The sequence below is a fragment of the Thermodesulfobacteriota bacterium genome, from assembly GCA_040753795.1.
GTDB lineage: Bacteria > Desulfobacterota > Desulfobacteria > Desulfobacterales > Desulfosudaceae > JBFMDX01.
Genome location: JBFMDX010000012.1, coordinates 2,774 through 60,444, shown reverse-complemented (window position 1 = coordinate 60,444; position 57,671 = coordinate 2,774). Strand labels below are relative to the sequence as shown.

At 55.3% G+C, this 57,671-nt stretch carries 46 protein-coding genes and 2 tRNA genes (1 of these 48 cut by a window edge); 23 read left to right on the top strand and 25 right to left on the bottom strand.

What is annotated here, in order from left to right:
- The 7 genes from AB1724_13900 to tadA all read right to left on the bottom strand — a co-directional run.
- Positions 1-944 carry the 5' portion of an MBL fold metallo-hydrolase gene (locus AB1724_13900; GenBank protein ID MEW6078903.1) on the bottom strand. The gene continues 634 nt to the left of window position 1, outside the view, so only the first 944 of its 1,578 coding nucleotides appear in the window; its start codon is at positions 942-944; the stop codon falls past the left edge of the window.
- A 10-nt stretch (positions 945-954) separates the two neighbouring features.
- Positions 955-2,313, bottom strand: a complete 1,359-nt coding sequence (gene glmM / locus AB1724_13895; protein MEW6078902.1) for a phosphoglucosamine mutase — start codon at positions 2,311-2,313, stop codon at positions 955-957.
- Positions 2,314-2,339: 26 nt separating this feature from the next.
- Positions 2,340-3,599: a hypothetical protein gene (locus AB1724_13890; GenBank protein ID MEW6078901.1), complete on the bottom strand. Its 1,260-nt coding sequence runs from the start codon at positions 3,597-3,599 to the stop codon at positions 2,340-2,342.
- A 222-nt stretch (positions 3,600-3,821) separates the two neighbouring features.
- Positions 3,822-4,535, bottom strand: a complete 714-nt coding sequence (locus tag AB1724_13885; protein MEW6078900.1) for a hypothetical protein — start codon at positions 4,533-4,535, stop codon at positions 3,822-3,824.
- 29 nt (positions 4,536-4,564) lie between these two features.
- A tRNA-Pro gene (locus AB1724_13880) sits at positions 4,565-4,641 on the bottom strand.
- Positions 4,642-4,713: 72 nt separating this feature from the next.
- A complete protein-coding gene (locus AB1724_13875) occupies positions 4,714-5,994 on the bottom strand; it encodes an adenylosuccinate synthase (protein MEW6078899.1) in 1,281 nt (426 codons plus the stop codon).
- Between the two features lie 28 nt (positions 5,995-6,022).
- Entirely contained in the window at positions 6,023-6,487 is a 465-nt protein-coding gene (tadA, locus tag AB1724_13870) for a tRNA adenosine(34) deaminase TadA (GenBank protein ID MEW6078898.1), read from the bottom strand.
- 144 nt (positions 6,488-6,631) lie between these two features.
- Here tadA and AB1724_13865 point away from each other — a divergent pair.
- A tRNA-Arg gene (locus AB1724_13865) sits at positions 6,632-6,708 on the top strand.
- 74 nt (positions 6,709-6,782) lie between these two features.
- Here the strand turns inward: AB1724_13865 and AB1724_13860 are convergent.
- Genes AB1724_13860 through AB1724_13845 form a run of 4 tightly spaced genes read right to left on the bottom strand, consistent with a single transcriptional unit; the run spans position 6,783 to position 9,825 of the window.
- Positions 6,783-7,211 (bottom strand): Fur family transcriptional regulator, encoded by a 429-nt coding sequence (locus tag AB1724_13860; protein ID MEW6078897.1) that lies wholly within the window; start codon positions 7,209-7,211, stop codon positions 6,783-6,785.
- Between the two features lie 7 nt (positions 7,212-7,218).
- Positions 7,219-8,091, bottom strand: a complete 873-nt coding sequence (locus AB1724_13855) for a metal ABC transporter permease (protein MEW6078896.1) — start codon at positions 8,089-8,091, stop codon at positions 7,219-7,221.
- Positions 8,092-8,096: 5 nt separating this feature from the next.
- On the bottom strand, positions 8,097-8,876 hold the full coding sequence (locus AB1724_13850; GenBank protein MEW6078895.1) for an ABC transporter ATP-binding protein: 780 nt from the start codon (positions 8,874-8,876) through the stop codon (positions 8,097-8,099).
- Positions 8,877-8,886: 10 nt separating this feature from the next.
- Complete coding sequence (locus tag AB1724_13845; protein MEW6078894.1) at positions 8,887-9,825, bottom strand: zinc ABC transporter substrate-binding protein; 939 nt, start codon at positions 9,823-9,825, stop codon at positions 8,887-8,889.
- A gap of 308 nt (positions 9,826-10,133) precedes the next feature.
- Here AB1724_13845 and AB1724_13840 point away from each other — a divergent pair, with 308 nt between their 5' ends.
- The 3 genes from AB1724_13840 to AB1724_13830 all read left to right on the top strand — a co-directional run bounded on the left by AB1724_13840 (position 10,134) and on the right by AB1724_13830 (position 12,408).
- Positions 10,134-10,700 carry a hypothetical protein gene (locus AB1724_13840; GenBank protein ID MEW6078893.1) on the top strand — a complete coding sequence of 189 codons (567 nt, stop codon included), beginning with the start codon at positions 10,134-10,136 and terminating at the stop codon, positions 10,698-10,700.
- A gap of 65 nt (positions 10,701-10,765) precedes the next feature.
- Positions 10,766-11,203 (top strand): hypothetical protein, encoded by a 438-nt coding sequence (locus AB1724_13835; protein MEW6078892.1) that lies wholly within the window; start codon positions 10,766-10,768, stop codon positions 11,201-11,203.
- A 29-nt stretch (positions 11,204-11,232) separates the two neighbouring features.
- On the top strand, positions 11,233-12,408 hold the full coding sequence (locus AB1724_13830) for a serine hydrolase domain-containing protein (protein ID MEW6078891.1): 1,176 nt from the start codon (positions 11,233-11,235) through the stop codon (positions 12,406-12,408).
- Positions 12,409-12,418: 10 nt separating this feature from the next.
- Here AB1724_13830 and AB1724_13825 read toward each other — a convergent pair whose 3' ends face one another.
- Positions 12,419-13,351 carry a tetratricopeptide repeat protein gene (locus AB1724_13825; protein ID MEW6078890.1) on the bottom strand — a complete coding sequence of 311 codons (933 nt, stop codon included), beginning with the start codon at positions 13,349-13,351 and terminating at the stop codon, positions 12,419-12,421.
- Between the two features lie 12 nt (positions 13,352-13,363).
- Positions 13,364-14,401, bottom strand: coding sequence for a nitronate monooxygenase (locus tag AB1724_13820; protein MEW6078889.1), 1,038 nt, complete (start codon positions 14,399-14,401; stop codon positions 13,364-13,366).
- Positions 14,402-14,515: 114 nt separating this feature from the next.
- Between AB1724_13820 and AB1724_13815 the strand changes: the two genes are divergently transcribed.
- The 11 genes from AB1724_13815 (at position 14,516) to dctP (ending at position 28,729) form a co-directional block, all read left to right on the top strand.
- Positions 14,516-16,090, top strand: coding sequence for an ATP-binding protein (locus AB1724_13815; protein ID MEW6078888.1), 1,575 nt, complete (start codon positions 14,516-14,518; stop codon positions 16,088-16,090).
- A complete protein-coding gene (locus AB1724_13810; protein MEW6078887.1) occupies positions 16,087-17,493 on the top strand; it encodes a sigma-54 dependent transcriptional regulator in 1,407 nt (468 codons plus the stop codon). The genes AB1724_13815 and AB1724_13810 overlap by 4 nt, the downstream gene beginning before the upstream one ends.
- A 171-nt stretch (positions 17,494-17,664) precedes the next feature.
- Positions 17,665-18,027 (top strand): hypothetical protein, encoded by a 363-nt coding sequence (locus AB1724_13805; GenBank protein ID MEW6078886.1) that lies wholly within the window; start codon positions 17,665-17,667, stop codon positions 18,025-18,027.
- Between the two features lie 34 nt (positions 18,028-18,061).
- The gene (locus AB1724_13800; GenBank protein MEW6078885.1) at positions 18,062-19,783 is read left to right on the top strand and encodes an NAD(P)/FAD-dependent oxidoreductase; all 1,722 of its coding nucleotides are present in this window, start codon (positions 18,062-18,064) and stop codon (positions 19,781-19,783) included.
- 30 nt (positions 19,784-19,813) lie between these two features.
- Positions 19,814-21,400 (top strand): NAD(P)/FAD-dependent oxidoreductase, encoded by a 1,587-nt coding sequence (locus tag AB1724_13795; protein MEW6078884.1) that lies wholly within the window; start codon positions 19,814-19,816, stop codon positions 21,398-21,400.
- 33 nt (positions 21,401-21,433) lie between these two features.
- Positions 21,434-21,805, top strand: a complete 372-nt coding sequence (locus AB1724_13790) for an SCP2 sterol-binding domain-containing protein (GenBank protein MEW6078883.1) — start codon at positions 21,434-21,436, stop codon at positions 21,803-21,805.
- A gap of 33 nt (positions 21,806-21,838) precedes the next feature.
- Entirely contained in the window at positions 21,839-23,227 is a 1,389-nt protein-coding gene (locus AB1724_13785; protein ID MEW6078882.1) for an NAD(P)/FAD-dependent oxidoreductase, read from the top strand.
- Between the two features lie 63 nt (positions 23,228-23,290).
- On the top strand, positions 23,291-24,406 hold the full coding sequence (locus tag AB1724_13780; GenBank protein MEW6078881.1) for a 2-hydroxyacyl-CoA dehydratase family protein: 1,116 nt from the start codon (positions 23,291-23,293) through the stop codon (positions 24,404-24,406).
- A 44-nt stretch (positions 24,407-24,450) separates the two neighbouring features.
- On the top strand, positions 24,451-25,848 hold the full coding sequence (locus AB1724_13775) for a 2-hydroxyacyl-CoA dehydratase family protein (protein ID MEW6078880.1): 1,398 nt from the start codon (positions 24,451-24,453) through the stop codon (positions 25,846-25,848).
- A gap of 14 nt (positions 25,849-25,862) precedes the next feature.
- Positions 25,863-27,200: a hypothetical protein gene (locus tag AB1724_13770; protein MEW6078879.1), complete on the top strand. Its 1,338-nt coding sequence runs from the start codon at positions 25,863-25,865 to the stop codon at positions 27,198-27,200.
- Positions 27,201-27,337: 137 nt separating this feature from the next.
- Complete coding sequence (dctP, locus tag AB1724_13765) at positions 27,338-28,729, top strand: TRAP transporter substrate-binding protein DctP (protein ID MEW6078878.1); 1,392 nt, start codon at positions 27,338-27,340, stop codon at positions 28,727-28,729.
- 9 nt (positions 28,730-28,738) lie between these two features.
- Here the strand turns inward: dctP and AB1724_13760 are convergent, their stop codons facing one another.
- A complete protein-coding gene (locus AB1724_13760) occupies positions 28,739-29,566 on the bottom strand; it encodes an SDR family oxidoreductase (GenBank protein ID MEW6078877.1) in 828 nt (275 codons plus the stop codon).
- A 20-nt stretch (positions 29,567-29,586) separates the two neighbouring features.
- Complete coding sequence (locus tag AB1724_13755) at positions 29,587-30,468, bottom strand: 3-keto-5-aminohexanoate cleavage protein (GenBank protein ID MEW6078876.1); 882 nt, start codon at positions 30,466-30,468, stop codon at positions 29,587-29,589.
- Between the two features lie 111 nt (positions 30,469-30,579).
- On the opposite strand from AB1724_13755, the gene AB1724_13750 reads away from it, so the two are divergent.
- On the top strand, positions 30,580-31,014 hold the full coding sequence (locus AB1724_13750) for a hypothetical protein (protein MEW6078875.1): 435 nt from the start codon (positions 30,580-30,582) through the stop codon (positions 31,012-31,014).
- Here AB1724_13750 and AB1724_13745 read toward each other — a convergent pair.
- The 3 genes from AB1724_13745 to AB1724_13735 are packed head-to-tail and all read right to left on the bottom strand — an operon-like array spanning position 31,011 to position 31,890.
- The gene (locus AB1724_13745) at positions 31,011-31,232 is read right to left on the bottom strand and encodes a hypothetical protein (protein MEW6078874.1); all 222 of its coding nucleotides are present in this window, start codon (positions 31,230-31,232) and stop codon (positions 31,011-31,013) included. The two genes, AB1724_13750 and AB1724_13745, sit on opposite strands and share 4 nt — an antisense overlap.
- Positions 31,233-31,247: 15 nt before the next feature.
- On the bottom strand, positions 31,248-31,502 hold the full coding sequence (locus AB1724_13740) for a zinc ribbon domain-containing protein (GenBank protein ID MEW6078873.1): 255 nt from the start codon (positions 31,500-31,502) through the stop codon (positions 31,248-31,250).
- Between the two features lie 25 nt (positions 31,503-31,527).
- Positions 31,528-31,890, bottom strand: coding sequence for a NifB/NifX family molybdenum-iron cluster-binding protein (locus AB1724_13735; GenBank protein ID MEW6078872.1), 363 nt, complete (start codon positions 31,888-31,890; stop codon positions 31,528-31,530).
- 279 nt (positions 31,891-32,169) lie between these two features.
- On the opposite strand from AB1724_13735, the gene AB1724_13730 reads away from it, so the two are divergent.
- Positions 32,170-34,035: an HD domain-containing phosphohydrolase gene (locus AB1724_13730; protein ID MEW6078871.1), complete on the top strand. Its 1,866-nt coding sequence runs from the start codon at positions 32,170-32,172 to the stop codon at positions 34,033-34,035.
- Here the strand turns inward: AB1724_13730 and AB1724_13725 are convergent.
- Positions 34,021-41,217, bottom strand: coding sequence for a beta-ketoacyl synthase N-terminal-like domain-containing protein (locus AB1724_13725; protein MEW6078870.1), 7,197 nt, complete (start codon positions 41,215-41,217; stop codon positions 34,021-34,023). The two genes, AB1724_13730 and AB1724_13725, sit on opposite strands and share 15 nt — an antisense overlap.
- Positions 41,218-41,513: 296 nt before the next feature.
- Between AB1724_13725 and AB1724_13720 the strand changes: the two genes are divergently transcribed.
- Both AB1724_13720 and AB1724_13715 read left to right on the top strand, forming a co-directional pair.
- A complete protein-coding gene (locus AB1724_13720) occupies positions 41,514-42,143 on the top strand; it encodes a hypothetical protein (GenBank protein MEW6078869.1) in 630 nt (209 codons plus the stop codon).
- A 28-nt stretch (positions 42,144-42,171) separates the two neighbouring features.
- Positions 42,172-43,356 (top strand): iron-containing alcohol dehydrogenase, encoded by a 1,185-nt coding sequence (locus tag AB1724_13715; GenBank protein ID MEW6078868.1) that lies wholly within the window; start codon positions 42,172-42,174, stop codon positions 43,354-43,356.
- A gap of 33 nt (positions 43,357-43,389) precedes the next feature.
- Here AB1724_13715 and AB1724_13710 read toward each other — a convergent pair whose 3' ends face one another.
- The 4 genes from AB1724_13710 to AB1724_13695 are packed head-to-tail and all read right to left on the bottom strand — an operon-like array spanning position 43,390 to position 49,299.
- Positions 43,390-45,237 (bottom strand): Na/Pi cotransporter family protein, encoded by a 1,848-nt coding sequence (locus AB1724_13710; GenBank protein MEW6078867.1) that lies wholly within the window; start codon positions 45,235-45,237, stop codon positions 43,390-43,392.
- Between the two features lie 47 nt (positions 45,238-45,284).
- Positions 45,285-45,728, bottom strand: a complete 444-nt coding sequence (locus AB1724_13705; protein MEW6078866.1) for a hypothetical protein — start codon at positions 45,726-45,728, stop codon at positions 45,285-45,287.
- The gene (locus AB1724_13700) at positions 45,725-48,463 is read right to left on the bottom strand and encodes a VWA domain-containing protein (GenBank protein ID MEW6078865.1); all 2,739 of its coding nucleotides are present in this window, start codon (positions 48,461-48,463) and stop codon (positions 45,725-45,727) included. The genes AB1724_13705 and AB1724_13700 overlap by 4 nt, the downstream gene beginning before the upstream one ends.
- Before the next feature lie 56 nt (positions 48,464-48,519).
- Entirely contained in the window at positions 48,520-49,299 is a 780-nt protein-coding gene (locus AB1724_13695) for a CbbQ/NirQ/NorQ/GpvN family protein (GenBank protein ID MEW6078864.1), read from the bottom strand.
- A gap of 294 nt (positions 49,300-49,593) precedes the next feature.
- Here AB1724_13695 and AB1724_13690 point away from each other — a divergent pair, with 294 nt between their 5' ends.
- From AB1724_13690 to AB1724_13680, 3 genes are all read left to right on the top strand, one after another.
- Positions 49,594-50,772: a TraB/GumN family protein gene (locus tag AB1724_13690; protein MEW6078863.1), complete on the top strand. Its 1,179-nt coding sequence runs from the start codon at positions 49,594-49,596 to the stop codon at positions 50,770-50,772.
- 176 nt (positions 50,773-50,948) lie between these two features.
- Positions 50,949-53,108: a PilZ domain-containing protein gene (locus tag AB1724_13685; protein ID MEW6078862.1), complete on the top strand. Its 2,160-nt coding sequence runs from the start codon at positions 50,949-50,951 to the stop codon at positions 53,106-53,108.
- A gap of 86 nt (positions 53,109-53,194) precedes the next feature.
- On the top strand, positions 53,195-53,509 hold the full coding sequence (locus AB1724_13680) for an STAS domain-containing protein (protein MEW6078861.1): 315 nt from the start codon (positions 53,195-53,197) through the stop codon (positions 53,507-53,509).
- Between the two features lie 131 nt (positions 53,510-53,640).
- Here the strand turns inward: AB1724_13680 and AB1724_13675 are convergent, their stop codons facing one another.
- On the bottom strand, positions 53,641-54,045 hold the full coding sequence (locus AB1724_13675; protein MEW6078860.1) for a PilZ domain-containing protein: 405 nt from the start codon (positions 54,043-54,045) through the stop codon (positions 53,641-53,643).
- A gap of 304 nt (positions 54,046-54,349) precedes the next feature.
- Between AB1724_13675 and AB1724_13670 the strand changes: the two genes are divergently transcribed.
- On the top strand, positions 54,350-56,143 hold the full coding sequence (locus AB1724_13670; GenBank protein ID MEW6078859.1) for a lipase family protein: 1,794 nt from the start codon (positions 54,350-54,352) through the stop codon (positions 56,141-56,143).
- Between the two features lie 143 nt (positions 56,144-56,286).
- Here AB1724_13670 and AB1724_13665 read toward each other — a convergent pair.
- Positions 56,287-57,671: SUMF1/EgtB/PvdO family nonheme iron enzyme (locus AB1724_13665; GenBank protein MEW6078858.1), on the bottom strand; the 1,385-nt coding region annotated here is incomplete at its 5' end.

Sequence of the window (57,671 nt, the reverse complement as noted above, 5' to 3'; positions counted from 1 at the left end):
TCATAAAGCGCGTGAACCGTGTAGAGAATCTCCTGGGTACGGCCGTAGGCAAACGCGGGGATAATGACGGTGCCGTTTCGATCAAGGGTTTCCGACAGCACCTGCTTCATTCTCCCGGGCAGGTCGGCGACCGACCCGTGCTCCCTGTCGCCATAAGTGCTTTCAATGATCAGTAAATCGATATCCCGGTCTTCGGGAGCAAAATCAAGATTCGGGTCCCGGATAATCGCCTTGCCGAATCGTCCCAGATCACCGGTAAAACAAATGGTTTTTCGAACGCCCTTGTCACGCAGTTTGATGATACTGACCGCCGATCCCAGAATATGGCCGGCTTCATAAAACGTCACCGTCATGTCTTTGCCGATGTCAACCGGTGTCCGGTAGGGGATGCCTTCAAAATGCTGCAACGCGCTGGCGGCGTCAGCCACGGTGTACAAGGGATCTGCCAGCGGCACGTATAGCCGGGCTGCCAGTGCGTTGATCTGTTCGGCGTCAAGTCGTGCGCCTTCCCGTTTCAGCAACCGGGTCGCGTCTTTGATTTCCTGGAACGATGCCTCCCTGCCCTGTTTTTTAAAGAAATTTGTACGGATGGCGTTTCTGACCGCCTTGTAGTTCAAATATTCCGCTTCCGACTCCTGGATATGGGCCGCGTCCGTCAGCATGTAATCGCAGACATCTTTTGTCGCGCGGGTACAAATGATGCGGCCATTGAATTTTTCTTTGACCATCATGGGGATTCTGCCGCAATGATCAATATGGGCGTGCGACAAGACGATATTGGTCAGGATGGCGGGGTCAAACGGCGCGGTCCGGTTTTTCCGCGAGGACTCGGATCTTCTTCCCTGGAAAAGGCCGCAGTCCAGCAGGACATTGTCATGATCGGTCTGCAATAAATGCATTGATCCGGTCACTTCCCGGGCCGCGCCGTGAAAGGTAATTTTCATCACATCTCCTCTAATCGCCAATATGACGCCGGATGGCTTCGGCAATATCGATGACGGCCCTTCTGGCCTCCTCGGCGGTCGCCGCTTCCGCCATTACCCGGCACAGGGGTTGTGTTCCGGAATACCTGACCAGGACTCTTCCGGACTCACCAAGAGATGCTTCTACCGCGGCAATGGTTTTCCGCACGTCCTTGATAGTTCGCAAGTCCGGTTTTTCCCGTACAGGGACATTGACCAGTTCCTGGGGACAAACCGTCATGGTGGAGGCCAGCACGGACAGCGGTTTATGGGTCCCGGCCATGATATGGCAAATCATCAGGGCGGTCAGCAGGCCGTCTCCGGTTGTCTGGTGATCGGAAAGGATAATGTGTCCGGAATCCTCTCCGCCCAGGGCGGAACCCCGGGAAAGCATTGTTTCCAGGACATGGCGGTCACCCACATCGGTGGTGACATGGGCAATATCCATCTGCCGCAAGGCCCGGGTCAAACCGATATTGCTCATCACGGTACTGACCACGGTGTTGTTTCGAAGCCGGCCGTTTTCCTTCAGATACCCGGCGCAAATCGCCAGTATCCGGTCCCCGGACAGGATGTGTCCGTTTTCATCAACCGCGACTACCCTGTCCCCGTCCCCGTCAAAGGCAAATCCGGCGGCGGCCCGCTGTTCTATCACCTGCCGGCAAAGGTTGTCGGGGTGTTCTGAACCGCAGCCGTTATTGATATTCATCCCGTCCGGAGCCGCGGATAAGATGACGGCCCGGGTAAAAATTCTTTTGGCAATGCCGCCGACCGCGCCATTGGCGCAGTCAATCACCAGTTTGATCCCGTCTGGAAAAGGCGGCAAAGCGCCCTCCCCTGCCATGGATTTTTTTAAAAAATCGGCGTAGTGAATATCCGCGTCCTTTAACCGGTGAATTCTTCCGCAGGCAGGTTGACCGGGTGACGCTGAAGACTCCCGGCAGGACAGGATAAGCGTTTCAATCTCCGCTTCCTGGGGAACGGAAAGCTTATGACCTTCCCGGTTAAAAATTTTGATACCGTTATCCATAAACGGGTTGTGAGACGCTGACACCACAATGCCGGCATCGGCCCCCATTGAGACGGTCAGATAAGCGATCCCGGGTGTGGGAAAAACTCCGGCCAGATACACGTCCGCCTCCATGGCGCATAACCCCGCGCACAAACCGCTTTCCAGCATATCGCCTGATTGCCGGGTATCCTTGCCGATGACAACCGTAACCGGACCGGATTTGTCCGGTTTTTTAAAAAAAACGGCCATGGCCCTTCCCGCGGCCACGGCCATTTCCGCTGTCATGGGATACCGGTTGGCCTGTCCCCTGATCCCATCCGTGCCGAAAAGCCTTCCCATGGATTTTCTCTTTCCGGGATAAATGATTAATTTAACATCAGGTTGAATGAGGGCAGTACGTCGCCGATACGGTCAACGACAAAGTCCACAATTGATCGCAACCAGACGGTTCCGGCATTTACATCTGCCTGGGGCAATGATTTGATTGTCGCCAGATAACTGACGCTTTGCTCTTCCCGGGCGCGATTTACCCCCTCGAGGAAGGCGTTTTTGGTGCGCTCATCACCGCCTTCCGATTTAAACAGCAGCAGAAGCAGTTCGGTGATGATTTCTTTTTTGGCAAAAAGCTCCTGCTTCTGCTCGAGCAGAACGGATGGACGGTCGCTCCCGCGGTTAATCATGGCAATGGAAAAAGGCATCTTGTCGCATAACTCTTCAAAACGTTTGACGCGCTCTTCAACGCCCAGGCGGATTTTTTCCTTCAGACCGGACAGCAGCGCCTCGGGAAATGTCCTGGAATGGACAAACTGCGACCGGACTTCTTCATACCAGCGGTTCAGCGCCACCAGGTTGGCGATATAATTAATGTTGTTGGCCACGATCCGGTTGATGTTGCCATACATGCCGGGGGTGTACTCCATGGAACCGCCCTGCAGCGTTTTTCCGATGATCAACTTACCCGTGCCGGATTCATCCTTGCGGCAAATCGATCCGGCTGCCGTGACGGACCCGAATCCCAGGCGAATGGGCCCCACCGCTCCGCCCTGCCCGCCAAGGAATATCGGCCTCTGCCGGAGCATAACGCCTCTGGGCACATCGCCGAAAAGAGACGGGGTTGCCTTGTCCTGGTTAGGCGAGTAATTAAAATGAACAAACGAACTCCCCACCTCGCTGTGATCTTTGCTGCCCGTACCCCCGGCCAGAAGGCAGTCACAGAAATTGATCATGCTTCCCAGCGTCGCGTAAGGGAAAAGGATGGTCTGCTTCAGCCCGACCGTATGGGCCAGACTGCTGCCTTCTTCCATGATGGTCCCTTCCCGGACATGGGCGTTGGACCCGGCCCTGGCGCCTTCCAGAAAAACGGCGTTGTAAAAAAATCCGGAGCCAAGATAGGCTTTCGGACCGATCTGGCAGTCTTCGATGGTCGCCGGGCCTTCTCTGCCGATGGTGACGTTACGGCCGATAAAGGTGGACGTTCCGTAAATTTTACAGCCGGCGTGAATCGTTACCCCGTCCCCTGAAATACGGTCACTGGAAACATCATCTCCGATTTCAACACTATCCGGGGAAGGGATGGAAACGCCTTTGGCCAGTAAGCGATCAATTTTTACAGAACGATCCTTCATACCGTCTCCCCATGAATTTATGAATCCTTTTTATTCTAATGAAGAATGGAAGATTTATCAATATATCAATCAGCATGCTTTTTCATCAACAGGAAGGATCAGTCTTTCAATCACCATATGGGGGAGTTTTAAAAATAAAACGGAAAGGTGGTGATATAAACAGGAGCCTTGCATAACGGTAAGGCTATGGCAACGGAGCCGGCATCAAACGAAAGTATCTGTCTATGACGGTGTAACGTCCAGATCAAAAAGGTAATAAACGGAGGTAAGGTTATCGTCGATTTCCACGTTGAACAGTTGAGCGAGGGAATTTAAAATGATGATGGCATTTTTGTCCGCGTCTTTTTCGGCGACACTTCCGATGCGGGCTAAAATCCCCTTGTTGACCTTTTGAACATTTTCGTAATGCTCATCAAGTTTTTTCATATCCAGGTCCGGGGTCAGGCCCTGTTTGTAGACAAAATACTGACGAAGCAGATACATGGAAGCGGATCGCACCATGGTTTCCTGTATGGTCGAAAAAGGAAGGTGAAAACGGGCCATGGGTTTAAACAGGTTCATGATGGGACAATTACTGGTCGCCATGATGATGCCCATGATGGAGAAAAGCCCCTCCTGAACGGAAGTCTGTTTCTGATAAGTGCGCTCCGGCGTTTTGCAGCAGACCAGGCAGGTGTCATAGGAAAAAGCGCTTTTAAATTCCTCAACCAGTTCGGCCATGTTCAGCGCGATCGGGCAATAAGCGGTATCTTCCAGCGTCAGCGGGCAGCATTCGCATTGTTCGTTATTCAGTGCCGCCCAGGCGGGAAAGTCCTTGGGCTGGGGATGGATAATGGAAATAGTCCGGGCATCAAGTTCGATTTGAAAGACCTTGCGGCTCTGATCATTAAAGCTGAATTCGTACTCGATGCGATAGGGGGTTAAATCCGTTCCCATGCTTCCATTCCGTTTTTAATTCGTAGATTTGGTCGGGACGGCAAGATTTGAACTTGCGACCCCAGCGTCCCGAACGCTGTGCTCTACCAGACTGAGCCACGTCCCGACATTACGACTTTGTGTATTTTTAGTTTACGCCACAAGGGTTGTCAATGGAAAACATCAGGGACTTTGTACTTTATCCAAACGGATTGGTGGTGACGATGGTATTCCCTCTGCCGGCGCCCACGGACACGATTTGAACCGGCACACCGACCATTTCTTCAATATAATTAAGGTAGATGATGGCGTTCTCCGGCAGTTCGTCCAGTGACCGGGCCTGGGAAATATCCTCGGACCATCCGGCCATGGTTTCATAAACCGGTCGGCATTCGGCCAGGACGTTCAGGTCGGCCGGGAAATCATTGAGCTTGACTCCCTTGTACTGGTACCCCACGCATACGTCGATCGTCTTCAAGCCGGTTAAAATATCCAGTTTGGTGACCGCCAGGCCGGTCAGGCCATTGAGCAAGGCGGCATTCTTCAGCATGACCACATCCAGCCAGCCGCAGCGGCGTTTTCTGCCGGTGGTGGCGCCGAACTCGCTCCCTTTTTTTTGCAGGTATTCACCCGTTTCATCAAACAACTCCGTGGGGAACGGCCCTTCCCCCACCCTTGTGGTATATGCCTTCACTATCCCGAGAACACCGGTTATGCCGGTAGGGCCGATGCCGGTCCCGCAGCAGGCGTTCCCGGCGACCGTGTTGGAGGAAGTGACAAACGGATATGTCCCGTGATCGACATCAAGGTATGTGCCCTGGGCGCCTTCAAAAAGAACGTGCTTTCTGTCGGCATTGGCGTCCGCGATCATCTTGGAAACGTTGGCCACATAAGGCGTCAGTGTTTCGGCGTAGCCGGAATACTCCTCGATGACGGCTTCCATATCCAGGGGCGGCAGGCCGAACATTTTATCCAGATAGATATTTTTCTCTTCTACCCGCTGAATGATTCTTTCCCGCCATCCGCCGGTGGTCAGCATGTCCACGAAGCGGAGCCCTACCCTTCCCACCTTGTCTTCATAACAGGGGCCGATGCCGCGGCCGGTAGTACCGATCCGCTGGCTTTTCTCGCGGGCGGCATCGATGGTCTTGTGATAGGGCATGATAATATGGGCGTTCCGGCTGATAAAAAAATTGTCCGGGGAAATGGTAATGCCCCTGCTTCTCAATCCGTCGATCTCTTTTGTCAGGACCGCCGGATCGACCACCACGCCGTTTCCGATCAGGCATTTCTTTCCCTGAAGAATGCCGGAGGGGATCAGATGACTGATAAATTCCTGGCCATCCACCACCAGCGTGTGCCCGGCGTTATTGCCTCCCTGGAACCTCACCACCAGATCGGCATGGGCCGCCAGCATATCCACGACTTTGCCTTTGCCTTCATCCCCCCACTGCGTCCCCAGAACTACGATATTCGCCACGTCAGACTCTCCCGCTTCCCATTCATGATTATCGCCTGGCACTGAAAAAAGACTGTATCAGTTGACGGCACGTTGCTTCGCAAACACCTGAAACAATTTCAGGGTGATGATTCAACCGGTTGTTCTCCGCAAAGTTATATAATGATCCGGCCGCTCCCCACCTGGGGTCTGCGGCGCCGAACACGACTGTTTTTATCCTGGCGTGAATGATCGCGCCCATGCACATCAAACAGGGTTCGATGGTAACATAGAGCGTGGTGTTTAACAAACGGTAATTTTCCATCCTGCGGGCGCCTTCGCGCAAAACCATAATTTCGGCATGGGCCGTGGGATCACACCGGGAAATCGGCTGATTGAAGGCGGTCGCGAGAACCTCTCCGTCTTCCGACACCAGAACGGCGCCCACCGGAACCTCGCCCCGGTCCCGGGCGTTTTCGGCCTGGCCGATGGCCATCCTCATAAACTTCTCATGATCCGATATGGGAAAAACCATTGTCCGTCACCAGCCAGTCAGGGTATTATTAAAAAATTCCGGTACAATGCGGATATTTTTCAGTTCATCGCTACTTCCGCAACTTCTTGTTGACATTATCCCTACTATCATTTAGAAACGACTTCAACGCAAAAGCAGTAAACTGCGCCCGTAGCTCAGCTGGATAGAGTACCGGACTACGAATCCGTCGGTCGCCCGTTCGAATCGGGCCGGGCGCGCCAGATACGCAAAAGGCTTTCAGACAGGCTGAAAGCCTTTTGTATTTTTCGGGGGGAAAGGCCGATCCGGATAAAAATCATTTCAGGCAATTCTTGCAGACGCCGTCGACGCGGATTTCCACCTTGTCGATCCGGCCGGGGAAAATTTTTCCCAGGGGGCTGGTATCGACCGTCAGGCTGTCCGGGTTGAGGCATTCCATCTGGCCGCATTTTTTGCAGTAAAAATGGGCATGGGGCCGGTGATGGGGATTCGGGGCCAGGCCGTAATAAAATGACCGGCCGCCGGTACTGAGCCGTTCGACCAACCCGTTGTCCACCAGCAGATCCAGAATCCGGTAAACCGTGACCCGGTTGATGGCGGAATGGCGTTCCAGGGTGTGATAAATATCGGCGGCGGATAATGGATAGTGGTTGCTGCCGATCACTTCCATGACCTGCAGGCGATTGTCGGTCGACTGCAGTCCGGCACTCTCCAGCAAGGCCGCGTAGTCGCATTGGTTACACATGGTCGTCTCATTTGTTGTGGTTGATCGGCGTCAGACCGCAATGTTCCGGTTCGGGAGGCGCTTTTTTCCGTTTATATCGTCCGGTAACGCGGTCAATGCCCGTGGTCACGAAAAACACAGTCCCGGCCACCATGATAATGGCGGCACCGGAAGTCAGATTATAAACGCAGGATATCCATAACCCGGTCACGGTGAATACGGCGCCCAGAAGGCTGGCGCCGATCATCATCCGCGCCAGTGAGTTGACGCGTTTCTCCACAATATACGGCGGAATCGTCAGCAGGGCGATGACCAGGATCAGCCCGACGATCTGAATCACCATGACAACGGTTACGGCCAGCATGACAATCATCAGGATATAAAGCACTCCCGTGGGTACGCCGCGGATTTTCGCGAACTCTTCATCATAGGATAAGGCCAGAAAGTCGTTGTAGAAAAAAAACACCAGTCCCACGATGACGCCGGCCATCACCAGCATGATCCACAAATGGAAATCCGGCACGGCGATGATGCTTCCGAACAGGTAAGCTATCAAATCCACGTTGTATCCCGGGGAAAGGTCCAGAAAAATGATTCCGGTGGCCATTCCCATGGCCCAGATGACGCCGATGACGGTGTCGGCGCGGTGTTTGTTTTTCATGCTGACGGCGGCCATGAGCCACGCGGCGACGACGGAAAAACCGGAAGCTCCGGCCAGGTAAGGCCAGTGAAAGTAAACGGACATGCCGATACCGCCGTAAGCGGCGTGGGCGATGCCGCCGGACAGGAAAACGATGCGGTTGGTCACCACCAGGGTGCCCATCACGCCGCAGATCACACTGGCCAGCAGTCCGGCCAGCAGGGCATTGCGCATGAATTCATACTGCAGCAGTTCAATCATATAAGCTACTCTTTCCGATTGGTTCGGCGGGAGGTGCAGGATCGCGTGGGGGTGACCAGACCGACCGGGCAAATATCCTCCACCGTGCAGGGGCAGAAGTTTTTTATGGTTTCACCGGTTATTTCCGACTCCTGATGATAATGCAGACGTCGATTTACGCAGGCAACGGATTTCATATAGGGGGTGATCATCAGCAGATCGTGGCTGACCACGACAACCGGGATATCCCGGTTTAGTGTTTCCAGCAGACGGTAAAAATCGCTCTGCCCTTTTGAATCAATGCTGGCGGTCGGTTCGTCCAGAAGCAGCAGCCTGGGATTGGTAACCAGCGCGCGGGCGATAAAAATCCGCTGCCGCTGTCCTCCGGAAAGCTCACCGATGCGCCTGTCGGCAACGGTAAGCATGTCCATTTTCTCCAGAGCGTCCAGGGCGTCCCGCCGGTAGCGGTCGGCCGTACCGAATCGTTTTCGCCGGGGAGCCAGTTTCCCCATGAGTACGATATCCATCACCGTGATGGGGAAATCCGGGTTGATATTCACGTTCTGGGGAACATAGCCGATATGATGGGAGTATTGTTGCGGAGGGCCGCCAAGGACACGGATGGTTCCCTGGTCCGGCTGCAGCAGGCCCAGCATCAGTTTTAACAGGGTCGTCTTGCCGCCGCCATTGGGACCGGTTATGGCGACAAAATCCTTCTCCCGGATCGTCAGGCAGACGTCTTCGATCACGGGTGATCCATTATACGTAAAAGAAACGTTTTGAATATCAACAATGACGGGATCCATGGGAAGGTCTTTATCTCAAGGCGGTTTTAATTTTGGCGGCCACGTCCGTCAGATTTTTTTCCCAGTCCGGTGCCAACGGGTCGGCGTAGACGACTTGTCCATGAATGGCATCGGCCACCTGCTTGACCCAGTTCGCGGTGGACTGGGGTTGTACCAGCATAACGTTCAGGGAGTGCTGCCGGGCAAAATCGATGATTTGTTTCAATTGCGCCGGTTTGGGCGCTTTGCCTTCCACTTCCACCGGGATCTGAATCAGGCCATAGTCATCGGCAAAGTATCCCCAGGCCGGATGAAGCACCATGAAGCGGCTCCCCCGGCTGTCGGCAAACAATTGTTTCAGGAGGGTATCCAGGTCCTGCAGCCGTAGCATAAACGTCCGGTAGTTTTTTTCATAGGCCTCCCGCCGGTCCGGATCCGCCTCCTGCAGCCCGCGCAGAATCATTCCGGCCTGGCTCATAACCAGCGCCGGTGAAAGCCAGATGTGGGGATCGGCACTGTTTTCCGGGATGGAGACGGAATCATGATGGTGATGGAGATCCCGGGAGGATTCGCCGCAGGCATGGGCTTCCATCGTCCTTTTTTGGATTCCTTTATCCGTTCTGACAATTTTTATGTCCGGATTCATTGAGACTATCTTGTTTAACCAGACCGTTTCAAACGGCACCCCGAGGGAAAAGTACAGTCGGGCGTCACCCAGGTCTTTCATTTGAGCCGGTCGGGGCTCATAGGTTTCCGGACTGGCGCCCGGCGGAACCATCACCTGAATGTTCACCATGTCCATGCCAATCTGTTGCACGAAATAGGCTTGCGGCACGATACTGACACACACCGGAATCCTGTCCACGGCATTTAAATCATCAGGACAGCCAACCGCCAGAGCAAGGAGTGTGATTACCAGCAGCGGAATGGCAAGCAGGGCCCTCCTTCTGTTATGTTTATTCTGTGTCATGCCGCTCGGTCCCTTTTGTTACCATGCAAAGCGGTTCGCGATCTTTATCTGGTCGCGAACGGCGTTAAAATTATAACCCCTTACAATCAAAAAAAATATTCGCTTACAGCCCATTCTATAATACGGATGCAACACAGTAGCATCATCATGTCTGTTCCACAATAGTTTTTAACTGTCCTGTTGTCTTGCCTGGTCTCACTGCCTTTTTAGCCGCCCGCGGATTCCAAAAAGTTTGACTGCAAGATGAAGAACGAATAAAATAAAAATAATATTTTTTTTAAACCTGTTTTTTATCAAGGATCAAAAAAATGAACAGACGAACTCCCGCTTTCCTCATCAGCCTTGTTGTCTTCCTGTCCACCCCTCTTTTTGCCGCCCATGTGATCACCGACGCGGAACTGGACAAAATTACCGGTCAGACCGGTATCGTGCTGAATGTAGTCCTGGATTCCCTGGTGGGTGAGAACTATGATCAATTGACAGAGGAGCAGAAGGGTGAAGTGCGTCAAATGATCGAGAAGACCTTCGGTCCCCTGACCCGGGAGGAAATAGACCAGATCATCTCCTCGCAACAGCTTTTTGCCGAAATGATTCAACAGCTTCCCGAGAAAGATCGAAAAAGTATCGAAGAGGCGTTTGACATCATCACCTCCGAGCTGAATGCGACCGCACCGGCCGAGTTGCTGGCCACGACGGATGGCGGTCAGTTAAGCGCTGACAACATTAGCGACTGGGCTGAGGATAAAGTCAGCAAAATTCTGATTGCCCAGCAGATCATCAATGATATGATTCAATCACTGGCTCCGGCTCAATATAATCAGATGATGGTTGTCCAGAATATTGTCGATCGTCGTTTTGACACCTTGAAGCAGTAATCGCCTCATGCCGGCCGGGAGCCGAAACCGGGGCCCGGGTTGAATCGTTACGAAGGAGACCTGCCATGCAGATACATGAAAATGCCGGTGAAGTTTATATCGATGGTCAGAAATCAAGGGAACGGCGCCGCTGGAAACGGTTTCTGGTGGACGGCGCCTACGTGCTGGTTTCCAAGCCTTCCTTGTTCGGGTTCGGGAAGTCGTCCTATCTTACGCTGGGCCCGATTAAAAATATCGGCATGAAGGGCCTGGCAATGCATTACGTGGAAAAAAACAACAAAATTCTTCGCAAGGTGGATACCCTGTCCATCATGTTCCCCGGAGAGGGGATCATCGTCGATAAAATTCCCTTCCAGATTGTTCAGGACTTTGAAATCGCCGATCTGCCCGGGTTAAACGGCAAAGTCAGAAATCTGTGCATTGCTTTTAAAAAAGTCCTGCCCATGCAGAAAGCCCAGCTGGAGCGATTCATCAGCCAGCACGGCAATGAACTGTCAACTTAATCTCATCAGTTGCCTGCGAGGATTCCGGTTTGAAACAGACGGATGTGGTCGTTCATGGTTTTTGTGACGCGGCGTTTGAAAGTGTCAAACAGGCGTTTATTGATAATTTCCGGCGGAAAAAAGAGACCGGCGCCGCGCTGGCCCTGACGGTGGCCGGTAAAACCGTGGTCGATATCTGGGGCGGCTTTACGGATTTTTCGAAACAACGCCCCTGGCGGGAAGATACCCTGGCCAATATTTATTCCGCCACCAAAGGCATAACCGCCCTGTGCGCCCTGCGTCTGGCTGATGAGGGCCGCCTGGACCTGGACGCGCCGGTGACCCGATACTGGCCGGATTTTGGCCGGGCCGGCAAAGACGCCATAACCGTCAGAATGCTGCTCAATCACACCGCCGGCATGGTGGCGGTCCGATCCCGCCTGCCCGGAAAGGCGCTTTACGACTGGGATACGATGACCAGCGTCCTGGCCGCCCATTCCCCCTGGTGGCCTCCTGGACAAACCCTCGGGTATCACGCGCTGACCTACGGGTGGCTGGTGGGACATGTCATCCGGCGCATTACCGGATTGACGGTCGGGCAGTATTTAAAACAGGAAGTGACCGGCCCCCTGGGGCTGGATCTCCATATCGGCCTGGATCCATCGGAACATCGCCGTTCCGCCACCATGATCATGCTCCGCTTTCCGACCCTGCACGCGGACGCCGCGCGTCTTGCCGGAGCCATAGTGAAAAATCCCCGGGGACCGACGGCCTGCGCGTTTTCCAATCCCTGGACCATTGTCACCGGCGTGAATACGCGGTCATGGCGCAGCGCGGAGATACCGGCCGCCAATGGACAGAGCACCGCCCGGGCACTGGCCCGTGTCTACGGCGTTCTGGCTTGCGGCGGCAAGAACGGGAGCAGGGAAATCCTGTCTCCGGCCATGATTGACCGCTGTTCACAGGAAGAATCCGCCGGGCGGGACGCGGTGCTGCAACTGCCGACCCGTTTCAGCCTGGGTTTCATGATGAATCAGGACAATCCGTCAGGGAATTTCGGACCGGGCCGGAAAAGCTTCGGTCATCCCGGCGCCGGCGGTTGCCTTGGGTTCGCGGATCCGGAACGACAGCTCGGCTTCGGTTACGTGGTTAATAAAATGGACACCTTTATCCTGATTGATCCCAGGGCAAAATCCATTATCAATGCGACTTATCAGTGCCTGTGACGGGTTTGTTTCATTTGCCGCAGTTCCGGTCCTTCCATTTCCAGAAGTCCATTTTGCGGCAATCCTCCAGTTTGCAGGCCATGGCAAAATCCTTGCATGCGGCGGCCTTGTTGCCTGTCTTTTTCCAGGCGTCCCCCCTTCTGGCATAAAAGGAAGCGTCATTGGGATAAATATCAATCGCTTCACTGTAGTTCCAGAGCGCCAGATCATAGTCCTGCTTTCCCATCAACGCGTCCCCGCGGATTCTGAACGCCAGGACCGCCAGCGGATAAATGCGGAGAGCCTGGCGGCAATCTTCAATCGCCTCATCATATTTCTTCTGACTTAACCAGATTTCGGCCCGTTGGATATAAGCGCCCGGGTCGTTGGGATTGATGGTGAGCGCTTTGGAAAAATCCGCTAACGCCAGCGCCGCCTCCCCCTGCTCCTTCAACAATATGCCCCGGTACAGATACCCCTGATAATCATTTCCGGTTCCTTTTTTGATCGCCAGGGTATAATCCGCCAGGGCGTTCTTGGCATCTCCCTGTTTCTGAAACAATCGTCCTCTAATCACGTAGGCTTCAGTTCGATCGGGACGAAGTTCAATGACTTTGTATAAATCCGGCATGGCCATCGCCTGATCGCCCTTTTCAATAAGGGCCACGGCCCTGGCCATATAGGCATCCTCGTAAACCGGGTTCAACGCTATTGCGCGGGTAAAATCGGTAGTGGCATTATCAAACTCTTTTTTCATCGCATAGGCATTCCCCCGGTGATAATAGGCTTCGGAAAAATCCGGATTCGCCTCCAGGGAGCGGGAAAACGACTCAATGGCCTCGTCAAATTTTCCGGACCGCATATGATCCACTCCCCTGGAAAGGTTCCGCGAGGCGACGCAGCCGGACAGGATCATCAGGGCAATCACCGTACAGATAAAAGACAAATAACCTCGACGTCTCATAAACGTATTCCTTCACAGAATCTTTCCGGCGGCCTTTTGATGAGCCGCCACCGCCTCTCCGATGACAGCATCCATGACTTCTTTCACGGACGGCGTATCATGGATGATCCCGGTCACCTGCCCCATCAGGAACACGCCTCGGTCCCGGTCGCCGTCATCAATGGCCAGCTTGACGGCCCTGAAGGCATTTGACATGCGCGCCAGCTGCCGGGAGCGGCTGTAACCGGCCAGTAAAATCCCGGCCATGGCCTTGATCCAGGGGAAACCGTACGTTCTGGCGGCATAGCGGGAATTGCCCAGGGCCTTGAGGATAAAAAGTTTATCGTTTATCAGCTGCCGGGATCCGGCAGAATCAATCGCGCGGCAGGGCAATCCGTCAATCTTGTCGGAATAAACGGTTTCATGGGCTTTTTTCTGATTGCTCATGGCCTTCATGTTCTGGTGGGCGGGACTTTCTCTGGTATTCATGAAACGGGTGCCCATGGCGATACCATCCGCCCCCAGGGCCAGTGCCGCCGCCAGGCCTCTTCCGTCGGCGAATCCGCCGGCCGCGATAATCGGGATATCCACCACATCGGCGATACTCGGGATCAGGACCATGGAAGTGATCAGCCCGCCATGTGCGGCGGCTTCATGACCGGTGATGATCAGCGCGTCAGCCCCATGCTTCTGTGCTGAAAGCGCGTGCTTTTCCGTCGTCACCGTGGCCACCGTCTTTCCGCCGTAACGGTGGACCTCCTCAATCAGCCGATCCCCGCTTCCCAGGGTGTAGTTTACCACCGGCACTCTTTCGTCGAATAATATTTTGGCTTTTTCGGCCGATCCCGGGATGATCAACGGCACGTTGGCGCCAAAGGGCCTGTCGGTCAGTTGCCTGATCTTGCGGATGGCCTCCCGGGTTTGATCCGTGGTCAGATCAGCCGTCGCCAGTATCCCCAGTCCCCCGGCGTTGTTGACGGCACTGACCAGTTCCGGCGTGCTGATACCGGTCATGCCCGACAGCCAGACCGGATATTTACATTCGAACATTTCCGTAATCGCGGTCTTCATAGCAGCTCCTTTCTCCGCCGGGTCATTGTTTTTGCGAATGTTTTATGATAACAACGGTTATAAATGAGATGATCAAACGCTCTTCCGACATGACTCCAGATAAAGGGTAAACGGTTGCTGAACGAACAGAGCCTGAAAACAGTCATTGCCGTCAACATCGCGCTTTTATTGATGGCGATTGTTATTTTAATTAACTTTGTTTTTGTGTCAACCGGCCAGAAAGATTATATCGACAAAAAGTCAAAAGACAACCAGATACTGGCGATTTTTCTCGAAAGTTCACTTGACGCCAATGGCCAGCGGGATCTTCTGCCCCTGCCCCCCTCCACGGATCGCTACCTGAAGGAAATATCAGCGATCACCGACATCGCCGCCATAGCCGTCATTACATCCGGTGGCTTCCCGTACTTTGTAGCTGATGACAGGGAGCACGAAGAGTTGCTTGATGTCCTGGTCAACGGAGCATTGCAGACACTGGTTTCCGGAGAAAGCCGGACATCTTTTCACGGCAGGACCTGGGGCGTATTCTTCGTCCGGCATCGTTATCTGGTAGTGTCAACGCCTGCACGCACGGCATCCGGGGAGATATCAGCGGCCGTCAGCAGTGCCGTCGACCTGCTGCCGTTTTACATACAACAGCGAAGGAACCAGATTTATATCCTTTTCTATACGCTAATCAATATTCTGGTTCTGACGATTCTGGGTACATACGCCCTCGGTCGCCTTACCATCAGGCCCATCAACAGCCTGGTAAAACGGGCGGAAGGTTATCAGCCGACGGATCGCCTGGATCTTTTCTACCCCCGGGGTCAGAATGAATTCAGAAGGCTTTCCGCTTCCCTGAACCGGATGCTGGAACGGATTGGAGAAGACAAACATCGCCTGGAAAATTCCCTGACCAGTCTGGAAAAAGCCAACCGGGAAATCAGGGAGCGTCAGAACGAATTGATTCGTGCTGAAAAACTGGCGTCAGTCGGCAGGCTGTCCGCCGGCCTGGCCCATGAAATCGGTAACCCCATCGGCATTGTCCTCGGGTACCTGGGCATGCTGATCCGCCAGGATATCTCTGATGCGGACAAGAAAGACTATGTTCAGCGCTGTCTGAACGAAATCCACAAAATCAATAAGATCATCCGGGAACTGCTCGATTTTTCAAGGCCATCGGGGAAAGACGCCACGGAATCGGTGTCTGTTCATCAAATGATACGGGAGACCATGGACCTGCTGGAAGTTCAACCGGTCATGCGTTATATCAACCGGCAGTATGAATTCAACGCCGGCCGCGACACGGTTGCCGCCGTCCCGGATAAGCTGCGGCAGGTCTTTGTCAACCTGATCCTGAATGCTGCCGACGCTCTTTCCGCCAGGAATACCGGCAACGGCTTCATCATCATCAGGACCTCCATTACAGGCGGTAACGACGGTCAAGAAGATTGCCTCAAGATTGACATCGTCGATAACGGTGCCGGCATCGACGAAAAGAATCTGGGCGTTGTTTTTGATCCGTTTTATACCACCAAAGAGCCAGGCCTGGGGACCGGTCTGGGCCTTTATGTCTGTTACATGATCATCGACAGCATGGGTGGCCGGATCAGTGTTGACAGCAGGACGGGGGAAGGCACCACCTTCACCATCCATCTGCCGCTGACGACCGTCGCGGACCGGGATAACAGGAGTGTGCTTCCATGAATGCCAATGATAAACCCGACAATCGTATACTGGTGGTTGACGACGAAGAAAACATGCGTCACATGCTGTCGGCGCTCCTTACCCGTGAGGGATATAAGGTGGATATGGCTGAAAACGGCGAGAAAGCGCTGTTGATGGCAACTCACAATCATTACAATTTTATCCTGTGCGATATCAAAATGCCCCGTATGGACGGTATGGCCTTTCTGGAGCAGTCTGCTTCCATCCTCCAGGACACCACCGTCATCATGATGTCCGCCTACGGCAACATGGACGCGGCACTGGAATCCATGAAACGGGGGGCCTATGATTATATCTCCAAGCCGTTCAAGCCCGACGAAGTGATTCTGACCCTGAAAAAAGCCCATGAACGGGAGCGGCTTAAGAAGGAAAATCTTCGCCTGAAAAAGCAGCTGGCGGAAATCGGAAATACCTATACCTTCGGCAATATGGTCGCCAAAAGCAGCGCCATGCGGTCGGTCGTGGAGTTGATATCCAAAGTCGCGGCATACGACACTACCGTATTGATAACCGGAGAAAGCGGCACCGGGAAGGAACTGGTCGCCAGGAGCCTTCATTTTAACAGCAACCGATCAAAAAACGAATTTGTACCGATCAACTGCGGCGGCATTCCGGAAAATCTGCTGGAAAGCGAACTGTTCGGACATGTCAAAGGCGCTTTTACCGGAGCGGATAAAAACAAAATCGGCATATGTGAAACAGCGGACAGAGGAACGCTTTTCCTTGACGAAATCGGTGAACTGCCGATCTCCCTCCAGGTCAAGCTGTTGAGACTGCTGCAGGACAATGAGATTAAACCGGTCGGCTCTTCCGAAACCCGCATTATTGATATCCGGACCGTTGCGGCTACCTCCAAGAACCTGGAGGAAGAAGTCGCCCGGGGGAAATTCCGCGAAGACCTGTTTTACCGGCTGAATGTACTTCACATCCATATACCGCCCCTGCGCGAGCGGACCGACGACATCCCCTATCTGTGCCGTTCCTTTATTGAAAAGTTCAACCGGAAGCTGAATCAGTCCGTGGAGGAGGTTTCCCCGGCGGCCATGTCATGCCTGATGCGCCACAACTGGCCCGGTAACGTGCGGGAACTGGAAAACGCCATTGAGCACGCCGTGGTGCTGGCGGAAAGCCGGCATATCGAACCGATTAATTTGCCTCCCGCTATCAGTCTTGCGCATGGCGCCGGCAGCATCAACGGGAATAGTGGCCTGCTGGAAGGATACTCCATCAAAACCGCACAGAAGAAGGTCGAGAAAATTCTCATCCAGAAAGCGCTGCGCCAGACGGGCGGTAACCGGACCCGGGCATCAAAACTCCTTGAAATCAGCCACCCCTCGCTGCTGGCAAAAATCAAGGAGTACGGCATTGAAGAAACGGAATAATCGGAAAGGCCTCTCGTTACTTCCCAGTTTCTTCCCAGTTCACCTTCTTCCTGTAAGTCTTCAATAATAGAAAGCCGCTGACGGGTTTTTTTTGCTTGACTGATCGGTCTAAATCAGTTACATTTTATAAACAATCTCTTATTTTCCCCCGTCATAATCGAAGGAGGCGCTGTGAAGCTCTGGTCAAGAGGTCTCGGCAAAACCGAAATCTATATGGATTTCCGGCATTATAAAACGCTCAAAGATCCTGAAACCGGCAATATCATGGTTATCGGCAGCATGCAGGATCCGGTCAACTGGGAGTTCAAAGTCATCCTTCAACCAGAGGATATCGGCGGGATCATGAAGTCCGTGTTCAACCTGCCGGTCATCTTCTTCATCATAAAGAATCTTCATCAGTATCTGCTGTATCTGTGGAACCGGAAGGAGTTTTCAAAAAGCGAAGCGGGTATCGTGGAAAAGGTTAACGCCGCTTATGATCAGATCATGAAAGGCCAGGACCAGACCCGCCGGCAGCAGAAATATTCTTTCTGATTTTAAAAACCGCAACATAAAACGGAGGGGGATTATGCCGGATTACGATGTCATCGTCATCGGCGGCGGGATTAACGGCTTGACCTGCGCCGCATACCTGGGCAAGGCGGGACTAAAAACCGCCCTGATCGAGGCCAGGGGAGAATGCGGCGCCCACTGCGACACGGTTGAGGCCGGTATCCCCGGTTACCTTTTCAACCTGCACGCGGTGTGGATGATCACCCCCATCTGCCCGGCCATCGTCGACCTGGACCTGGAAAAGTACGGGCTGGAATGGCGAACCACCGAATACGCCTGGGCCAAGACCTTTGCCGACGGCAAAAACATGTTGATGGCCAATGACCCGTTCATCACGATAGACAAGGCCGCCCGCCATTCCGCCAGGGATGCCAAGACGTTGAACCGGGGCATCACCTTTTTCATGGACAATCTCTACGAAGTCTGCCAGGTGATGCATGACTTCTTCTTCACGCCGCCCAGCCGGGATATCATGAACAGAATGACCGGACTGGTCGATCGCTTTTTCAAGGCCGCCAAGGTCAACTGCAGCGGTGAAAAATTCATGCAACTGAACGGCTACGAAGCCCTGGACCTGCTCTTCGAGTCGGAATATATCAAGACCACGGCCCATGCCGTTGCCTGGATCGGCGCTTTCAACCCGCTGCAGAAACAGATCGGAGCCATGGGGTCGGCCCTGATCGGCACGCTGCTGGGGCCGTTTATCCCGTCGGTGGTGGTCAAAGGCGGCTCCCATGAACTGACCCATGTCCTGGTCCAGGCCTGCCTTGACAACGGCGTGACCGTCATGCCCAACTGCCCGGTCAAGACCATCATCACCGATAACGGAAAAGCCGGGGGCGTCATCCTGTCCGACCGGGCCATTTACCCCGGCGAGATTATCACCGCCAAAAAGGTCGTCAGCAACGTTACGGCCATTCCCACCTTCCTGGAAATGATCGGCGAGGATAAGCTGGGGCCGGACATGGCCGGTCGGTTAAAGAAATTTTCTTATGACGAGCAGAACATCTTCACTGTTCATTTTGCCTTAAGCGGCCTGCCCCGTTTCAAATCCGCCGATTATGACGAGGGGATTCAGCGGGCGTTCATCGGTTACATGGGCGGCGATACCTCCGCGGAACTGATGCGGTTCGGCCGGAACATCGCTCCTGACCGGCGCCGCATCCACGACGACATCATCTGTAATTATTTTATCACCACCCTGGCCGACCCGCTGCAGGCGCCGGCGGGCTGCCACACCAGCCATATGTGGCTGGATGTGCCGCCCGACCCGGCCGAATGGAAACACGGCCGGCTGAAGGGTTTTTCCGACTGGGACAGCATCAAACAGGCCCTGGCCGACCAGATGATGGATACTTATGAACAATACGCCCCGGGATTCAAATCGCTGGTCAGGGACCGGCTCGTTTACAGTCCCCTGGATCAGTACCGCAATAACCCTTCGGCCGTCAAAGGCAACTGGGCCGGTGGCTCCATGATACCCGAACAGTTTTACGAAAAGCGGCCGGTGGCGGGCGTCATCACCAGCGGCGGCTCACGCACGTTTATTGAAAACCTGTATATTTCCAACTCGGTTCACCTGTTTTCCAACTCAGGGCTGGCCTCCGGCTATATCGCCGCCTGCGACGTGGCTGAAGACCTGGGAGTCAGAAATCAGAACTGGTGGCAGAGCCAGGGCTTTCACTGGTATCTGCAAAACCTTTCACGGATTCCCCGGGACCTGGGGGTGAAACCGTGACCGATAACGCCTTTGTGGAGGTTAATATTCATGACTGTCAGACATTTTGACGTGGCCGTCATCGGCGCCGGGCCTAATGGACTGATCTGCGGCGCTTATCTGGCCCGGTGCGGATTAAAGGTGGTCCTGCTGGAAAAGCGGCATGAAACCGGCGGAGGACTGGAAACGCTGGAACTGGGCGGGTTCCGCTACAACCTGCACGCCATCTACCACATGATGGCCCGGCAGATGCCCTGTTATCGGGATTTTGAGCTGGATAAAAGAGGCGTCAAATACATTTTTCCGGATGTTCAGTGCGCCGTCATCAACGATAAGGGGCCGCCCCTGCTGCTCTATCGCGACGGCAGCAAAACCGCCGATTACATCGCCGCCAACTTCTCAAAAAAAGACGGTGACGCCTATCGGAAGATGGTTGCCGACTTTAAGGAGTTCTCGGAAAAAATTCTCATTCCCTTAACCTACATTCCGCCGGTCCCGTTTGTTGAACAGACCCTTATATTGAATAACGCCAGGGACGACGTGGGCAAACGCTACAACGAAATCGCGGACATGACACCCATCGAGATTCTTTCGTCCTATGGGTTTCAGGATCCGGTCAAGGCATCGCTGCTCAATCTTTTCACCATGTGGGGCATGTCCCCCTATGAGCTCGGCTTTCTTTTCCCGCTTTATGTCTACCGGATGACGGACGCCGCCCTGGTCTGCGGCGGTTCCCACCGGCTCTCCTCCGCCCTCTACCGGACTTTCGTGGAAGCCGGCGGCACGGTCCTGGACCGGGCCGAAGTGGTGCGGGTACTGGTCAAAAACGGCGGGGTGGAAGGCGTCGTTACCGCGGACGGCATGGAAATCAGTGCCAAGGCGATTATCTCCACCTGTGATCCGCGGCAGAATTTTCTGGAATTCATCGATGCCCGGGATCTGCCGGCGGAACTGGTGGACAGCGCCAGAAAATGGGAATGGGAAAAAACGACCTTTTTCGGCGTTCATCTGGCGCTCCGGAAGGCCCCGGTCTACAGCCAGACAGCCGACGCCAACCGGGCGCTGACGACCTTCTTCGGCGTTAACGACACCGCCTCCCTGCTGGAGCATCTGGAAACCACGGAACAGGGCGTTCTGCCGGCCAGGCCCATGGGTCACGCCACCTGCCCTTCCCTGTTCGACCCCATTCAGGCCCCCGAGGGATATCACACCGGCCGCTGGGAGTGCCTGGTCCCCTTTGATATCAACTGGGAGGCAAAAACGGAGGATTATACCCGTTCCTGCCTGGCGGAATGGAAAAAATACGCGCCCGATATCGAGCCGCTGAATGTGTTGTCTTACCCGCCCACCTATATCGAGATGAAAAACAAATCCATGGTGAGGGGCTCGTTCAAGCACGGCGCCTATATCCCGCTGCAGATGGGATATCTGCGCCCCAATGACCTCTGCTCCCGGAGCTTCACGCCCGTGGAGCGGTTTTATGTCGCCGGCGCCAGCAGCTATCCCGGCGGTATGATTCTGGGCGGAGGCGGATACCTGGCGGCCAACGCCATCGCCAATGATTTCGGTCTGACCCGGACATGGGAAGAGCCTGAATACATGCAGGCCGCCAGGACGGCGGGCATTATCCCCGGCTGATGATCCGGAAGACCTGTTTGGAAAGGTGAGTCTATGAAATTAAGAGTACTGCTGTGGCTGATTGCACGGCTGATGATCCGGGCCGCCAAAAAGAATCCGGTTTTCGCGAAAAAAGCCGCGGAGAAAAACGCCGTCATCCAGATATCCACGGCCGACGGCGAGGATGTCCGGCATTTCGTTTTCAATAACGGCACCGTTTCATCGGCTCCGGGCGGTCACAACCGCCCGGACTGCACCGTCATTTTCAAAAGCGCGGCCTTTGGTTTTTCCGCCCTGCTGCCGTGGAACAAACGCCTGCAGGTCAGCGGTATCCAGAACGGCGATATTAAAGTCGCCGGGAACTTTTCTCTTTTCCTCTGGTTCCAGAGCCTGGGCGTGCTGCTTCAACAGGGCGGGAAAAAATAAAAGTCCGATCGGCTCTGTCAGGAGGGGGCAGACATGAAAAAACGAATCGTGGTTATCGGCGCGGGTGTAGGTGGTTCCGGTTGCGCGGCGCTGCTGGCCGGGGCAGGCCATGAAGTAACGGTGCTGGAATCGCACCCATTTGTCGGCGGCCGCTGTTCCACTTTTGAAAAAGAGGGATTTATCTACGATTTCGGCGTGCACATGTTCAGCCTGGGCGACACCGGTCCCCACGGCGAAATCAACCGCCGCGTCAACGGCAGCCTGAAATGGGTCACCAAGGACCCGCCCTGCCGCGTCATGGGCAAAATGGATTTTGACTTTCCCCTGGACATCAAACCCCTGCCCCGGCTGATCCGATTGGCTTTCAAACTGGGCGTCAGGCCGAAAAATTTTCTGGGCGCCTGGCGTCTCTTCCGGGCATTGCTGAACGGCTCCGGGGTCAAGGAAAACGACTCCGTTCTCCTGCAAGACTATATCTCCCGTTACACCAGCGACGAACGCATCCATCTGTTCGTCACCTGCCTTTCCCAGCTTTACTTTGCCCTGTCCTACCAGCAGGCGTCGGCGGGTGAATTCATCTGGTGCTTTTCCCGCATGTTCAACCATGCCGCTTTCGGTTACCCGCAAGGCGGCGCCAGGGCCATCCCGCAGGCTTTTGTGGACGCCCTGGAACGCTTCGGCGGTACCGTTAAATATGAAACCGCCGTTACCGGCATCAAAGTCGAGAACAACCGCGCGACCGGGGTGGAGACGAAGAACGGTTTCTATCCGGCCGATATCATCATTTCCAACGCCGGTCTCCTGCGCACCATCGGTCTGGCCGGGGCCGATCGTTTCCCGAAAGAATACGTCAAAAAGGCCGAATCCCTGCGCTATTCCAATCCTTATGTCACCATCACCTATGCCCTGGATCGGCCGGTTGTTCCCTATCCGGTGGTCTTTTATATGCCGGACCTGGCCGCTGAAAACATCTTTGACTATGTCGACGCCAAAACCGTGCCCGCTGATCCCTACCTGTTCATGCCCATACCCAGCAACATCGACCCCGGACTGGCGCCTCCGGGAAAGCAGTTGATTGTAGCCGGCACGCCGGTGGCGCCGGGCGCCGATGACGCCCTCTGTCACCGGGTCCTGGACAAGGTGGATGAACGTGTTGGCAAGCTTTTCCCGGAGATCCGGTCGACCCTGCGCTGGCAGGAACGCGGCACCCGCGCCGATACCACCGGGATCACTTTCCACCCGCCCGGCGGCGCCATCGGCCTGGGGCAGTTTCCCGGGCAGACCGGCGACCAGCGTCCCGCCATGAAAACGCCGGTGGAAGGCCTCTGGCTGGTCGGAGCCGATGCCGGCAGTCGCGGCATCGGCACGGAACTGGCGGCCGGCAGCGCCCTGAATCTGGCGAACCTGTTGACCGGAAAATAGAAACAGACTCGGTCACCATAATGATTCATGGCGAGTGCAATCCCTTTTTCTCGTGAGAAGGTCATGACGCCTTCGATTACGTCGCTTCTTGACGGCCCCTGCAACAAACTGGTGGATCAGGCCATCCGGCAGGGTCGAATACCCCTTGCCTATACCTGCAGTTATACGCCGGTTCCGCTTCTGTCCGTGGGCAGGCTTTTCCCTTTGAGAGTGAGTGCCCCCCGGATAAGCGGAACGGAAATTGCCGATATCTACCTCTCCTCCGTCACCTGTTCTTATACCCGGAGCATCCTGGAACTGGCCATGGATGATCAGTTCCAATTCCTGGGCGGCTGGGTTCTCGCCGCCACCTGCAATCAGGCCCACCGCTTATATGACAATCTGGTTTATCTGGTCCGGCCAGGTTTTATTCATATCCTGGACGTTCCCCACAAGTCCGGCGATCGTGCCCTGAAATGGTATGTTGAGGAATTGCGCCTGCTGAAAGATAAACTGGAAGCTCACTTTCAGGTGGACGCGGGAGAGGCGGCGCTTTCCAACGCCATTGATGAATACAACGCCTTACACGTGTTTCTGGAAAAAATTGACGCCTGCCGGAAACAGCCAAATCCACCCGTGACCGGTACTGAATTTTACCAGTGGATGATCGCCTCCGCCGTCACGCCCACGGACCTTTTTTTACCGCTGCTGACCGAGTATGCCCTTTCCCTGGATCAGCGCCGGATAAGCCAACCCCATCGCGCCAGGCTCATGGTCGCGGGCGGAGAACTGGACGACCCGGATTACATCCGGGCGATCGAGTCAACCGGGGCGCTGGTGGTAGCGGACATGATCTGTACCGGATCCGTTTCCCACTCCAGCCGGATCCTTCGCGACCAGGATCCCCTGACCGATATCGCCGCCCATTTTTTAAAACAGGTGTCCTGCCCCAGGATGATGGAGGATTTCAAAAAGCGTCTGGCGCTGATAGTGGAAAAGATTAAGGCGTATCAGGTCGACGGGGTTGTCATTCAGCGCATCAAATTCTGTGATTTCTGGGGAATGGAGTCCGGTCTGCTGATGTCGGAACTGCGCAAACTAAACATACCGGTACTGCGTCTGGAAAGAGAATACGGTCTGACCGGCGAGGGGCAGTTAAAAACCCGCGTCCAGGCATTCTTGGAGAGCCTGGGAAAGTAAGATATCGGACCGCGAAACAACCGTATCTAAATGATGAAAAACGAATGACCGGCAAGTTCAGAGACAAGATTATATACTGGCGTTACTTTATCCTGATCTGGGCCAAGGCTTTGCGATTGTTTGTCACCCACAATCCCGTCAAGGTCATCCGGCTGTTTTTCCGTTATCCCTGGCTCAGGACGCTGCTGAAAGTCAGCGCCTTCTATGCCCGTCTCTGCGGCAACAGGCAGGGGCGATATCTGGAAGGCGTGGCCGTGACCTTTGTCGACGGCCTGGTGAGGTATGTGGCCGAACATCTGGAAGAAGTGTTTCTGGGATCGAAGAAGGTGATTATCCTGGAGGGGATCCTGTCACGGGAGATGTTCAAGGCCATGGGCTTTAATACCTACCTGGCCGAGCTGCACAGCATGCTCATGCCCCTGGTTTCCGCCCATGCCCTGGAACCCTATATTGATAAAGGCGAAAATTACGGCGTCCCGGCCGATATCTGCAGCTATCACAAGGGAAATGTCGGGATGCTTTTGAGCCGTGAATATCCGGACAGCGTGGCCCTGGTGACCAGCAACTCCCCCTGCGATCAGTACGTGGGGATGTATACCCTGATGGAAATGGAGCTGGGTCTGCCGGTTTACCGGATTGATATTCCCTATAATTTTACAACTGACCGGGCCACCGATTATGTGACCGGGGAACTGCGGGACCTTATCCGGAAGCTTGAACGGGACACTTCCTGCCGCATGGACTGGGACCGGCTCCGGGAAATGTGCGAGGAAAGAAACCGCAGCCTGGAGGTGGAACTCGAGTTGTGGGAAACCATGCGCGCGAAACCGGCGCCCCTGGCGGCGGAAGCGGTTTACCTGGCCCACTGGGTGGTGGATCGTCTGGGAATCGGAGACCCTTCCGGCACCCGGCTGTACAAAAGACTCCTTCACCTGGCCCAAGCCAATCTTGCTGAGGGAATCGGCGCGCTTCCACGGGAACGGTACCGCCTTCTTCTCTGGAATGTGCCGCCATTCCATTTTATCGATATCATATCCTGGGCGGAACGGGAATGGGGGGTGGCGCTGATCATGGAAGCCCTGTCCTATAACCGGCTCTCCCCCATCGACACCGGTTCTCAGGAAACGATGCTCCGCGGCATTGCCCAGTCATTCACCTACGCGCCCATGGCCAGGCATTCCCGGGGGCCGGCCGAGAATTTTTTAAACGACCTGTTCCATGCCTATCGGACCTATAATATTGATATGGTCTGGACGGGCGCCAACATCGGCTGCAAAAAAAGCGCTGCCCTGCTCGGCATCCTGCGGGAACGCTGCCGGGCCGCCGATATCCCGCTGCTGATTTTTAATTTTGACATCATGGACCCGCGCACCATCACTCCGGACAACATCAAGGAGCAGGTCCGGACATTCATGGAAAACACCATGTCTGCCGGGCATTGAAAAAGATCGGTCGTTTGAATTTTCCAGGAAAGGCAGCTGAGGTTTCCCCCATCGAAAATCAGATCAAAGCATTTCTTCAAACCCAAGGCGTGGCGGTCTCCGGCGTGGCCGGGCCCGAGCGCCTCGACGGCCCCCCCTCCCTTGACCTGGACTATACGCTGCCGGGAGGCCGGTCCATCATTTCGATGGTGTTGCCCATGAACGCGGCCGCTATTGAAGATTTTCTTTCCAAAAAATCTCCGGCGCCGCATAATCTCGACCAGTTCCGCCTTTACCAGCAGATTCAGCATGCCGGGTATGCCCTGGCGGAGTTCCTTAAGGCAAAAGGCTTCCGGGCGCGGCCGGTCCCGCCCAGCGCGGATTATCGGCGCCACCCCTATGTATTCGCCACGCTCCCGAGTTTTTCTCACCGTTTCGGGGCCATTGCCGCCGGAACGGCCGGACAGGCCTGGTCCGGCAATGTCATGACCCGCGAATACGGCGCGGCCGTGGTGCTGGGGACCGTCGTTACCGATGCCGTCCTGAAAAGCGATCCGCGGCCGGACCCGGACCATTTTATCAAAACCTTCTGCCGCCGCTGTCGGCGATGCGCCCGGGTCTGCCCGCCGGGCATGTTCGCCGCCGATACGCCCGAATATGTGCTGCTGAATGGCAAACTCCACGAGCGGGCCAGAAGGCGCAACATCGACCTGTGCAACATATCCTGCTTCGGTCTTCACAGCTTGAGTCAGGACCGGAAATGGTCAAACTGGGGCCTTCACTGGATTGAGGAGTGGATCGACAATCCGCCGGACCCGTCCCGCAGACTTCGACTGGTGGCGGATATGCTGAAAAAAGGGCTATCCACCGGCGATTCCACCCAGCGTTTTTTCGTTCTGGAAAAAATCACCCGCCATCCCTGGAACCAGAAACTGCTCGCTCAAACTCCGGCCCTGGCGGCTTTTCCCGAGGATGAAGCCGAACGCTATCTTGTTCTTGCCGAATTCATGGCCAAAACCGGCATCACCGGCATCGAATCCTACCCCATCCCCATGGTCTGCGGCCACTGTATCCTGGTCTGCGGCCCCACGCTGGAAGAGACAAAACGCCGCTGCAAACTCCTGCTTGGCGCCGGACTGGTCGTCCCCGGGCCCGGCGGCCGCATGACCCGCGTGGATACGTTCGAAGAAGCGCTGGCCCTTAAACGGGCTTATCCTCTGAACGTCAGCCGGATTCGGAAATTACGCGATGCCGCGGCGTCCCTTTATCTCTGGCATCGACACTATTTCGGGTTCGAGCCCCGATCCTTTATTCAGGGGATCCGCTATCAGAAAAAACTGAAAAAAACGCTTTTAAAAAACGGCCCCGGATGAAAGGCAATTCCCGTCAGGACTCCGTCTTCATCCTATTGATCGCAACCCGCTTGCGGGAACCTGCCTGCTTGTTGTATGATTTCTTACTCTTCCTATTTAAACTATCAATAAACCCGTCGATTCAAGGAGCGCCGCTTATGGAACAAAACGCTAATCGAAGGCCCGGACGGTATGCATGGCTGAGCGTATTCCTGATTTTCCTGTTTTCTCCCGTCCTGTCGGCGGAACGCAAGGCGGATAACCTGCCGCGGGAGGACTTTCAGAGCGCATTAAATAATGTCCTGTCGTCCCTGTGGACCGGTCAGGCGTTTACTCCGGAAATTGAAAAAAAACGAGCCCTGTTGAAAGATACGCTCAAATCCGGAGCAATCAGCGAAGCCGATCTGAAGGAGCTGATCCGGACGGAAATGAGCGCCATCATTCATCGTTATAAAACCTCCCGGTATATCCTGGAAGAGATTCCCGACCGCTTTAACGATACTTTTTCCCCTCTGGCCGCCTGGGACAAAGTCAAAGAGGAGATCGTTTGGGGCGTGATAGCCGAGGAGTTGAAGAACAAGGAGCCCTTTGTTTTAAAGCTGGCCACCCTCGCCCCTGAAGGGACCCCGTGGATGGATGTTCCCCAGACCATACTCGTCCCCAGAATCACCCAGTTAACCGGCGGCGCGCTGCGACCGAAATTCTACACGGGCGGCGTCATGGGAGAAGATAACGATGTGCTGCGGAAGATGGATATCGGGCAGCTGGACGGCTGCGGCTGTACGACCCTTGGCGTGGTTACCGCCTCTCCGGACGCGTCGGTCTTCATGGCGCCGGACCTGTTCCGGAATTATGACGAAATCGATTATATCTGCGTAAAATTCCGCCGGCAACTCGACGAATCATTTGAAAAAAGAGGCTATATCTGCGGCGCCATTATTGACTCCGGTTTCCTGTATGTGTTTTCAAAAAAAAAGATTGCCGGCCTCGATGATTTGAAAAAGCAAAAAGCCCTCACTTCCATCGGGCATATTGAATTGACCATGCTGGAAGAACTCGGCGTCGATCCGGTTCCGGTGGCCATTCCGGAGGTGGTATCGGCCTTGAGCACGGGACTGGCCGACACGTTCATCGCTCCGGCGGCCTGGGCACTCGGCATGCAGGCCTATCAGTATGTTAATTATTACATCACGACGCCTTTCTTCTATTCTCCGGGGGTGGTCCTGCTCAGCGACAGCACCCGGGATAAAATCGGAAAGCATTTCGGATTGCCGGAAGCCATTGTTTTCAATACCCAGGAGTTGATTGTTCTGGAAATAAAAGCGATTGAGCCGGAATGGAAAAAACGCGGCAGAATTTACGAAGAAAAAAGCCTGAAAGCCTTTGAGGTAAGATGCGGTATCCATCCCGTGACGCTTTCACCCCGGGATCAGGAGACGTTTGAGCAGGCCGCGCGGAAGGTGCGGGAAAATCTGGCCGGGAAAGACTATCCCCGGGACCTCCTGGATGACGTTCTGGCCTCGCTGGAAGCGTACAGAAAAAAACGGTAAGGGGAAACGTCAGACCCCCAGAATCCGGTTGACATATCCCTTGCGGTACAAAAACGTGAACAGCTTCATGTACAGCCCCGGCATCCACCGCTTGATCCGCCACAGCAGGCGAGCGTCCCACTGCGGCAGCACATATAACCGGTCTTTTTCCATGGCCGCAATGACATAAGCGGCGATCGTCGAAGCGGGAACCGAAGACCGGGAAAACAGGGTCCGGATCATCTTCTCCTTGCCGCTGTCGGTGCAGAACAGCCGGTCCATCAGATTGGTCTGGAAGAAAGAGGGCATGACCACGGAAACGCCAATATGCCTTGCGGCCAGTTCAATGCGCAGCGTCTCCGAAAGCGACAGGATGCCGGCCTTGGTCACGTTATAACAGGTTGATCCCGGTGTCGCGAGAAAGGCCAGGTAAGAGGCGACGTTGATAATGTGTCCCCCGCCCTGCCGGTCCAGAACCGGGATAAACGCCCGGCAGCCGTGAATGACGCCCATCAGGTTGATATCCATGATCCATCGCCATCGTTCCACCGGGATGGTTTCCATGTCGCCATAGGCTGAAACGCCGGCGTTGTTTACCACCACGTCTACCCCGCCCCATGTTTTTTCGACCGTCGCGGCGGCATGTTCAAGATCTTCCGCCCGGGTCACGTCACAACTGATGACGAGGGGCTCTCCCCCCTGCTGCCTGACCAGTTCAGCCGTCTGGCCGGCTCCTTCCCGGTTGACGTCGGCGACACCAATCCGCCAGCCGTCCCTGGCCAGTTCCAGGCACAGCGCCCGTCCCAGGCCGCTGCCGGCTCCGGTAATAAAAGCACGTTTTTTAGTGAATCGGGTCATGGCACTTGCATGAATAGGGATTACCGGCGGATGCCCATGATTTTTCTGGTTTCTTCCGGGGTGGCCGGTTCTTTTCCCGCCTCCCGGACGATCTTGACCAGCGCCTCGATCAGCTGCCCGTTATTACCGGCCTGCTCTCCACCGGGCAGGTAAAAGGTGTCCTCCAGTCCGGTCCGCACATTGCCGCCCAGTTCCGCGGCTTTTCGCAAGACCTTCCAGATGTCTTCCCGGCCAACGCCGGTGGCGATAACCTGCCAGTGGGCTTTCCCGGGAAGTTCATCGACCAGTATCGGCAACAGATCCGGACGGGCGGGCATTCCGGAGCTGACGCCCATGACAAAAGAGACATGCGGGTCACCATCGAACAGGCCGACCTCTTTGAACATCGCCACGCTGCGGACGATACCGGTGTCAAAACACTCGAATTCCGGCACGATCCGATGCGCTTTCATGACATCCAGAAAGCCCGTGACCTTTTCCACGGGGTTGTCAAACATGATCGGCGGCCAGGCCCACTGTCCGTCTTTCCTGGTTTTCAGATAATTCAACGAACCGGCGTTGCAGGCGGCCACTTCCGGCTTAAACGTTTTGAGGCATTCAACCGGGCCGGAAATATCACTGCCCATGACGCCGGTGGTCATGCAGATAATAATGTCCGGTACCCGCTCCCGAATGGCGGCCATGATGTCGCCGACCTCTTGCAGGTCCCAGGTGGGAAAGGCGCCCAGGCCCGGCTTCTGGGAACGGAAATGGGTATGTACGATGCTGGCCCCCTGATTGTAAGCCTGTTCGGTGGCGTCAGCCATCTGTTCCGGCGTCACCGGCACGTTGAACTTTTCCGGACTGGTTAAAACACCGGTTATGGCACAGGTGACAATTGTTCTGTCGATAAAATCATCCATTGTTCCCTCCCGATCTGTCGCTTGCAAATCCCCCTTATTTTGATAATGTAAGAATTATCACATGCCGAATATTTTCACAAGCATATAAACATTTCGACCCAGGAGGATTCCATGACACACCAGGACGCCGGCAAATACAGCGCCAAACACCCGGCCGGGACAAAATACGATCCGGCGATTGAAACCGCCATCAGGGAAAGAGCGGAAAACGGGAAAGTGACCTGCGCGGCCGCCCATGGTATCGCCGATCATTTCCGGGTGCCGCCGTCGGAGGTCGGCAAAACCATCGATCTGATGGAATACCGCATTGTTCGATGCCAGCTCGGTCTGTTCGGTTATTCACCGGAGAAAAAAGTCGTGACCGCGGCCCGGGAGGCCCCGGCGGCATTGCACCAACGCCTTCAACAATCCGTTGTGGACGGTAAAGTCAGCTGCCTGACCTGCTGGGATATCGCCCGGGATCTGGGCGTCAATAAGATGGATGTATCCTCGGCCTGTGAACTCCTGAAAATAAAAATCAGTCCGTGTCAGCTGGGGGCATTTTAATATGGATAATTTGAGTCCTCTTGGACAAAACGCTCGAAATCGTATTTATCCAGAAAACGGGTAATCATCAGCCCCACCATATCGGCGGCGTCAACGGGACGCCCGTCTTTTATAACCTGAACAGGATTCCCCCGGGTATGGTCCACGATTGCCGACAGGCTTTCACCGGTAACGGTGACCACGACATGAACGTCAAGTCTGTTTTTTTCGCCGGACATATTCCTCCCTTTTTCCTATTTTGCCCGCCCGCAGCAGCTGCCGGGACCGGCGCAGGAAGAATGGCCGGACGACATGCCGCAGCAACCGGTGTCCGATTGGCCGGGAAGTTTGTCCCTGGCAACACCCGACATTGAGGACGGCGCCGACAGCAGTTTTTTCAGCTGGCCGCTGCCGCACTGACCGCACCGGGGCTTGGTGTCATCTCCCGCGGTAATCAGAATTTCCGTGGTTTGTCCGCATTCCTGACATTGATATTCATACAACGGCATGATGTCAAACTCCTTTCCCGGCAACTTATACCCAGTGTGCCTCCACGTTGGCCTCCCGGGCCGGTTTTAATTCACCTCTTTTGTAGGCGGCGACAGCCTCCGCCACGGTTCCCCGAATGCTGACAGCCACATCGACTCCCGCCTGCCTTAATACCGCAAAGGCTTTGGGCCCGCAATTACCCGTGAGAAGAATATCGGCTCCGCTGTTGACAACCGTTTTACCGGCCTGGATACCGGCCCCCTGGGGAAGATTGAGGTTCTGGACATTTTCCACCGCCTCAAAAGTCATGGTTTCCGGATTAACGATGATAAAGTAAGCCGCTCTTCCGAAGCGGGGATCCACCTGGTCGGATAAATCCGGGCCAGCGGCACTGACAGCGATTTTCATTGGTTTGTTTCTTTCCGTCATCATTTTGACAGCCGGTCAATCCCCTTCCGCAACCGGCGCCTGTTTGCCGGCATGAAGCAAAAGGTTTTATGAGTATATTCTCATAATACGCGGGCCCGGCAATCGGGTCAATAGAAAAATTTCCCGGGGATTTTGTTAACACGAAAGGGGCTCGGCGACAAGGCCCTGGATATCATCATCCGGATATCATGCCTTTATAAAAAACTTGTCAGAAAATAAAATATGGGGTACTTTTAAAAAAAACGCATGTAGAAAGCGATGAAATTCAAACACCCGGAAACAACCGTGAAAACAGGCGTCAGCACCAACGGCAAGCTGACGCTCAACCCTTTTACCCTGAACTTCATCGGCGATTACGCCGATTACGAAAACTCTTTTTATAACTATTATCTCTCCCGATCCTTAAAACAGCTGCGCTACGCGATTCTCCTGGGAATCATTTCCTGGAGTCTGTTCGCCGTTCTGGACCTCTTTCTGGATCCGGACAATGTCAGAAAACTGTGGGCCATCCGCTTCGGTATCATTGTGCCGGTGATGCTTGGCGGCATGGTCGTCTCCTTCTCCCGGATGTTCAGAAGGATGATGCAGTTGATGATTGCCCTGTCCATTTTCGCCATCGGCTGCGCCGTGATCGCGATGATCCCGGTTGCCTCAAATCCCCTGCGCCACACCTACTACGCCGGGCTGATCATTGTTTTTCTGTTCGCCTATACCCTGCTACGGTTCCGTTTCATCTGGGCGACCATCTGCTGCTGGTCTCTGGTTCTCATTTATGAAGTGGTCGCCATCATCATCGACACGCCGCCGCCCGTGCTGTTCAGCAACAATTTCTTCTTTATCACCGCCAACATTACCGGCATGTTCGCCTGCTATATCATCGAGCTGTCGGCACGCAAGGACTTTTTCTATGTTAAAATGATTGAAGCCGAACAGGAAAAAGTAAAAGCCGCCAACCGCGAACTGGAAGAAAATGTGCAGGAGCGGACCCGGCAGCTGATCAAGATCAATGAGGACCTGAACCTGACCATTTCAGAGCATAAACGATCTCAGGAAAACCTGAAAAAAAGCGAGGAAAAATACCGGACCATTATCGACAATATCGAAGAAGGTTTTTATGAAATCGACCTGGCCGGAAACTTTACCTTTGTCAACTCCTCGACGCTGGACATATACAATTGTGAATCCGAAGACCAGCTGCTGGGCAAAAACTTTCGCGACTACATAACCAAGGAAAAGGCGGAAGAGACGCTCTGGATACTTAATGAAGTCTATCAGACCCGGTACCCCGCTCACGACATGAACTGGGAAATCAAAAGGGCTGACGGCTCTTTCAGTTTTCTGGAAGTATCGGCCAGCCGGATCGATAATTCCGCGGGAGCGCCCGTCGGTTTCCGGGGAATTATCAGGGATATCACCACCCGCAAAACCATGGAACAGAAACTGCTGGATTCCTACGAAAACATCAAGCAGACGCAGACCATGACGATTCTGGGACTGGCCAAGCTGGCCGAGTATCGGGACCAGAATACCGGCGAGCACCTGGAACGTATCATGGCCTATACCAAAACGCTGACGGAGCAGCTCCAGCACAGCCCCCGATACGCCGAATACGTTACCCCTGAATATATAGAAGACATCTACATCTCTTCCATGCTGCACGACATCGGGAAAGTCGGCATTCCCGATGATATCCTCCTCAAGCCCGGTCCCCTCACCAGCGATGAATATGAAATCGTCAAGGAACACTCCAAACTGGGGGGCGATGCCCTGCGAGCCGTAGAGCTGCAGGTGAAAGGCAAATCCTTCTTAACCATCGGCAAGCAGATCTGCTATTTTCATCATGAGCGGTGGGACGGCAAGGGTTATCCCGTCGGCCTGACCCGGGAGGAAATACCGCTGGCCGCCCGGATCGTGGCGGTGGCGGACGTATATGACGCGTTAACGTCCGATCGGGTCTACAAAAAAGCCATTTCCCACGAAGACGCCATGGACATTATCATCAAAGAGAAAGGGCGTCAGTTCGACCCGGAGATTGTCGATGCTCTGCTGATAGCGGAAAGCCGCTTTAAGGAAATTCTGGGAAGCAATCTGCTGAAATTCCAGGCGCCGTCAACCCTGCAATGACCCGGGTGCCGCCTTTTCCGCGGGGACCATCCGGACACCGAAGTTTCTCATCTCGTAGATAAACAATCCGTCTACTTTAAGAAAACCGTTGGCGAAAACTACCGGGAAAGGCGTTTCTTCTACGGCTATGATATCGGCGTCAACCACTACCTGCCGGTTTCCCGGAACGACCTGTCCCCGGTAAATCCACTCATGTTCGTTATTCAGGACAAATTCGAACCGGTGAGTAGCGGCCAGATGGGGCCACCGTTCCAGGCAGACAAATTTAAGCAGCTGCAGAAACGATTCCAGTCCCAGGGATCCCGGGCAGACCGGATCCTGGTAAAAATGGGCCTTGAAAAACCATTCATCCGGGTCCACGGTTTTGGTTCCGCGGATAAAGCCGAAACCGGCGGACCCGCCCTCCGGCAGATAGACATCGATATCGTCGACCATCAGCAGCGCCCGGGACGGCATGACGGCGCCGGAGGACGGCATGACGGCCGTGTCATCAGGGGTCAACGGTGCCGGTCGCGCCAGAACCATTTTTTCCCATTTATGTAAATCTCCCGAAGCGGGTTCGAAGGCTCTGCCGGCCGCTCCCGGTATGCCCACCTGCCGGGACAGGGCCTGTTTCGAAAAAAACCCGAAATAGGTGGTTCCCCGGTACACCATGCTGTTTTCCTTTTCGGACAGCACTTCGATATCAAAATGTTCGATGATCATACCGCCGGATTCGGATACCTTGGTCATGCGGCAGCGCATGATCAGCGTACCGCCATCCTTCAATACATCATGGAACTGTACGGCCCTGCCGCCAAGATTCCGGAACTTCACATCCGTGGGGCTTTTCAGGGCGGATCCGGCATAGGCGGCCAGCCAGCCGCAGGGCTGCAGCGCGATTTCCAGCAGAACGCAGAAAGGCATGGACGGCTGACGGTTGGCCGCAAAATACCAGTCATCCGGCCTGACGGTGTATTCCGCTTCAATCCAGCCGTCGGCTTTGACGATCCATGGCGGCGGTTCAACAGATGTGACCCGGTCCATGAAAAAATACGGCGGTCCGGGAAGCCGTGCGATGATCCGGCCGCTGTCGAAAATGCGGTAAGGTTCGCCGAAGGCTTCGGACGGTTTGCCGATGGCATAGGCCAGGAGCCTGTCGCGGTCATAAAGGGTTTGCGTGGAGCGGACGACCCGTTTCTCCGTCGACCGCCTCCGGTTCCAGAAGATTTCCAGTTCATCCCGGGTCACGCCGGTCAGCTTCAGGGACATGTTTTTAAACATGACGATCCGCTCGCCGTCTCCGTAAATAAACGCATCGGCCTTGACATACGGTTCCGGGTTGTACCCGATTTCACTTAACTCGACCTCGTACACCACTTTGCGGGTGGCGGTGGTGACGGGGCCGCGGCATTTCAGCACGGCACCCACGTCCGGGACCGGCTCAAAACACACCTCCGTTCTTTCGCTCACCCAGCCCATGCGGATCAGGAGCACCCGCAGGGCGTGTTCGCAGCATTGATACATGAGGGTACCCGGCATGACCATGTCGTCCACAAAGTGACAGGCCAGAAACCAGTCGTCCGGATGGATGTCGGCTTCGGCCATGATCCGGCCCAGGCCGTAACGGCCGCCCGCGGGATCCAGCAGCTGTATCCGATGAATGAGCTTCATGCGTCCACCGGGAAGTTTCAGGGAGGAAGACAGCTGGATCCCGGCAAACAGATCGCCGAAACAGGCGGCCGGATCCCCGTTTCTCAAGGCGTCGATCCGGCCGTCATCATAGGTCGCCCGGAAAACAGGAACCAGGGGCCGCCAGCCGTTAATGACGCCGCGGGCGGGCTGCTTCTCCTCATGGGTCAGTACAATGCCGCCGGACGCCCGGACTTCCTCGGGGGTAAAAAAACCGGCGCAACCGTTCCGCATGGTAATCACATGACGGGAGCCGATCTTCCCGTCGAATTCGAAAAAGAAAAGATAGGTCTTGCCCTGACGCACAAAACGGTTGATCCTGATTTCGTAACGGATGGTGTCTCCCGGCCGGGGCAGCCCTTCATGAAAGGTGGCCACGGCGTCAAGGAGACGATAACTGCGTTCTCCCTTTACGGCCAGGTCGATCCCCAGCCAGGCGCATAAAAACAGATCGGCCTGACCGGCCTCGATGGAAATGCACACCGGCGCCCTGCCCCCGTCCAGGTACCAGGCGTCCGGTTTCACGTCATGTTCCGTCACCACCGCACCGGACTTGAGTGAGCCCTTCTCCCCCTCTACCGACAGGATCCGGTCGACCAGCATGAGCGGCTCGTCCGGAAGACGAACCCGCACCGGGTAGGTATCTACCACGGCAAACATGGGCCCGAGGACTTTTCCCGCGGATCCCACGGCGAATTCCATGCACATTTCCCGGGGAAAGGCCGGGGAGGAAGCCGGGACAGGAGCGGAATTGGATACCGGAGCGGCGGACGGCCGACGTTCCGGTTCTACCGGGTGAACCGGACTGACCGCTGGCTGCAGGGCAGCGATTTCGGCAATCGCTCCGGCATCACCGGCTGCCATGGCTTTTTCCAGAAGCTGCGTCTGAAGGGCAAACGTCCGGGCGAAAACTTCATTCATCTGGTCGGCAAACTCAAGAAATGACTGGTGGGCCCGGGCGGTGATTTCCGAATCCCGGACGATGTCCCGCATAATGGCCGAGGCGTGTTCATCCCGGTGTAAATCAGCGCGGGAAACCGCCGCTGCGTCACGACGTGCAGATACCGGCAAAGCAACGGACAGTTTTTTCACCACGCCCACACCGGAGGCGGACTCCCGCCGGTGCGCAAGGGATTCAGGAATTATCGGAAAATCCGGGACACCGCCGGTTTTTACGTGAACCAGACGGCTGGGGTCCATGTCCCCGGCAATGGACGGCAGCAGCAACGCCTCGAGGCAGGAGGACCGGCCGTAAAGAAAATCGAGATTGACCGGAACCCGCTCGGCAATCAATGTTCCCAGAAATTTCAGCAGGGCGGCATAACTGTCTTCCGAGCGGTGGCAGATGGAAACCGCCAGGTGAGGTAAATCGCCGAGGATGTTCTGTATCATACGGCTGCAGGAATTGTGAGGTCCCATCTCCAGAAAAACCCGGACCCCGTCGCGGTAGGCGTGCCGGATCGTCTGGGTGAAATCAAAGCCGTACACCGCCTGGTCGAGAATGGATTGGGCCGCGGCCTCGGACGTCAACTCATAGGATCGGCCCCTGGCGCAACTGTAAAAGCGGACATTTTCTGGCGGTTGTACCGGAAAAACATGAAGCGCCTTGTAGGCATCCTTGACCGGAACCGCCGCGTCGCAATGAACCGTCACAACACCTTCCAGGTACACGGCCTCGCAGCCGATGGCCCGGATGGCTTCCTCGACCTGGGCTTTGCGGCCGCCGATAACGCATTCAGTCGGCGTATTGACGATCAGCAGACGGACAGCCGGAAATCCACGGGTCACTTTTTTGACCCCGGCCGCGTCCCGGTTGACGACGGCCACGCACCAGTCGACCGTTTCTTCCGGAGGGACGTTCCAGACCTGCCTGGCCGCGTTGCAGGGCCCGGCCAGTTGCGTCGTGAACAGATCCGACGCCTGCATTCTTTCCAGCATTTCGATGCGCTGTCGCCAGGCGCCGGTGGCGAACAACCCGGCGGATTCACCCAGGCTGTAACCGATAACGGCCTCCGGTTTGAGGTTAAACTGTTCCGCCAGGCAGGTCGTCAGACCGCCGTAGGAGACCTGCCCGATAATCATGTGCAGCGGATCGGAGGCGATTTTTTTCCGGCTCTCCTCTTCCCATCCGGGCATCCAGGAATGCCGAAAGGGGAAATAGCATTCCGGCAGGAACCGGTCCCTGAGCTTTCTGGCTTCCCGGTCCATGATGCGCATGACTTCCGGAAATTCGATGCCGATATCCCGGCCCATGCCCAAATAGTGGTTGCCGGAGCCGGGAAAGATAAAAGCGATTTGACCGCCGGCCGCGCCTACCGGGGTCACGCTGGTGGTATAGCGGATACCCCTTCGGCCGCTGATGCTGGCGGGTTTGTCGCTGGTGATCTTCTGCCTGGCCTCGTCAACAAAGCGACTTAACTCCATCACGTCCGCAGCCACGATGGCCACGGCATAGGATCGGCCGCCGTCCGGGTTCCTGGCGAGATACCACTGCCTGGCGACTTTCTCGATGTTGGCGTCTTTCTCATCGATCGTCCGGATGTGCTCCTGCAGGGCGTCCAGGCGCTGAAGCAGTTCCCGATTGTTATTCCCCTCGACAATAAACAGGCCGGCCGCGTCCGGACGGAAGCCAAGCGGCTTCTTCCGTTCCATTTCCATCCGGCGCAATAACGCCGCCGGTGTTTCAGGCGGATAGTCGTATTCCTCGGTAATGACATGCATGCAGACGCCGTCAGCGGTGACAGCCGCCGTACAGGCCCGGCGGGGGCCGTCGATCCGGTTCCGCAGCCAGCAGCAGGGAAAATGCGGCACATGAAAAAAGGTCTCATCAAACCAGGGCTGGGCCGGAGCGGTATAATTGACCAGGGGCGGTATGATCTGCTGGTAAAGACAGAGGCTGGTTTTGACAAAAGAGGCCAAACCGGCGGCGGCGCCGGTATGCCCGATATTGGACTGGACCGAACCCAGGGCGCATTGTTTCGCGGTTCCGGCCTCGGACTTCCTGAAAAAGTCGCCCAGGGCCGTTGCCTCGATATGATCTGTTACGGGATCGCCGCTGCCGCTGGTTTCCATCAGGGATACGGTGACCGGATCCACTCCGGCGTCCTGAAAGGCACGCTCCAGGGAAACGCCGTAGGCTTTTCCCAGGGCGGCGGCGAAGGCTTCCTGCTCGCCATCCATGACATCCCGGCTGCCGGCGCTGCCGAACCCCTTGATGACGCAATAAACGCGGTTGCCGTCCGCCACGGCGTCTTCCAGCCGCTTCAGCACCAGGGCCGCCGTCCCCTCGCCCGGCAGATGTCCGTCGGCCTGAAGATCAAACGGACGGACCCGGCCGGACCGGCTGAACCGGTGGTGGACATCGTCGACGACCATCCGCCGGACATCTCCGGAAAGGTCTACCGCCCCCACCAGGAAGGCATCCGTCTCAAAAAGCTGCAGGGAACGGACGCCGATCTCCAGCGCCCGCAGTCCGGATGCCGAATCGCAGGAGACGACAAAGCCCGGTCCGCCCAGCTGGAATTCCTTGGCAACGCGGCTGGCCATGATGCCGCCCAGGGCGCCGACCACCCGGGAAGAAACCAGGGGGGGCGACCAGGCATCCCGGATGGACTCGATCCAGGCCCGGTTGTCATCCGGCGACCCGGTCAGGCCATACCGCTGTTTCCAGCGGTCAAACTCATTGGTCAGATTCCAGCGGAAATGATAATCATTGGCTTCGGCGTCAAAATCCATACCGATCACGACCCCCATGGCGGGACGCTTCTCCCGCAGGGGCAATCCGGCGTCGATCATCGCCTGGCGGCAGGCCTTCAGCACCAGCAGGTGCTGACACAGGACATGATCAATTTCATTGGGCGGAATATGGTATTCGCCAATTAAAACCGACACGTCGTCGATGAAAACACCGTGGTCGATATCCGCGCCAAGAAAGTGTCTGGCCGCCGCATCACATCCTCGCCAGCGGTCAGGGGAGCGCCGCGTAAAAAGTGAGTCTCCGCGGAATACGGCTTCCTGAAACCGGCGCAGCCCGGCAATTTTTCCGAAAACCGCTTCCATGCCCACCACGGCGATATCCGGGGCACGGGGGGGCGGGTCGCGGTCCTGATCGGCGGTAATCGCTATTGAAGAGGCGGTAATGTTCGCCGCCATCTCCTGCCCCGTCCACTGTTCCAGCAGAATATGGGCGTTGATACCGCCGAACCCGAAGGAACTTACCGCCGCCCGGAGGGGTTCGCCCGGCTTCAGGGGACGCCACTCTTCAGTCCGGGTCTGCACCCGGAAAGGACCGCCGATCAGGGGGCTGTTGTCGGACGGAGCCGAAAAATTGGCGGAAGGCGGCAGGGTCCGGTTCTCGAACCCCAGCAGGGTCTTGATCATGCTGGCGGCGCCCGCCGCGGTCAGCAGGTGACCGACCATGGATTTGATGGAGCCGATGGGACACTGTCCGGCGGTCCAGCCGGTTTCTCCCCACAAGGCGCTCATGCTGGCCAGCTCCACGGCGTCGCCAACCGGGGTTCCCGTGCCGTGGCATTCAATCAAGCCCACATCATGAGCGGACCATCCGGCCTGACGGTAGGCGGCTCGCATGGCGCGCAACTGTCCCTCGGTTTCGGGGGAGAGAAGATTACCGCCGATGTCGTTGGACAGACCGATACCGCGGATCAGGCCGTAAATATGGTCGCCGTCCCGGAGGGCGTCGGTCAGTCGCTTCAACACGAACACGCCCGCCCCCTCCCCCACCACCAGTCCGTCCGCATCGGCGTCAAAGGGACGGCATCGGCCGGACGGGGACAGGGCCCGCAGCTGCGTGAAACCGACCTGGGTATAGAGAATCTCCGGCCGGGAAACACCGCCGGCGATCATGGCGTCGGCCCGGCCGGCGGTCAATTCATCGCAGGCCAGCTTGACCGCGTACAGGGAAGTGGAACAGGCGGCATCAAGGGTGTAGGACCCCCCGCCCAGACGAAAGGCCTTGGCCAGAAGAGAGGCCGGCTGGCTGGTCACCCTGGCCGAAATAATATCCGCCGGTTCCAGTGGCTGCGCATCATCATCCGCGACCTGTTCCCCGAATAACCGCTGCCGCAGCTGCCGACCGATGATCCGGTTGGCCATGGCGGAAGATCCCTCGGTGGGCAGGGCGATAGCCGCCAGGATCACGCCGGTCCGGCTGCGGACGATGGACGAAGAACGGCATCCGGCAAAAGCTTCTCTGGCGGCGGCGAGCGTGTAATGATAAAGCGGGTCCAGCCGTTTGAGAAAAGACGCCTCGATTTCAAACCCTTCTCCGTCAAAATCCAGATCAACCACGCCGGCCCGCATGGAATAGGTCTTGTCGACGGTAAATCGGTCGCTGTACACTTCCCGGGGCGGCACAACCCAGCGGTGGCCCGGAATTTCAGAGACCACGTCCCTGCCCGCGGCGATATTCTTCCAGAGGTCACGGGTGGTGGATGCGCCGGGGAAAACCCCGCCCATGCCGACAATGGCGATTGGTTCCTGTTTTGGCATATTACCCAGATTTGTCCTTAAAAAATTGAACGTTCCGGTTCTCTTGATTGAGATGAAGCGTGTTTTGAAGCCATCCCCCCGGCAAACGGGGAATTTCCCTTTTGTTTTTATACCTCCCGTTATAAAATTGTCAACTGTAACCGCAAGGCCAAAACCTTGTGAATCCGTTTGACACCGCCGGCCCTGAATGTTATGACATCAAAATTAATTTTATCCGATACTTGAGACACTTGTCCTGAATCGTAACGCCGGCCGGTGAAGGCCGGTATGATGACATTTAAGGAAAGGAACGAGCGATGGGGGGACCCTACCTGCCGGTCGAACCCGGAAGAAAATGGTTCAAGGAAATCACGGTCAACGCCGTATTCCTCTTTCTCGGCACGGCCATGGAAGCGGCCGCCGTCAGAGACCCGGATATAAAGAAGGAGGTCGATACCTGGGAGAACGGCTTTACCCTGATGATGAACGTGCTGCCCCACGGCCCGTACATGACCTTTGAAAAAAGTGACGACAGGCTTTTCTATCGGGGAATTAAAATAAAGGATCGGGGCAATGATATCAGGGAACGCATCGCCAAGGGCGGCGAGGTCAAACTCTGGGGGGCCAAATTGCGGGACGTGGATGTTATCATCAATTTTAAAAATATCGAATGCGCCTTCATGGCCCTGACGCCCCAGATGGGCACGCCCCAGGCTTACGCCGAACGCCGGCTGCTGGTCAAAGGGGATCTGGTCAAGGTCATGTCTTTTTCCCGCTGTCTCAATGTCCTTCTGGCCCATCTCTATCCCCGATTCATCTGCGCCATTCTGGTCAAGCGTCCGCCAGGCATGGGCCTGAAAAAACAATTGATCCGCATGCGGATCATGCTGGATATCGCCCTGGGCATGCCCAGGCATATTCTGAAATCATTTTATATCGACCTGTAAAAACGTTAATGCAAATCAGGAGCGAGCCATGTTGCCGTTATACTATGAATTTTACAATTCCTGCAAAATCATTTCCGGTAAGAAAGCACTGGACAACCTGCCTTACGAACTTCGTTTCTTCGGCGCCACCCGCCCCCTGATCATTACCGACAAGGGTGTTGTCGCGGCCGGTCTGATGGACCTAGTCAAGAACGCGTTCAAAAGCTCGGACATGACCATCGGCGCCATTTTTGACGACGTGCCGCCGGATTCATCCGCCAAACTGGTCACCCAGATCGCGGCCGTTTATAAAGAAAACCGCTGTGACTCCCTGGTCGCGGTCGGCGGCGGTTCGCCCATGGACACCGCCAAAGGGGTCAATATCGTCATCAGCGAAGGGTCGGACAAACTGATGGATTTTATGGGCGCGGACATGCTGACCAAGCCCATGCGGCCGTTCATCGCCATCCCCACGACCAGCGGCACCGGATCGGAAGTGACCCTGGCGGCGGTTATTGCCGACACGGACAAGGGCATTAAAATGCCGTTTGTGTCCCAGAAACTGATCGCTTCGGCCACGATCCTGGATCCGCGCATGACCATCACCATGCCGCCGAAAATCACCGCCGCGACCGGTATGGACGCCCTGACCCACGCCATGGAAGCGTATACCTGTATTCAGAAAAACCCCATGAGCGACGCTTACGCCCACGCGGCCATCAAGATGATCAGCGAATACCTGGTCAAGGTCGTCTCCAACGGCAAGGACGAAGACGGCCGACTGGCCATGGCCAACGCCGCCACCCTGGCCGGCGCCGCCTTTTCAAACTCCATGACCGGCATGGTCCATTCCCTGGGACATGCCACCGGCGGTGTCAGCCATGTTCCCCACGGCGTGGCCATGTCGATCTATCTCCCCTTCGGGTTGGCGTACAACAGGAAAAAGACCGGCGACTATCTGGCGGAAATGCTGCTGCCCTTCGGCGGCGTCGACGAATACGTGAAAACGCCCGCCAACCGCAGGGCCGACAGGCTTATTGAACTGGTCATTGAAATGCGGCGGAGCCTCCGCGATCTCTGCGGCCTGCCGATGACCCTCAAGGAAGCCGGGGTGAAGGAAGGCGACCTGGAAAAAATCGCCCGGCTCAGCATTGATGACCCGGCCCTGACCTTCAATCCCGAAGAAATGGATTACAACGACGCCCTGGAGATTGTCAAGCGGGCCTATCAATAAGAAAACGGCCGGTAAAACGGTAAGACGCGGCCGCTATGCCGGCGTTACGTAACAGCTGGACGAGAAGGTCAGGGCAATGTTGGAGGAATAGACCACGACCTGCTTGAGCAGGTCGAGCAGTTCCATATGCACTTCATGGGTAGCCAGGGATTCTTTCTGCTGCCGGTGAACCCGGTGCAGATGCTGCAGCCGGTATTTGGATTCCAGATCCAGGTATATCCGCTCCTGGCCCATGATCCGGCAGGAACGGTCCGGTGAGGGTTCGGCGAACGCTTCCTTCAACAGGCGGATGTGGTTGCAGACCTTCTGATGATAAATCATCAGTTCTTCCTTCCCTTCTTCGGAAAAATCCTCATCCAGCTCCTGTTTTTTGGCGATCAGGGGCATAATATTCCGGTGGATCAGATCGCCGATGCTTTCCATGTCCTTGGCCATGGACATCATGGCCATGGCCTCATTGACGATTTTTTCGCTGACGTTCTGCCGCAGGACCCGGTTCAGATAATCCCCGATCTTCTCCTCCAGGAAATCGATCTTCTTTTCACGCATGTCGATTCCTTCCAGCAGGGTCAGTTCCGGAAAAATTTCGTCCCGCTTGGGAATTTCGCGCCGGAACAGGGCTGCCTCTTCCTTCTCGCTGATATCCCTGGCGATAAACCGTTCATCGGAGATAAAAGGAATGATCACCGCCCGCAGCATGCGCTCCAGCAGTTTGGCCATCCGGGAAATTTCCGTGCGGGCCAGTCCGATGGCGACTTCCGGTGTCTCGATACTTTTTTCATCCAGATACCAGGTCAGCATATCCTTGGATTGTCTGGTTTGAGCCCGTTCCGGAATTATTTTCATGATAAACCAGGCAAAAAGGGATGTGAAAGGAAGAAATACCAGGGCCATGCCGAGATTGAAGACGGTATGGGCGTTGGCGATCTCCCGTCCGTGACCGGCGCTGAGCAGCGTCGTTAATTTCCGGGTCAGATCGGCAAAATCCGGGATCCAGAAAACAAACAGCAGCACGCCGGCGATCTTGAAGGCCACATGCGCCATGGCCACCCGTACGGCCTCCCGGGACATGCCGATGCAGGCCAGACCGGCGGTGACGCAGGTGCCGATATTGGATCCCAGTACCAGCGGGATGCCGGCCTCCAGGGAGATCAGCCCCTGCTCGGCCAGGACGATAAGAATCCCGATAAAGGCGCCGCTGCTCTGAATAACGGCGGTAAAAAGAATGCCGACCAGCAAACCCAGCAGGGGGTTTTCCAGCTGGTGAAACAGATAATACAGGTCGGCATTGGTCTTCAAGGGTGCCATGGCGTCACCCATGATTTTCATGCCGTAAAAAATCAGACCGAAACCGAGCACGATATCACCGATCGTTTTTACCCGTCTCCGTCGGGCCAGCATTCGCAGGCCGAAACCCGCGGCCACGGCCAGAAGCGCGTAATCGGCGAATTTGAACGCGATCAGCTGGACGGTAACGGTGGTGCCGATGTCCGAGCCCAGAATCACGCCCAGGGACCGGGAAAAGGTCATCAGTTCCGCCTGGACGAAGCTGACCAGCATGACCGTGGTGGCGCTGCTGGACTGAATGACCATGGTGACAAACGCCCCTACCAGCAGGGCGATCACGCGGTTGCTGGTCATGGCGGCGAGGATCAGCCGCATCTGATGGCCGGCGGCCATTTTCAGGCCCTCGCTCATTTTTTCCAGACCGTACAGGAACAGGGCCAGACCGCCCAACAAACCGACCGCCAGAAATGTCCAGGAGATACCGCCGGCAGTTTCTCCGGACGCGCCGGAAGAGGCCCAGCCGGTGTCCGCGACCGCCAGCGCCAGCAATACCAGTAATCCCGGGAAAACTATTTTATCGCCAGCCCTTTTCATCCTATCCCCTGCACCTTGCACCCTAAACCTTACACCTTGAACCGTTTTTATGTTTTATGCACCAGTTCCCTGACCCTGTCGAGGAGGGGCGGATCAAGAGGGCGCCAGCGGGGCCGCACCGCGTGTCCCGCCTCCCATACGAATTCAACCACCTCAATCTTTTCCTGGATGTATTTTGTTTTTCGCTGGCCGTATTCGACTGCGGGATAATACTCCAGCCACATCATGCGCTGGTAATCGATATTAAACTTCCGGATGATACAAGAAGCCAGAGGGCCCGCCCAGCCCTTGACCGAGATCTTTTCTCCCGGCACATCGGAGACAACGATGATGATCGGGCGCAGGTAAAGAACGTTGTCTGCCGGTCCGTCCGCACCGAGGTCGAAAATACGCAGCCGGATTTTCCCTATCGCCAGGCCGAATTTCCTGCTCAACCCTTCCCAGCTGAAAATATCATTATAAATGATCATCGGTGAGATGGTTGTATTCATCCGGTAAGCCGTCCATAAATTCGCACCAGCCGGTCAGGCAATTCACGGACATCGGAAATCACGCTGTGCCGCACCCGGCCGTACAGATCATCCAGCTTGCTGTCTCCGGCTATATTGATAGTGATGCTGTGGACAATAATCCCCTTCGTCCTTGCTTCCAGCAGGGAACGCCGGGTGTCGGCCAGAGCGTAATCCCGTTTGTAATCAATGTCGTTCGGAAAACCGTCGCTGATGATAATCAGCAGCCGGGTACGGGCGGTCATATCCGTGAACCTGGCCGTGGCATGGCGGATGGCGGCGCCCATGCGGGTGTTCCGCTGCGGACTGATCATGCCGATCCGGCGCCTGACGTCGTCATTGATGGGCTCGTCAAAAGATTTAATCTGAAAGTAATCGACCCCCAGGCGCCCGGTCCCCGAAAAGCCGGCGATGGCAAAGGAGTCACCGGTCACGCTCAGGGCTTCGCAGAACAGGACCAGGGCCTCTTTTTCCACGTCCAGAACCATGGCCGTATCCGATCCGGCCACCTTGTTGGAGGTGGAGCGGGAGAAATCCAGCAACAGCAATACGGCCACGTCCCGCTGGCTTTTCAGCCGTTTGATATAAATCCGTTCCGAAGGCGTCCGACCCGCCTTCTTGTCGACGGCATATTCCAGCAGCTGGCGGTAATCAAATTCTTCCCCTTCCCGCCACTTACGAAGAACGGTTATCCCCTCCGGTTTGAGCATTTCAAAGGCGTAACGGATTTTCTTGACCAGGCCGGCATACCGGGACAGGGTGTCACGGTAAAAGTCAGTTTGTTCCGCCGTCACCGTCCGCTGACGGACCATGACATGGCTGGCCAGGTAGTCGCCGATGTGATGATCCCATTCAGGATAACGAAAAATGCAGCTTCCGAAATCATCCGTTCCGGGTGCTTCGGTATTGAGTTCCCGGTACAGCGCTTCCATGTCAAGATCCGCCGGAGAGATGGTCACGCGGGCAGCGGCGGTGTCCTGGCTGGTGGTGCCCCGCCGGACATCATGAATCATCTCCCGCAGATCTTCCGGAGACAGCCTGCCGCCCTGTTCCTGGAGCCGCCTCCGGATCATCGACCGGGGCACCGACTGGCCGGAAAGGCGGGCGATTTTTTCCTTGATCATCCCGGCCTGTCGCTCGTAGGAAGCGAAAGCAGCATAGAACAGGTCCGGACGCACCCGCAGGCCAAAGGGGGTGGACAGCGGCACATAGTTTCCGCCGGTGGGGAAGATATCCCGGCACGGACCGGTCAGCACCTGCCGGACCCCTGCGGCGCTGGCCTCGGGATATGCGGCACCGGCCGTGAAGGCGGTAAAAATCCGGAAAATGTTATTGGCGGCGATGCGATTCCGCTCACCTGCCCCGAGCCATGGCTGCATGTCATCATTAAGGGCGATACCGGCGAACAGGATCGGCATCAGAGCGGGCAAGTCAACGGAGCGGAGCATGGTTCTCGCCTCTTCCCGAGCCAGAGGGAAGTACCGTTGGGCACCCGCGGGATAAGCGTTTTCAAGCAGGGTGCGGATTCTTCCGTACTCGAACACCGAAAACAGGTCGCCGGCGATTCGGGGATCGGGAAACGCCTTGAAAAAACGGTCCAGGTCGCCGGCGTCCCCCTCGTCCGGACATTGTAAACCGGCCGTTTCAGCGTACAGATCCGCGAACCTTTCCAGGTCAAAATCAAAGGTATTGAACTCAAGCAGGCCCGCCTCGATCCAGGCCAGGGCTTTGTACAGGAAATCGTTCCGGTGATGATCCGGAAAGCGGCCGATCTCATCGGCCAGGAAAATCGTGCGGCCGTCGAAAAAGGCCAGCGCTTCCCCATTATCCGTTTCCCGGACCGGACCGGTCATGGCGGAAACAGGCTGAATCGGGACCGGCCGACCGCACCGGGCCTGCAGATAAGTCGACAACCGTTGCCGATTCAGCGACAGCACACCGGTTTCACGCAGGCGGTGGCAGGCTTCCAGCGCGGATCGCGTGTCCAGCCCCAGAAATTTCAGTCCCCGGGATTCGTCCTTCTGATACCGGGCCAGGCCTTCTGAAACAAACTGTTCCAGTCCTTTTTCAGCCAGCAGCGACAGTTCCCGGTTGAGGGCGTCGGCAAAGACACAGGCCAGATTGAAATCATGCCGGACAACCCGTCGCAGCTGTTCAATCCGCCAGGTGCGTTTGCCGGCCGGCCAGGAACGGACCGCCCGGGGAAACACGGCGGAAAAGCGGCGGAACTGATTATACGTCAGATCATGGGCAAAAACGTCGGCGAGAAATTTCAGCCAGGCGCTTCCGGCGGAAGTCCCCCGGGGGCCGATGATTTCGGAAACCACTTCCATGGGCTCGGCCGACAGGGCATAAAGCCATTTGCGTTTGAGTAAATCCAGAATTCGGAGGAATTCGTCCGCCAGTCCGTCGTCCCCCCAGATCAGTACGGATCCGAAACTGCCGGCAATGATCTCGGCGCAGGTGGTGTTTTCGTCCCCCTCCCTGCGAATGGCCCGGCGGTAACGGTCTATCCTTCCGGGGCCGACACCGGCAGCGATCAAGCGCACATATCCCCCGGCAATGGCCCGGCCGAGGGAAGTCGTCAGAGACAGGCCGTAAATGATATCATCGGCCATTGCTCCGGTCACGGCGGAATCCGGCTCAATTTTCTCGCGCTCCAGCCGGGCGCGGAATTCCCCGGCCGTTTCCGGATCGGCCAGAGCCAGCTTTCTCATGGGTTCGGCAGAAGGAGACAATACGTTTTTCATCTCAACAGCGGTCAGGGGGGGCGCTAAAACACATCCCGAACGAGATCCTCCATAGTCTCCTGCAGCCCGGCATCATCCGTCAGCGGCAGGCATATGGCCGTCCGGCAGGCATCAACGGGGGGAACACCGCCGGCGATCAGCCGGGCGGCATAAACCAGAAGCCGTGTACTGGCCCCCTCGGTCAGGCCGTGGTCCCGGATATTCCGTATCTTCTGCCCCAGGGCCACCAGCTTACCGGCGGTCACTTCGTCGGTCCCGGTCTCCCGCTGCAGAATCGTCACTTCCTGGTCAAAACCCGGATAATCAAAAGCAAAGGAAATAAAGCGCTGCCGTGTGCTCTGCTTGAGGTCCTTGAGAACGGATTGATAGCCGGGATTGTAGGATATGACCAGGGCGAAATCCGGATGGGCCTTGACCACCTCTCCTTTTTTATCGATATAAAGCGTCCGGCGGTCATCGGTCAGCGGGTGAATAACGACGGTGGTGTCTTTTCTGGCCTCGACGATTTCATCACAGTAACAGATGGCTCCCATTCGGACCGCCGCCGTGAGCGGTCCATCCACCCAGACGGTTTCATCTTTTTTCAGCATGTAGCGGCCGACCAGATCGGATACGAACAGGTCTTCATGGCAGGCGACGGTGATCAGCGGGAGATGAAGGCGGTAAGCCATGTACTCAACAAACCGTGTTTTTCCGCAGCCGGTCGGCCCTTTGAGCATGACCGGCAGCCGCCGGTCATAGGCGGCCTCGAACATTTCAATTTCATTGCCGGAAGGAAGATAGTAGGGTTCCTCGGCTATCATAAAGTTCTCCGGCACAAGACCGGCTTCTTTTCTGGTCACGATGCGTCTCCCCTGTTCTTGCCTCACGGGGCCGGTAAGACCCCGTAAAGATTTTACGTGTTCAGGTATCGTCCGTTAACGAATGAAAAAGAGATTCCCTGCTTGACACCCGGTATAAATCATGGCTATATGCCGGATAGTTTTCCCGGCTCCGGCCGGCGCCCTTGATGTTGCAACCGGGGTATCTCTGATAATGAGAATCCGGACTCCCTCATTCGCGATACCCGCAAGACATGAGACGTTTTCATAGTATATATGGACGCAATTAGCAACCCCAATCACGAACCGCTCGTCCTGACCAGAGGTGATAAAACCGTGTTCCTGGTGGGCACGGCCCATGTTTCCCGGCAGAGTGCTGAACTGGTCAGTTCCATCATTGCCGACAAGCGGCCGGACACTGTCTGCGTGGAACTGTGCCAGCCCCGGTTCGATTCCATCCGCGACCGCAACAAGTGGCGGGAAATGGACCTGTTCAAGGTGGTCAAGGAAAATAAGGCCTTTCTGCTGCTGGCCAACCTGCTGCTGGCCTCCTTTCAGAAGAAAATCGCCGACCAGTTCGGCATCAAGCCGGGCGAGGACATGATCAGCGCCATTACGGCGGCCGAAGCCGTCGGCGCCCGCATTCACCTGGCCGATCGGGAAATCCGCATCACCCTGGCCCGGATCTGGAAGGCGGTCGGATTTTTCAGTAAAATGAAACTGCTTTTCCAGTTGCTGACCGCCATCGTCGGGGCCGACGACGTCAAGGAAGAAGACATTGAGCGGCTGAAACAGGAAGACGTGCTTCAGGTTATGCTTTCCGAACTGGGATCATCCTTTCCGGTGCTGCAGAAAATCCTCGTCTATGAGCGCGACCGGTACCTGGCCCACCGGATCAAAAACGCGCCGGGCCAGACCATCGTGGCGGTGGTCGGCGCCGCCCACGTGCCGGGCATCCGCCAGTTCTGGGATACCGAAGACGACATCACTGAACTGGATACGGTCCCTCCGCCGGGAATTTTTTCGCAAATCGTCAAGTGGTCCCTGCCGCTGGCCATTATCGCGGTGCTGGCCGCCGGCTTCATTTACGGCGGGAAGGATACCGGGATGCAGCTCGTCGGCATCTGGGTCGGGGTCACCAGTGCCATGGCCGCCCTGGGGGCAATCGTGTCCTGGTCCCATCCCATCACCATTCTCGTCTCCGCGGTGGTGGCGCCGGTCACGACCCTTCATCCCCTGCTGGCGGCGGGCTGGATCGCCGGTCTGTCCGAAGCGCTGCTCAAAAAACCCACCGTCGGCGATCTGGAAGACCTGCCACAGGACATCACTTCTTTAAAGGGGTTCTGGAAAAACCGGGCCACCCATATCCTGCTGGTCACCGCGCTGGTCAATCTGACGGCCTCCCTGGGCACGTTCATCGCCATCCCCCTGATCGCCCGCGCTTTCGGCCACTAACCCGGACATCAGGGTTATATCGAGGCGATCGTCAATCTGAACCACTACCAATTGCGCTCAAAATCCATCCGATTCACAGATATGGTGCTTATTCCCCGTCATCTGTTTTTGCTCTCGATCTTGTCAACTAATTCTGATATTATAATAAAATCAATAAACAGCATGAGGGAAAACCCATGGAACCGTCCGGAAAGAAACATGTCATTTACAAACCCATGTCCAGCGGCGACGCCAAAACCGTAAAAATATTTCCTGACCCGTCAACCGGCAGCAAGCTGAAAGTCAAGGAGCAGTCCCAGCTCATCAGTCTGAATGAAAAAACAGCCGGCCTGCGGGGGAAAAAAAGCGGCAAAATCAGATACCTGATTGACCGGATCAATTACCTGAACTTCCAGGATGAAACCATCATCATCAACTTTCAGCATAAGAATCACGATTACAAGATCAGCAAGCATGTCATGCCTCAACCCTGTCAGGGGGAGACCCTGGAGTGCGTGTGGACGGATATTGACGATCTGATCCCGGTATTTAAAAATTATCGCCTGACCAACCTGCTGATCCAGGATAACAACAAAGTCCTTCAGGTAAAACCGCGGGTGGTCAGCGCCACCCGGACCAAAATCGTCCTCAAGCTTCCCAGCATGTACGAGGAAATCAACAAGCGCCGGGTGAAACGGTATGACAGTACCGGCGTGCAGGTGCAGATGGTTCAGAACAGCAACGTCTATCGCGGCACGCTTCTGGATTTCAGCACCATGGCCTTTCATGTCCGCCTGGAGCGAAAGTATTCCCCCACCTTCAAATGGATCAACTCCAACACCAAGGTCAACCTGATATTCAAATGCAACAAGGATACGGTTTATTCAGGGGAAGCCCTGATCTTCAAACAGAGCGGGACAAAAATCCACCGGGACATCGTGCTGGAGCCCCTGAACTTTCAAATCCAGCGGTTTAAACCCAAGGAGTTCCGCAGCACCCGCCAGGAACTGGTCCCCTCCCCCGACGCCATTATCCGGCATCCCCTGACGCAGAAAAGCATCCAGCTTAAAATACTGGATATGTCCGGATCGGGCTTTGCCGTGGATGAATTCAAGGAGGACGCCCAGCTCCTGCCCGGCCTGATCATCCCCGACACCATTCTGAAGTTCGGCAATCAGTTCCTGCTCAAATGCCGGGGACAGATTATCTACAGCCAGCCCGATAAAAAAAAGGACAACACCGTAAAATGCGGTATTTCCATTCTGGATATGGCGATCAACGACCACATGGATCTTCTGGCCATGCTCGGCCAGGCGGAGGACAGGAACTCCTATCTGTGCGACAAGGTGGACATGAACCTGCTCTGGGAATTCTTTTTCCGCAACGGTATCATTTATTCGGACAACTATGAATTTTTCCACAAGCACAAGGAGCAGGTCAAAAAAACTTACGAAAACCTCTACACCCGCAATCCCCATATCGCCCGTCACTTCATTTACCAGGACAAGGGGATGATTCTGGGCCATATGGCCATGCTGCGGTTCTATGAAAAATCCTGGCTCCTGTGCCTGCACACTTCACCGGACACCGTTCCCCAGCTGCACCAGAAACTGTCACTGCTCAAGCAGTCCTCCCGTTATGTCTATGAGTCCTATACTTTCGCCTCCTCCAACCTGGACTACCTGATCAACTATTTTGACGCCAACGACAAGTTCGCCAAATCCGTATTCAGCAGCATCACGCACAATACCCGCAGCCAGAAAGGATGTTCCATCGACTCCCTGGCTTACTTACGATACAAAGCGAAAGGCTCCGAAAACCAGGAATTGCCGGCCGGCTACACCTTGAGCACCGCGGTTCATGAAGAACTGGCCATCCTGGAAAGTTTCTACGAAAACAAATCCGGCGGGCTGATGCTCCAGTCCCTGGATCTTTCCCCGAAATCCTACGGCAGCATCAACAACCTCTCCAACGATTACCTGACGCTGGGATTCAGGCGAAAACGCTACCTGCTCTCCCTGAAGCTGGAACGGTGGCTCAAGGCCGTCCTGATGGTCAACACCTCGGACATCGGGCTGAACATGTCCGAATTCACCAGCTGCATCAAGATCTTTATCATCGACCGCAAGGAGCTCCCGGCGGAAGCGTTGTTTACGTCTCTTGAGCGCATCTGCCGCAACCTGAAAAAAGCCATCATGCCGATTTTTATCTATCCGGCCAGCGCTGCCACCGAACTGGGCATCTCGTATGAAAAGACTTACAATTTCTGGGCACTGGACACTCAACATACGGATCAGTTTTTTCAGCAGGTCAAGCGTTTGATGGAACAGCAGGAAACCGTCGCCGCTTCGGCCTGATTTTTTTGTTTGCTATCCGGTAAAAACATGATACGTTTCCATCACTGTTTACAGACGTTACCCATTAGATAGTGGAGCAGGCAGTGATGAGTACCAGCCAGATCATAAAAACCGGTTCACAGGTTACCGTCAAACCCGGCATCAATATTACCGCCTCCATAGCAGATGAATTCAGGGCCGAACTGCATGCCCTGGTCCAGGAAAAACCGGAATTTATTATCATCGACATGTCCGGCGTGGAAATGGTCGATTCCGTCGGCATCGGCGTCATGATCGCCGTTCACAACTCTCTTTCCAAAAACGGCGGCAAGCTGAAAATCAAAAACGCCGACCGAAACATCAAAACCCTGTTCAGCACCATGCGCCTGGACCGGCATTTCTCCGTGGAAGGCAGGGCCTAAAGCGTTCTCGTCCGGACGTTTCTGCCCTTGTCATCCCGACATCCCGCCTAATCCCTTTGTACCCGTAAATTCTCCGGGTCGAGGTTAGCCCCCGGCCGATCCCGGAAACTTCAGCCCATTATCGGGATCGCCTATGTTGAGCTATCCATCATTTCTTCGGCGACGTTTATAAAGGAATCAATTTTCTCCCTCAGTTCAGCAGAAATGTCGATGAATTCGCATCCAAACCCGATATTGTCCATCCATTGAGCATTCACGACCCACCGGATTTCAGATTTAATTTCGCGCATAAATTCCAGATCAGGATTCCCAACAATCCCCTTGAGGTGCAAAATGTCTCCAGCCTTGAGGTCGTCGGCCGCGTTGGTATCGGTTTTGTGCACCACCAACCCAAGTCCTAATTCACTCAGATTCAATACCTTTGAATCAAAAATCAGTCCCTTGTCATCTGAAAATGAAAAAACAGCTCGAATCATTTCATGATTTGGGAAGAAAAACCGCTTGAATTTCCGTTGTTCGATGATGTTATCGTTCATTGGCTCTCTTTCCGGGTTAATCGACCAGAGTAAAATCTTCAAGGATAAAGGATAAGGATAAGAACTTGCTTTTATGGCCTTTATCTATAGCAAGTGCGGCCTTGTGTGTCAATCTTATTCTGGGCGCTACATGTTGATCGGCAATCGGGGCGCTTAGGTCAGGCCGATTCAAGATTTGTATTTTTTTTTTCAAATTGTTACACTAAAAAATCATCATGGGTTGGGGTACAAAAGACAGACAAATTCCTGAACAACAATCATCATTACTGTTGTTAGTAACCATTCAGCGTAAGGGGGGAACAAAATGGTTAAAATCAGTAGGTCTCCGGCGGTCCTGTTATTAATAATGATATCGGCATTGCTGTTTGCCGCTCCGGCCATGGCTGAATCCGAAAAGAGCGTATCGGTGCAGTCTCTATACTCAGAGCCGTCTCCACTGCCGGCAGGCGTTCATGGTGATCTTATCAAATTTATAGAAGCAAAGGTCGTAATCCCTGATGCGCCCCCGTTTGATTCATGGCAGATCATGTATCGGTCTTCTGATGCGCTTGGCATGCCAAACGTCGTGACAGGTACCGTCATCGTGCCTGGGGCCTGGGATCATGGGAACGTGGTTATTTATTGCCCCGCCACTCAGGGGTTTAGCCAGAAATGCGCTCCTTCTTTTCAACTCAGGGCAGGCAACTACTGGGAAAACGATAATATTATCGCCATTCTTAAAGCGGGTTACGCCGTGTTAATAAGCGATTATCCCGGATATACCACTGGCGGGTATCCATCATACTGTAACGCTCATAACCAGGGTCATGCCGCACTGGATATATTTAAGGCTTCAAGGCAGATTCCTCACTCCCCGTTCAGCCATAGCGATAAAGTCGTTACCTGGGGGTACGATCAGGGCGGGCAGACCGCGGCGTGGGCGGGCCAGCTTCAGCCGTCTTATATGCCTGATTTGAATCTGGTTGGTGTTATAGCGGGCGGTGTTGTCGCTGATCTCATCCATGTGGGAAGAACCATGGACGGCGGACCAGGATCCAATTATTACCTTTTATTTTTAGCCGGGCTCTATTACCAGTATCCCAATGAAGTGCCGTTATATGATCTTGTAAATGAGGGAGGGCGTGAGGCCTTTGAAGGCGCGAGGGATTACTGTGTGTTCGACGGGTTGAGAATATATATGCATATCGGGACCAAAGCGTTAACAAAGGACGGCCTTACGATAAACGATTTAATTGAAAGGGTCCCCAGGGTGGCCGCGATTGTCGATGGCATGAAGCTCGGCAAAAGCCCGATCAACGCTCCGGTTTATCTGTATCACGGATCAGCTAATCCGTTTGTTCCCATGGATCAGGCCCTGGATCTCAAAGATGCTTATTGTAAAATGGGGATGAAGGTTTCTTTCCAGGTGTTTCCGACGGCCGAGCATATTATCCCGATGTTTCAGGTGGCACCATACGCGTTAGCCTGGATGAAAGACCGGTTTGACGGCGCGCCTCTGGATGAGACGACATTGTGCAGCACCGGCGCTCGTCCTGTATCTGACGCACAGAAGCCGGAAGATGATTTTGTGATTAAAATGGAAAACTGGCACGTGGACGGGATGGTTGAGATTGAAAATTTGAAACAGCAAGTCAAACTGCCGGACACAACCACAATGACTTGCGGCGCAAATATATCTTCTTTGAAACTTGAAAACGGCAGTATTAATTTGCCTCCGTTTAAGGTTAAAGTACGTGTCGCCTTTCTTCCAATGAAAGTGGACTTCAGGATGGAACAGCTTGAGCCGTTTACGGGTACTTTATACCTGGACAGCATAGGGACCATTACCATGAATGGTGTCGTAAAGAGCCATTTTCATGTGAAAAAATGGGGGGGGAAAGCACGTACCTCGACCCCGGTTGAGATGAAACTGTTTTTTAAAGGTCCTATTGCTGATTTTGCCTCAGGGAAAATGGTGCTTGAGGGCGAGGCCGTCATTCCGAAGATGGAGAGCATGAACGCGCTGGGAGGCATCGTTTCTATGATGTCTACCAGCATGATGTCCGGGCCCGTCAAATACCGTTACAGGGTATATCCGGGAGATCCCTATATGTACTAACCCGGATGATGCACGATCTGTAGGGGCAGGCCCCTGTGCCTGCCCAATCGATGGGCAACCACTGGGGGTTGCCCCTACAATTTGGAGCAGGTATAAAAAAGGGCGGTTTTTATCATAAAAACCGCCCTAAATGTTTTGCCTGTTTAATTGCGTATAATGACCCGAAGCCCTACGCCGTTACTCGGAACGGTTGGATTGCTCCTGTCATGGAATGCTGACCGGCATTGTGCCGCCTCGCTAAACCAGCTCCCCCCCCTGATGATGCGGTGTGTGCCGATGGTCGGTCCCCTGGGATCGGTAACAGCACCTGTCTGATAACCGCCGGGAAAATTGTTATACCAGTCTGAACACAATTCCCAGACATTGCCCAGCATATCATATAACCCCCAGGCATTAGGTCTTTTCTTCGCGACAGGATGTGTTCCGCATTGCTGGCATCGGATCTGCGCTCCTTTGCGTCCGGAGCAGTCATCGGCCCCGTTGTAGTCCGCGCAGCTATTGCCTCCATACCAGGCAACAGGATCCAATTCCGGGCCGTCATTAAGACTTAAGATGCTCAGAGGGCCGGTATATATGGCTGTTTTGCTTCCGGCGCGGCAGGCATATTCCCACTCAGCTTCCGTGGGTATATCGTAATTCATGTTATATTTTGCTTTTAATTTTTTTATAAATTCCTGGGCATCCAGCCAGGATATATTTTCCACGGGGCAATTTTCGCCGCAACCTGTAAAATAAGATGGATTGTTGCCCATCAGGCTGCGCCACTGTTTCTGGGTTACCTCCGTGGTTTGAATATAGAATCCCTTGCTGATGGTAACCTCGTGCTGATATTCGTCCATGTGACGCCCGGCTTCAGTTGTCGGGCTGCCTATCGTAAAACTTCCGGGACCGATCCATTTGAATTTCATACCCAGGGGGTTTGCAAAGACTTCAGCCGGGGTTAACGATAAGGATACGCTGTTTTCCTTATTGGCAAAAACGGTGACCCGTTCACTTGCCCTGGCAAGGCCTGATTCAGCGTCAATCTGGTACTCACCTGCCGGTAGTTCCATCCCCTGTTGAAATTCTTTATCATAATTCATTATTTTTATAACGGCATCGGAGGGATCGGTAGTAACTTTAAGGGTGCCCATATCAGAGGAAAACTGCATGTCGATTTTGTTGTCAGTTCCTGCTGAGACAACAGCGATTTGTTCTATTGGCGCGTGGTTTGGTGCCGTTGCGATTACTTTATACTGACCCGGTGCCAGCGGCATGCCGGGGCTGTATTCTTGCTTGATGTCAGGAAGGGTAATGGCAGCGTTTTTTATATTTGTGTTTACATAGAGACGTCCGGTATTGCCGCCATTTTCGACAGGAAGCTTGCTCCGTGCCGCCTCGGCGGTCCCTGGCGTTAAGGGCTTGACGGCATTTTCACCGGGGGATCGTTCGCTATTACCGGCATTCTCGACGGGAAGCTTGCCCCGTGCCGCCTCGGCGGTCCCTGAAGTCAAGGGCTTGACGGCATCGTCACCGGGGGATCGTTCGC

What these genes read in the sequence shown, in the direction of transcription:
- AB1724_13730 (MEW6078871.1), top strand. Translation starts at nt 32,170, where the DNA reads ATGAAATTCAAACACCCGGAAACAACCGTGAAAACAGGCGTCAGCACC.
- AB1724_13670 (MEW6078859.1), top strand. Translation starts at nt 54,350, where the DNA reads ATGGTTAAAATCAGTAGGTCTCCGGCGGTCCTGTTATTAATAATGATA.
- AB1724_13810 (MEW6078887.1), top strand. Translation starts at nt 16,087, where the DNA reads ATGAATGCCAATGATAAACCCGACAATCGTATACTGGTGGTTGACGAC.
- AB1724_13685 (MEW6078862.1), top strand. Translation starts at nt 50,949, where the DNA reads ATGGAACCGTCCGGAAAGAAACATGTCATTTACAAACCCATGTCCAGC.
- AB1724_13680 (MEW6078861.1), top strand. Translation starts at nt 53,195, where the DNA reads ATGAGTACCAGCCAGATCATAAAAACCGGTTCACAGGTTACCGTCAAA.
- AB1724_13785 (MEW6078882.1), top strand. Translation starts at nt 21,839, where the DNA reads ATGAAAAAACGAATCGTGGTTATCGGCGCGGGTGTAGGTGGTTCCGGT.
- AB1724_13825 (MEW6078890.1), bottom strand. Translation starts at nt 13,351, where the DNA reads ATGAGACGTCGAGGTTATTTGTCTTTTATCTGTACGGTGATTGCCCTG.
- AB1724_13715 (MEW6078868.1), top strand. Translation starts at nt 42,172, where the DNA reads ATGTTGCCGTTATACTATGAATTTTACAATTCCTGCAAAATCATTTCC.
- AB1724_13760 (MEW6078877.1), bottom strand. Translation starts at nt 29,566, where the DNA reads ATGACCCGATTCACTAAAAAACGTGCTTTTATTACCGGAGCCGGCAGC.
- AB1724_13710 (MEW6078867.1), bottom strand. Translation starts at nt 45,237, where the DNA reads ATGAAAAGGGCTGGCGATAAAATAGTTTTCCCGGGATTACTGGTATTG.
- AB1724_13800 (MEW6078885.1), top strand. Translation starts at nt 18,062, where the DNA reads ATGCCGGATTACGATGTCATCGTCATCGGCGGCGGGATTAACGGCTTG.
- AB1724_13740 (MEW6078873.1), bottom strand. Translation starts at nt 31,502, where the DNA reads ATGCCGTTGTATGAATATCAATGTCAGGAATGCGGACAAACCACGGAA.
- dctP (MEW6078878.1), top strand. Translation starts at nt 27,338, where the DNA reads ATGGAACAAAACGCTAATCGAAGGCCCGGACGGTATGCATGGCTGAGC.
- AB1724_13700 (MEW6078865.1), bottom strand. Translation starts at nt 48,463, where the DNA reads ATGAGAAAGCTGGCTCTGGCCGATCCGGAAACGGCCGGGGAATTCCGC.
- AB1724_13735 (MEW6078872.1), bottom strand. Translation starts at nt 31,890, where the DNA reads ATGAAAATCGCTGTCAGTGCCGCTGGCCCGGATTTATCCGACCAGGTG.
- AB1724_13750 (MEW6078875.1), top strand. Translation starts at nt 30,580, where the DNA reads ATGACACACCAGGACGCCGGCAAATACAGCGCCAAACACCCGGCCGGG.
- AB1724_13855 (MEW6078896.1), bottom strand. Translation starts at nt 8,091, where the DNA reads ATGATTGAACTGCTGCAGTATGAATTCATGCGCAATGCCCTGCTGGCC.
- AB1724_13725 (MEW6078870.1), bottom strand. Translation starts at nt 41,217, where the DNA reads ATGCCAAAACAGGAACCAATCGCCATTGTCGGCATGGGCGGGGTTTTC.
- tadA (MEW6078898.1), bottom strand. Translation starts at nt 6,487, where the DNA reads ATGGTTTTTCCCATATCGGATCATGAGAAGTTTATGAGGATGGCCATC.
- AB1724_13835 (MEW6078892.1), top strand. Translation starts at nt 10,766, where the DNA reads ATGCAGATACATGAAAATGCCGGTGAAGTTTATATCGATGGTCAGAAA.
- AB1724_13780 (MEW6078881.1), top strand. Translation starts at nt 23,291, where the DNA reads ATGACGCCTTCGATTACGTCGCTTCTTGACGGCCCCTGCAACAAACTG.
- AB1724_13690 (MEW6078863.1), top strand. Translation starts at nt 49,594, where the DNA reads ATGGACGCAATTAGCAACCCCAATCACGAACCGCTCGTCCTGACCAGA.
- AB1724_13885 (MEW6078900.1), bottom strand. Translation starts at nt 4,535, where the DNA reads ATGGGAACGGATTTAACCCCCTATCGCATCGAGTACGAATTCAGCTTT.
- AB1724_13755 (MEW6078876.1), bottom strand. Translation starts at nt 30,468, where the DNA reads ATGGATGATTTTATCGACAGAACAATTGTCACCTGTGCCATAACCGGT.
- AB1724_13720 (MEW6078869.1), top strand. Translation starts at nt 41,514, where the DNA reads ATGGGGGGACCCTACCTGCCGGTCGAACCCGGAAGAAAATGGTTCAAG.
- AB1724_13850 (MEW6078895.1), bottom strand. Translation starts at nt 8,876, where the DNA reads ATGGATCCCGTCATTGTTGATATTCAAAACGTTTCTTTTACGTATAAT.
- AB1724_13695 (MEW6078864.1), bottom strand. Translation starts at nt 49,299, where the DNA reads ATGATAGCCGAGGAACCCTACTATCTTCCTTCCGGCAATGAAATTGAA.
- AB1724_13890 (MEW6078901.1), bottom strand. Translation starts at nt 3,599, where the DNA reads ATGAAGGATCGTTCTGTAAAAATTGATCGCTTACTGGCCAAAGGCGTT.
- glmM (MEW6078902.1), bottom strand. Translation starts at nt 2,313, where the DNA reads ATGGGAAGGCTTTTCGGCACGGATGGGATCAGGGGACAGGCCAACCGG.
- AB1724_13705 (MEW6078866.1), bottom strand. Translation starts at nt 45,728, where the DNA reads ATGAATACAACCATCTCACCGATGATCATTTATAATGATATTTTCAGC.
- AB1724_13675 (MEW6078860.1), bottom strand. Translation starts at nt 54,045, where the DNA reads ATGAACGATAACATCATCGAACAACGGAAATTCAAGCGGTTTTTCTTC.
- AB1724_13840 (MEW6078893.1), top strand. Translation starts at nt 10,134, where the DNA reads ATGAACAGACGAACTCCCGCTTTCCTCATCAGCCTTGTTGTCTTCCTG.
- AB1724_13790 (MEW6078883.1), top strand. Translation starts at nt 21,434, where the DNA reads ATGAAATTAAGAGTACTGCTGTGGCTGATTGCACGGCTGATGATCCGG.
- AB1724_13775 (MEW6078880.1), top strand. Translation starts at nt 24,451, where the DNA reads ATGACCGGCAAGTTCAGAGACAAGATTATATACTGGCGTTACTTTATC.
- AB1724_13820 (MEW6078889.1), bottom strand. Translation starts at nt 14,401, where the DNA reads ATGAAGACCGCGATTACGGAAATGTTCGAATGTAAATATCCGGTCTGG.
- AB1724_13860 (MEW6078897.1), bottom strand. Translation starts at nt 7,211, where the DNA reads ATGTGTAACCAATGCGACTACGCGGCCTTGCTGGAGAGTGCCGGACTG.
- AB1724_13745 (MEW6078874.1), bottom strand. Translation starts at nt 31,232, where the DNA reads ATGTCCGGCGAAAAAAACAGACTTGACGTTCATGTCGTGGTCACCGTT.
- AB1724_13795 (MEW6078884.1), top strand. Translation starts at nt 19,814, where the DNA reads ATGACTGTCAGACATTTTGACGTGGCCGTCATCGGCGCCGGGCCTAAT.
- AB1724_13845 (MEW6078894.1), bottom strand. Translation starts at nt 9,825, where the DNA reads ATGACACAGAATAAACATAACAGAAGGAGGGCCCTGCTTGCCATTCCG.